This window comes from Burkholderia sp. AU32262 (assembly GCF_020419985.1).
Taxonomy (GTDB): Bacteria; Pseudomonadota; Gammaproteobacteria; order Burkholderiales; family Burkholderiaceae; genus Burkholderia; species Burkholderia semiarida.
Genome location: NZ_JAIZRS010000002.1, coordinates 226506 through 282317, shown reverse-complemented (window position 1 = coordinate 282317; position 55812 = coordinate 226506). Strand labels below are relative to the sequence as shown.

Annotated in this window: 51 protein-coding genes and 2 pseudogenes (1 of these 53 cut by a window edge); 37 read left to right on the top strand and 16 right to left on the bottom strand. The window is 66.3% G+C overall.

Annotated features, from left to right (window positions below; genetic code table 11):
- Positions 1 to 8 precede the first annotated feature (8 nt).
- Positions 9 to 1241 carry an NADH:flavin oxidoreductase/NADH oxidase family protein gene (locus tag LGN10_RS02905; RefSeq protein ID WP_226221654.1) on the top strand — a complete coding sequence of 411 codons (1233 nt, stop codon included), beginning with the start codon at positions 9 to 11 and terminating at the stop codon, positions 1239 to 1241.
- 100 nt (positions 1242 to 1341) lie between these two features.
- Here the strand turns inward: LGN10_RS02905 and LGN10_RS02900 are convergent.
- From LGN10_RS02900 to LGN10_RS02880, 4 genes and pseudogenes are all read right to left on the bottom strand, one after another.
- A pseudogene (locus LGN10_RS02900) lies at positions 1342 to 3457 on the bottom strand (TonB-dependent receptor).
- A gap of 40 nt (positions 3458 to 3497) precedes the next feature.
- Positions 3498 to 4967 (bottom strand): PepSY-associated TM helix domain-containing protein, encoded by a 1470-nt coding sequence (locus LGN10_RS02895; protein ID WP_226221652.1) that lies wholly within the window; start codon positions 4965 to 4967, stop codon positions 3498 to 3500.
- Between the two features lie 243 nt (positions 4968 to 5210).
- Positions 5211 to 5694: pseudogene (locus LGN10_RS33615) on the bottom strand (hypothetical protein).
- 124 nt (positions 5695 to 5818) lie between these two features.
- Positions 5819 to 6142 (bottom strand): hypothetical protein, encoded by a 324-nt coding sequence (locus LGN10_RS02880; protein ID WP_034205546.1) that lies wholly within the window; start codon positions 6140 to 6142, stop codon positions 5819 to 5821.
- 589 nt (positions 6143 to 6731) lie between these two features.
- Between LGN10_RS02880 and LGN10_RS02875 the strand changes: the two genes are divergently transcribed.
- A complete protein-coding gene (locus LGN10_RS02875) occupies positions 6732 to 7364 on the top strand; it encodes a LysE family translocator (RefSeq protein ID WP_059640463.1) in 633 nt (210 codons plus the stop codon).
- Between the two features lie 71 nt (positions 7365 to 7435).
- Here the strand turns inward: LGN10_RS02875 and LGN10_RS02870 are convergent, their stop codons facing one another.
- Positions 7436 to 9064 (bottom strand): NADP-dependent glyceraldehyde-3-phosphate dehydrogenase, encoded by a 1629-nt coding sequence (locus LGN10_RS02870; RefSeq protein ID WP_059579806.1) that lies wholly within the window; start codon positions 9062 to 9064, stop codon positions 7436 to 7438.
- An 805-nt stretch (positions 9065 to 9869) separates the two neighbouring features.
- On the opposite strand from LGN10_RS02870, the gene LGN10_RS02865 reads away from it, so the two are divergent.
- Together LGN10_RS02865 and LGN10_RS02860 are read left to right on the top strand one after the other, a co-directional pair.
- A complete protein-coding gene (locus LGN10_RS02865) occupies positions 9870 to 11999 on the top strand; it encodes a TonB-dependent receptor (RefSeq protein WP_059579808.1) in 2130 nt (709 codons plus the stop codon).
- A gap of 59 nt (positions 12000 to 12058) precedes the next feature.
- Positions 12059 to 12550 (top strand): hypothetical protein, encoded by a 492-nt coding sequence (locus tag LGN10_RS02860; protein WP_226221647.1) that lies wholly within the window; start codon positions 12059 to 12061, stop codon positions 12548 to 12550.
- Positions 12551 to 12569: 19 nt separating this feature from the next.
- On the opposite strand, the gene LGN10_RS02855 is transcribed toward LGN10_RS02860, so the two are convergent.
- Positions 12570 to 13517 carry a LysR family transcriptional regulator gene (locus tag LGN10_RS02855; RefSeq protein ID WP_060315994.1) on the bottom strand — a complete coding sequence of 316 codons (948 nt, stop codon included), beginning with the start codon at positions 13515 to 13517 and terminating at the stop codon, positions 12570 to 12572.
- A 226-nt stretch (positions 13518 to 13743) separates the two neighbouring features.
- Here LGN10_RS02855 and LGN10_RS02850 point away from each other — a divergent pair, with 226 nt between their 5' ends.
- Complete coding sequence (locus LGN10_RS02850) at positions 13744 to 14772, top strand: DUF1338 domain-containing protein (RefSeq protein ID WP_060315991.1); 1029 nt, start codon at positions 13744 to 13746, stop codon at positions 14770 to 14772.
- Positions 14773 to 15011: 239 nt separating this feature from the next.
- Here the strand turns inward: LGN10_RS02850 and LGN10_RS02845 are convergent, their stop codons facing one another.
- The 3 genes from LGN10_RS02845 to LGN10_RS02835 all read right to left on the bottom strand — a co-directional run bounded on the left by LGN10_RS02845 (position 15012) and on the right by LGN10_RS02835 (position 15865).
- Positions 15012 to 15209: a CsbD family protein gene (locus tag LGN10_RS02845; RefSeq protein ID WP_059579817.1), complete on the bottom strand. Its 198-nt coding sequence runs from the start codon at positions 15207 to 15209 to the stop codon at positions 15012 to 15014.
- A gap of 53 nt (positions 15210 to 15262) precedes the next feature.
- The gene (locus LGN10_RS02840) at positions 15263 to 15613 is read right to left on the bottom strand and encodes a BON domain-containing protein (RefSeq protein WP_059579819.1); all 351 of its coding nucleotides are present in this window, start codon (positions 15611 to 15613) and stop codon (positions 15263 to 15265) included.
- A gap of 87 nt (positions 15614 to 15700) precedes the next feature.
- Positions 15701 to 15865 (bottom strand): hypothetical protein, encoded by a 165-nt coding sequence (locus tag LGN10_RS02835; RefSeq protein WP_006484627.1) that lies wholly within the window; start codon positions 15863 to 15865, stop codon positions 15701 to 15703.
- A gap of 398 nt (positions 15866 to 16263) precedes the next feature.
- Between LGN10_RS02835 and LGN10_RS02830 the strand changes: the two genes are divergently transcribed.
- The 4 genes from LGN10_RS02830 to LGN10_RS02815 all read left to right on the top strand — a co-directional run bounded on the left by LGN10_RS02830 (position 16264) and on the right by LGN10_RS02815 (position 21025).
- Positions 16264 to 17796, top strand: a complete 1533-nt coding sequence (locus LGN10_RS02830; RefSeq protein ID WP_226221644.1) for a helix-turn-helix transcriptional regulator — start codon at positions 16264 to 16266, stop codon at positions 17794 to 17796.
- Between the two features lie 140 nt (positions 17797 to 17936).
- On the top strand, positions 17937 to 18128 hold the full coding sequence (locus tag LGN10_RS02825) for a CsbD family protein (protein WP_059579825.1): 192 nt from the start codon (positions 17937 to 17939) through the stop codon (positions 18126 to 18128).
- A gap of 421 nt (positions 18129 to 18549) precedes the next feature.
- Entirely contained in the window at positions 18550 to 19701 is a 1152-nt protein-coding gene (locus LGN10_RS02820) for a branched-chain amino acid ABC transporter substrate-binding protein (protein ID WP_059640455.1), read from the top strand.
- A gap of 151 nt (positions 19702 to 19852) precedes the next feature.
- A complete protein-coding gene (locus LGN10_RS02815; RefSeq protein WP_226221642.1) occupies positions 19853 to 21025 on the top strand; it encodes an NAD(P)/FAD-dependent oxidoreductase in 1173 nt (390 codons plus the stop codon).
- Positions 21026 to 21124: 99 nt separating this feature from the next.
- On the opposite strand, the gene LGN10_RS02810 is transcribed toward LGN10_RS02815, so the two are convergent.
- Complete coding sequence (locus LGN10_RS02810) at positions 21125 to 22306, bottom strand: serine hydrolase domain-containing protein (protein ID WP_226221640.1); 1182 nt, start codon at positions 22304 to 22306, stop codon at positions 21125 to 21127.
- 257 nt (positions 22307 to 22563) lie between these two features.
- Here LGN10_RS02810 and LGN10_RS02805 point away from each other — a divergent pair, with 257 nt between their 5' ends.
- The 3 genes from LGN10_RS02805 to LGN10_RS02795 all read left to right on the top strand — a co-directional run bounded on the left by LGN10_RS02805 (position 22564) and on the right by LGN10_RS02795 (position 24885).
- The gene (locus tag LGN10_RS02805; protein WP_226221638.1) at positions 22564 to 23691 is read left to right on the top strand and encodes an aminotransferase class V-fold PLP-dependent enzyme; all 1128 of its coding nucleotides are present in this window, start codon (positions 22564 to 22566) and stop codon (positions 23689 to 23691) included.
- A 95-nt stretch (positions 23692 to 23786) separates the two neighbouring features.
- On the top strand, positions 23787 to 24356 hold the full coding sequence (locus LGN10_RS02800) for a YdeI/OmpD-associated family protein (protein WP_226221636.1): 570 nt from the start codon (positions 23787 to 23789) through the stop codon (positions 24354 to 24356).
- Between the two features lie 94 nt (positions 24357 to 24450).
- Positions 24451 to 24885: a lysozyme inhibitor LprI family protein gene (locus LGN10_RS02795; RefSeq protein ID WP_226221634.1), complete on the top strand. Its 435-nt coding sequence runs from the start codon at positions 24451 to 24453 to the stop codon at positions 24883 to 24885.
- A 724-nt stretch (positions 24886 to 25609) separates the two neighbouring features.
- Here the strand turns inward: LGN10_RS02795 and LGN10_RS02790 are convergent.
- Positions 25610 to 26185: a TetR/AcrR family transcriptional regulator gene (locus LGN10_RS02790; RefSeq protein WP_226221632.1), complete on the bottom strand. Its 576-nt coding sequence runs from the start codon at positions 26183 to 26185 to the stop codon at positions 25610 to 25612.
- Positions 26186 to 26331: 146 nt separating this feature from the next.
- On the opposite strand from LGN10_RS02790, the gene LGN10_RS02785 reads away from it, so the two are divergent.
- Complete coding sequence (locus LGN10_RS02785) at positions 26332 to 27024, top strand: glutathione S-transferase (protein WP_226221630.1); 693 nt, start codon at positions 26332 to 26334, stop codon at positions 27022 to 27024.
- A 56-nt stretch (positions 27025 to 27080) separates the two neighbouring features.
- On the opposite strand, the gene LGN10_RS02780 is transcribed toward LGN10_RS02785, so the two are convergent.
- Positions 27081 to 27539 carry a GNAT family N-acetyltransferase gene (locus LGN10_RS02780; protein ID WP_226221628.1) on the bottom strand — a complete coding sequence of 153 codons (459 nt, stop codon included), beginning with the start codon at positions 27537 to 27539 and terminating at the stop codon, positions 27081 to 27083.
- Between the two features lie 46 nt (positions 27540 to 27585).
- On the opposite strand from LGN10_RS02780, the gene LGN10_RS02775 reads away from it, so the two are divergent.
- The 3 genes from LGN10_RS02775 (at position 27586) to LGN10_RS02765 (ending at position 29890) form a co-directional block, all read left to right on the top strand.
- Positions 27586 to 28488, top strand: a complete 903-nt coding sequence (locus LGN10_RS02775; RefSeq protein WP_226221626.1) for a hypothetical protein — start codon at positions 27586 to 27588, stop codon at positions 28486 to 28488.
- A 350-nt stretch (positions 28489 to 28838) separates the two neighbouring features.
- Positions 28839 to 29213 (top strand): VOC family protein, encoded by a 375-nt coding sequence (locus tag LGN10_RS02770; RefSeq protein WP_226221624.1) that lies wholly within the window; start codon positions 28839 to 28841, stop codon positions 29211 to 29213.
- Positions 29213 to 29890, top strand: coding sequence for a hypothetical protein (locus tag LGN10_RS02765; protein WP_226221622.1), 678 nt, complete (start codon positions 29213 to 29215; stop codon positions 29888 to 29890). The genes LGN10_RS02770 and LGN10_RS02765 overlap by 1 nt, the downstream gene beginning before the upstream one ends.
- A gap of 5 nt (positions 29891 to 29895) precedes the next feature.
- Here the strand turns inward: LGN10_RS02765 and LGN10_RS02760 are convergent, their stop codons facing one another.
- Positions 29896 to 30867: a LysR substrate-binding domain-containing protein gene (locus LGN10_RS02760; RefSeq protein ID WP_059579885.1), complete on the bottom strand. Its 972-nt coding sequence runs from the start codon at positions 30865 to 30867 to the stop codon at positions 29896 to 29898.
- A gap of 134 nt (positions 30868 to 31001) precedes the next feature.
- Here LGN10_RS02760 and LGN10_RS02755 point away from each other — a divergent pair, with 134 nt between their 5' ends.
- The 6 genes from LGN10_RS02755 to LGN10_RS02730 all read left to right on the top strand — a co-directional run bounded on the left by LGN10_RS02755 (position 31002) and on the right by LGN10_RS02730 (position 37430).
- On the top strand, positions 31002 to 33302 hold the full coding sequence (locus tag LGN10_RS02755) for an NADP-dependent malic enzyme (RefSeq protein ID WP_124862893.1): 2301 nt from the start codon (positions 31002 to 31004) through the stop codon (positions 33300 to 33302).
- 132 nt (positions 33303 to 33434) lie between these two features.
- Positions 33435 to 33773 (top strand): hypothetical protein, encoded by a 339-nt coding sequence (locus LGN10_RS02750; RefSeq protein WP_143328742.1) that lies wholly within the window; start codon positions 33435 to 33437, stop codon positions 33771 to 33773.
- A 556-nt stretch (positions 33774 to 34329) separates the two neighbouring features.
- Positions 34330 to 34974, top strand: coding sequence for a hypothetical protein (locus LGN10_RS02745; protein ID WP_226221619.1), 645 nt, complete (start codon positions 34330 to 34332; stop codon positions 34972 to 34974).
- A gap of 370 nt (positions 34975 to 35344) precedes the next feature.
- Positions 35345 to 36544, top strand: coding sequence for a PLP-dependent aminotransferase family protein (locus LGN10_RS02740; protein ID WP_226221618.1), 1200 nt, complete (start codon positions 35345 to 35347; stop codon positions 36542 to 36544).
- 12 nt (positions 36545 to 36556) lie between these two features.
- Entirely contained in the window at positions 36557 to 36748 is a 192-nt protein-coding gene (locus tag LGN10_RS02735; protein WP_226221617.1) for a hypothetical protein, read from the top strand.
- Between the two features lie 94 nt (positions 36749 to 36842).
- Positions 36843 to 37430, top strand: coding sequence for a pyridoxamine 5'-phosphate oxidase family protein (locus LGN10_RS02730; protein WP_099317068.1), 588 nt, complete (start codon positions 36843 to 36845; stop codon positions 37428 to 37430).
- A gap of 25 nt (positions 37431 to 37455) precedes the next feature.
- On the opposite strand, the gene gcvA is transcribed toward LGN10_RS02730, so the two are convergent.
- On the bottom strand, positions 37456 to 38346 hold the full coding sequence (gcvA, locus tag LGN10_RS02725) for a transcriptional regulator GcvA (protein ID WP_226221616.1): 891 nt from the start codon (positions 38344 to 38346) through the stop codon (positions 37456 to 37458).
- A 134-nt stretch (positions 38347 to 38480) separates the two neighbouring features.
- Between gcvA and LGN10_RS02720 the strand changes: the two genes are divergently transcribed.
- Both LGN10_RS02720 and LGN10_RS02715 read left to right on the top strand, forming a co-directional pair.
- Positions 38481 to 39185 (top strand): SDR family oxidoreductase, encoded by a 705-nt coding sequence (locus LGN10_RS02720; RefSeq protein WP_124657376.1) that lies wholly within the window; start codon positions 38481 to 38483, stop codon positions 39183 to 39185.
- A 204-nt stretch (positions 39186 to 39389) separates the two neighbouring features.
- Entirely contained in the window at positions 39390 to 40667 is a 1278-nt protein-coding gene (locus LGN10_RS02715; RefSeq protein ID WP_060967959.1) for an epoxide hydrolase family protein, read from the top strand.
- A 53-nt stretch (positions 40668 to 40720) separates the two neighbouring features.
- Here the strand turns inward: LGN10_RS02715 and LGN10_RS02710 are convergent, their stop codons facing one another.
- Positions 40721 to 42106, bottom strand: coding sequence for a PLP-dependent aminotransferase family protein (locus LGN10_RS02710; RefSeq protein WP_226221615.1), 1386 nt, complete (start codon positions 42104 to 42106; stop codon positions 40721 to 40723).
- A 164-nt stretch (positions 42107 to 42270) separates the two neighbouring features.
- Between LGN10_RS02710 and LGN10_RS02705 the strand changes: the two genes are divergently transcribed.
- From LGN10_RS02705 to LGN10_RS02645, 13 genes are all read left to right on the top strand, one after another.
- Positions 42271 to 43557, top strand: coding sequence for a hydroxymethylglutaryl-CoA reductase, degradative (locus LGN10_RS02705; protein ID WP_059579907.1), 1287 nt, complete (start codon positions 42271 to 42273; stop codon positions 43555 to 43557).
- Between the two features lie 87 nt (positions 43558 to 43644).
- The gene (locus LGN10_RS02700) at positions 43645 to 44142 is read left to right on the top strand and encodes a hypothetical protein (RefSeq protein WP_226221614.1); all 498 of its coding nucleotides are present in this window, start codon (positions 43645 to 43647) and stop codon (positions 44140 to 44142) included.
- Positions 44142 to 45521 (top strand): tripartite tricarboxylate transporter permease, encoded by a 1380-nt coding sequence (locus tag LGN10_RS02695; RefSeq protein WP_226221613.1) that lies wholly within the window; start codon positions 44142 to 44144, stop codon positions 45519 to 45521. The genes LGN10_RS02700 and LGN10_RS02695 overlap by 1 nt, the downstream gene beginning before the upstream one ends.
- Before the next feature lie 254 nt (positions 45522 to 45775).
- Positions 45776 to 46819: an alpha/beta fold hydrolase gene (locus LGN10_RS02690; protein WP_059579915.1), complete on the top strand. Its 1044-nt coding sequence runs from the start codon at positions 45776 to 45778 to the stop codon at positions 46817 to 46819.
- Positions 46819 to 47361 (top strand): cytochrome P460 family protein, encoded by a 543-nt coding sequence (locus LGN10_RS02685; RefSeq protein WP_059579916.1) that lies wholly within the window; start codon positions 46819 to 46821, stop codon positions 47359 to 47361. Before LGN10_RS02690 ends, LGN10_RS02685 begins: the two co-directional genes overlap by 1 nt.
- 278 nt (positions 47362 to 47639) lie before the next feature.
- The gene (locus LGN10_RS02680) at positions 47640 to 47960 is read left to right on the top strand and encodes a DUF4148 domain-containing protein (RefSeq protein WP_226221611.1); all 321 of its coding nucleotides are present in this window, start codon (positions 47640 to 47642) and stop codon (positions 47958 to 47960) included.
- Positions 47961 to 48044: 84 nt separating this feature from the next.
- Positions 48045 to 48836, top strand: coding sequence for an alpha/beta fold hydrolase (locus LGN10_RS02675; protein ID WP_226221610.1), 792 nt, complete (start codon positions 48045 to 48047; stop codon positions 48834 to 48836).
- A 76-nt stretch (positions 48837 to 48912) separates the two neighbouring features.
- Positions 48913 to 50313 carry an amidase family protein gene (locus tag LGN10_RS02670; protein ID WP_226221609.1) on the top strand — a complete coding sequence of 467 codons (1401 nt, stop codon included), beginning with the start codon at positions 48913 to 48915 and terminating at the stop codon, positions 50311 to 50313.
- Positions 50314 to 50685: 372 nt separating this feature from the next.
- On the top strand, positions 50686 to 51156 hold the full coding sequence (locus LGN10_RS02665; protein ID WP_104013039.1) for a rhodanese-like domain-containing protein: 471 nt from the start codon (positions 50686 to 50688) through the stop codon (positions 51154 to 51156).
- A 28-nt stretch (positions 51157 to 51184) separates the two neighbouring features.
- Complete coding sequence (gene epsC / locus LGN10_RS02660; protein ID WP_226221608.1) at positions 51185 to 52135, top strand: serine O-acetyltransferase EpsC; 951 nt, start codon at positions 51185 to 51187, stop codon at positions 52133 to 52135.
- Positions 52132 to 52353: a helix-turn-helix domain-containing protein gene (locus LGN10_RS02655; RefSeq protein ID WP_011356215.1), complete on the top strand. Its 222-nt coding sequence runs from the start codon at positions 52132 to 52134 to the stop codon at positions 52351 to 52353. Before epsC ends, LGN10_RS02655 begins: the two co-directional genes overlap by 4 nt.
- Positions 52354 to 52490: 137 nt before the next feature.
- Positions 52491 to 53423 carry a family 2A encapsulin nanocompartment shell protein gene (locus LGN10_RS02650; RefSeq protein WP_006479760.1) on the top strand — a complete coding sequence of 311 codons (933 nt, stop codon included), beginning with the start codon at positions 52491 to 52493 and terminating at the stop codon, positions 53421 to 53423.
- On the top strand, positions 53398 to 55398 hold the full coding sequence (locus LGN10_RS02645) for a family 2A encapsulin nanocompartment cargo protein cysteine desulfurase (protein WP_226221606.1): 2001 nt from the start codon (positions 53398 to 53400) through the stop codon (positions 55396 to 55398). The genes LGN10_RS02650 and LGN10_RS02645 overlap by 26 nt, the downstream gene beginning before the upstream one ends.
- 265 nt (positions 55399 to 55663) lie before the next feature.
- On the opposite strand, the gene LGN10_RS02640 is transcribed toward LGN10_RS02645, so the two are convergent.
- On the bottom strand, positions 55664 to 55812 hold the final stretch of the coding sequence (locus tag LGN10_RS02640) for a LysE family translocator (RefSeq protein ID WP_060967952.1). 466 nt of this gene lie beyond the right edge of the window; only the last 149 of its 615 coding nucleotides appear in the window; its start codon lies beyond the right edge, outside the window; the stop codon is at positions 55664 to 55666.

Sequence of the window (55812 nt, the reverse complement as noted above, 5' to 3'; positions counted from 1 at the left end):
TGCTCACCATGAATCTGTTTGCGCCCCTGACACTGCCCAACGGGGCGGTGATTCCGAACCGTCTGGCCAAGGCCGCGATGGAAGAAAACATGGCCGACGCGGACCACGCGCCGTCCGACGCGTTGCTGCGCCTGTACCAGGCGTGGGCCGACGGTCAGGTCGGCCTGATCCTGACCGGCAACGTGATGGTGGACGGCCGCGCGATGACGGGGCCGAACGGCGTCGTGCTCGAAGGCGACGCGCATCTCGATCGCTTCCGCCGCTGGGCGCAGATCGCGCGCTCGGGCGGCGCGCACGTGTGGATGCAGATCAATCACCCTGGGCGCCAGATGCAGGCGGCGCTCGGCCAGACGACGCTCGCGCCGTCGGCCGTGCCGCTCGCGCTCGGCGCGCTGTCGAAGCAGTTTCCGGTGCCGAAGGAAATGACCGCAGCCGATATCGCCGACGTGCGGCAGCGCTTCGTGCGCGCCGCGCAGCTCGCCGAGCAAAGCGGCTTCACCGGCGTGCAGGTGCACGCGGCGCACGGCTATCTGCTGAGCCAGTTCCTGTCGCCGGTGACGAACCGCCGGCAGGATCAATGGGGCGGCAGCATCGAGAATCGCGCGCGCCTGCTGCTCGATATCGTGAAGGCGGTGCGCGCGGCGGTGTCGCCGGCCTTCGTCGTCGCGGTGAAGCTGAACTCGGCGGATTTCCAGCGCGGCGGCTTCAGCGCGGACGACGCGAAGCGCGTGGTCGAACTGCTGAATCCGCTCGGCGTCGATCTCGTCGAACTGTCGGGCGGCAGCTATGAAGTGCCGGCGATGCAGGGCGAGGCACGCGATGGGCGCACGCTCGCGCGCGAAGCGTATTTCCTCGAATTCGCGCGCGACATCACCGCCGTCGCGCGGATGCCGCTGATGGTCACGGGCGGGATCCGCCGCCGTGCGGTGGCCGAGCAGGTGGTGGACAGCGGGGTGGCGATGGTCGGCATCGCGACCGCGCTGTCGATCGACCCGAACCTGCCGCGCGACTGGCGCGCCGGCAAGGACAGCGCGCCGGTGTTGCAGCCGATCCGCTGGAAGAACAAGGCGCTGGGCGCGCTGGCGAACATGGCCGTCGTCAAGTTCCAGCTCGCGCGGCTCAGCGAAGGGCGCCGCCCGCACCCGCGGGTGTCGCCGTTGCGCGCGCTGGTGCGGGAGCAACTGGCCGCGCAGTGCCAGACGCGGCGCTACCGGAAGTGGATGGCGGGCCCGCGTGCGTGACGGGCGCCTCCGGATTGGCGGCGGCGATGCCGAAGGCTGACCGGCACACCGCCGCGCCCGTGCCCGTGCCGCCTTGCACGTTGCGCGGCGGCGTGCGCGCTCAGAAGCGGTAGTTCGCCAGCACCTCGAACCGCCGGTCATTGCCGAGCAGATACTGCGTCTCGTTGTAGTACGCGGACTGCACGTAGCGGCGATTGAACACGTTGTACGCGCGCGCGGTGATCGTCGTGTCCTTGCGCGGCTTCCACGCGAGGCCGAGATCGACGGTCGTGTACGACGGCATCACGAGCTGGTTCGCGGTGTCGGCGAACCGCTTGCCGACGTACTTGACGCCCGCGATGCCCGTCCAGTCTGGCGCGAAGCGCCAGCTCACCCACAGGTTCGCGAGCCGTTGCGGCACCGATACCGGCACGTTGCCCGCGCGCGATACGGTCGCGCCGCCTGACGACTGCTGGAAATCGTCGTATTTCGCGCGCAGGATCGACACGTTCGCATCGACGCGCCAGTCCTTCGCGATCTCCGCGCCGACCGTCGCCTCCAGCCCGCGCGACGACTGCTGGCCGACCTGGATCGACTGGTTCGGGTTCACCGGGTCGGCCGTCAGCAGGTTGCTCTTGACGATCCGGTACGCGGCGAGCGTCCATTCGGCCTTGCCGTCGAGGAACGACTGCTTGACGCCGATCTCGATCTGCCGGCCGGTCGCGAGCGTGAAGTTCGCCTTCGATGAATTCAGCGACAGCAGCGAGCTGACCGGATCGGCCGCGACCGAGTACTGGCCGTACACGGCGAGGCCGGGCCGCACGTCGTACACGGTGCCGATGCGCCAGCCGGTATTCGCGAACACCTTCGTGAATGCGCCGCCGTTCACGAGATCGTCGCGGTTCACGCTTGCATGGTCGTAGCGCAGCCCGCCGATCACCGACCAGCGCGGCGTGATCTCGAGCCGGTTCTCCGCGAACAGCGCGTACTGGTTCGACTGGCTGCGGTACTTCGGAAACGTGCCGGCCGTATTGATGAAACGGCCCGGATCGAAGTCGAACGGATCGACCGTCGACGTGCCCGCATACGGCGAGTTGTTGTCGTGCTGGAACGTCGTGTGGTTGAACTCGACGCCCGCCGAAAACGTGTTGCGCATCCCGAGCAGCACACTGCCGACGTTGGCCGTCGTCACGTTGCCGTACTGCTCCTGGTCGTGAAAGATCTCGGTGTAGCTGCTGCGCCGGACTTGCGCGCTCGACGGCAGATACGTGTAGTACTCCGCATCCTTCCAGTGACGGTTGCTCTTCATCCGGTACAGCGTGCTCGTCACGTTCAGGCCGTCGCTCGGCTGCCAGTTCGCCGATACGGTGGCCCAGCTGTCGCGGAACGCGATGTCGGCGTCGCCGACGTTGTAGTTCTTCTTGTCGAGCGCACGATCGCGCGCGCCGTTGACGAGCGGCACGCCGAAATACTGCATCGGATGCATGAAGCCCTGCGCGTACGATGCCGTCACGGACAGGTCGGGCGTCACGTCGTAGCGCAGCGCGCCGGAGACCGACAGGTTGCGCGATGCCGCGATCGACCCAGTTGGACGATCGGTTGCCGCTGATGTCGAAGCGGTACGACAGCTTGTCGTTGATCGCGCCGCCGCTGCCGAACGCGGCGCGCGCCGTACCCTCGGTGCCGCCGCCGATTTGCAGTTCGTTGCGGATCGGCGTGCGCGTCGGCTTCTTCGGGACGATGTTGACCACGCCGCCGATCGCGCCTTCGCCGTAGATCACCGAGGCGGGGCCGCGCAGCACGTCGATATGGTCGACCGACCACGTGTCGAACGGGAACGTGACGCCAATCGCGCCGTACGGGCGCACGCCGTCGTACAGCTGCGTGACCGACGACGCGCCGACGAAGCCGCGCGCGGCGAGCTCCGAGTTGCCGTTGCCCGGATGCGGCGACGCGCTGATGCCGGCGGCGCGGCTCACGGCGTCGATGATCGAGCTGTCGCCGCGCGTGTCGAGTGTCGCGCGGCTGATCTGTTCGACGCTCGCGGGCGTTTCGAGCGGCGACAGCCCGAGATGGCTGCCCGTGTCGAGCGGTTGCGTCAGGGCGGGCGCCTTCTGCGCGTCGACGCGAATCGGTGCGAGCGTGGCGCCGGTGCCGTCAACGCCACTTTCCTGTGCCTGCCCGGCCGGCGACAGCGCCGCGAGCACGGCAGCAGGCAGCATCAATCTGAACTTCATTGTTTCGGGTTCCTTTGAATGGGGGAAGCGCTTGCATCGATCACGCCGCGGCGGCAGCCGCGCGGCCGAACAGCAGCCGATCGATCAACCAGACCGCGACGATCGTCAGCCCCATCAACGGGAAGACGATGCCGAGCAGCACGAGCCCGGCGATCCAGCCGCGCATCGGCGGCGTGCCGCGTTCGCGCGACGGTGCGCCCAGCGTCCCGGCCGGGCGGCGCTTCCACCACATCACCGTGCCCGTGACGGCCATCGCGGCCAGCCCGAGCGACAGCACCGCGCAGATGATCTGGTTCGCGAGCCCGAAATATCGGCCCATGTGCAGCGACGTGCCGTACGACACGGCTCGCGCTACCGCGCCGTAGTCGTCATAGCGGATGTCCTTCAAGACGGCGCCGCTGTACTGGTCGACGTAGATCGTGCGTTCGGCCTTCGGGTCGGCCGGAAAGTACGACGCGGTGAACACGCCGTCCGCGCCGGACGGCAGCGCGAGCGTGTAGCCGCTCGTCACGCCGAGCCCGGCGACGATCGCGATCGCGCGGGCCAGCGGCAGCGGCGCGGGCGTCGGCGCGGACGGCGAATGCGGCACGGGCACGTTGCCGACCGCCCACGGCGTCTGCGGCAACGGCAGGTCGTCCATCACCATTCCCGGCATCGATTCGCCGGCGTCGTGGTGATGGCCGGACGGCGCGGCCGCCTGCGCACGCGCAGTCTCGGGCGTCGCTGCGGCGCCGGGGCGCGTCGAGCGCACCGATGCACCGCCCCACGCGCCTTCCGGCGCGCCGAGGTTCACGGTCGCGGCGAGCGCCTTGAAGTTCTTGCCCCACGAGCCCGACCACGGCAGCCCGGACAGGATGAACGCGATCGTGCCGGCCGCGAGCCAGATACCGGCCGTCGCGTGAAGGCTCTTCCACAGCGGCCGGCCGCGCAGCGACAGGTCGGGCCGCAGCGCGCGCCCGACGCTTGCCGCGCCGCGCGGCCACCACAGCGCGATGCCGGTGCCGATCATCACGAAGGTCCAGCACGCGGCGAGTTCCATCAGCAACTCGCCGGTCTTGCCGAGCAGCAGCTTGCGATGCAGCATCCGGTCGACCTGCATGAAGCGGTTCTCGACGCTGAGCGTGCCGAGCACGCTGCCGTCGTACGGGTTCACGTACACGCTCTCGCGGCTGCCGTCGCGCAGCCGGAAAACGTACTCGGCGCTGCGATCCGGCGCGGTGGCGACCTGCACGGAAATCGGCGTCGCGCCGGCCGGCATCGCGGTGCGGGCGCGGGCGAGCAGCGTGTCGGCATCGAGTCGCGGCGTCGCGCGCGGCTCGACGATCAGCCGGTGCGGATACAGCAGCGGCTCGATCTGCGGCTGGAAGCAATAGAGCGTGCCCGTGATCGCGAGGATCACGAGGAACGGCATCACGAACAGGCCGGCATAGAAATGCCAGCGCCAGAGCGTCCGGTAACCGGCGCTGGCGGAACGGGCGGGCGAGATGGCCCGATCGACGGTGGTCGACATGGTGTGAACTCCTCGGGTTCGTCGAGCGGCGGGAGCGGCGTGGGCCGGCTGCCGTCGACGTGCGTCACACCCGCGTGCATGCATCGCCGCAGGCAGGCGGCGCGGCCCGCCGCGCAAACGGTGCGCGGGGCGGCGCCGCCCGCGCGAGGCGGGCATGCGAGTGAACGCGTGAATCAGGTCGGGTGAAACGAACGGCGTGAACGCGCATGCACGTCGACGTGCACGCGCCACGGGGCGGAACGTTCAGCAGAACAGAGGAGGCGCGCGGGAGGGCGGGCGATCGTCGAATATCGATCGCACGAAAGGAAGGCTGTCGAATTGAACGCGGAAGCGCCGCGGCGGCGCCGCGGGGAACAGCAGCACCAGCAGCGCGAACGATGCGAGCGCGGTGAACAGCGCGGCGCCGAATGCGCACAGGCCGTCGCCGTGGCCGGAGGGCGCGGCCTTGTCGGCGTGCGCGTCATGCTCGAGCGCGTCGACGAGCGCGCGCATCGTTGGCCGGCGTGATCGGCGCGCTCGCGTCGAAGCGGGCGGCCAGCGCGGCGCTCGTGACGATCAGCGGGCCTTGGCCGGAACACAGCACCACCGAGCCCGCATCCGGACCGTCCGGATCGAGCATCACGGCGCCCGACATCAGCGCGCGGGACAGCAGCGTCACGAGGAGGAACCCCCACAGCAACTGTCGCGCGACGCCTGGCCGGAGCAGGAAGCGGCGAAGTGCGTTCATGGCGCGCGATTGTACCTCCGTTTGCGCGGAGGGGCAGGCGGGCCGTGCGTGTGCCGTGGGGCGAATCACGCATGGCCGGCGTGGCCGCGCCGGTCCTGCGCGACCTCCGGTCGGTTGCGCCCGCTCACACCGGATACGCGTCGTCGACCTTCAGGTTCGCGAGCCGGAACAGCGTGCGCAGCGTCTGCGGATGGATGTCGCGGTGCGCGGCGAGCGACGTCAGCATGAAGTCGAGCACCTTCGCGTAGCGGAGCAGCACGAGGCAGCGTGCGAGATCGGGCGCGCGGCCGCGCATGTCTTCGGCGAGCGTGACCATTTGCGTCGACAGCGTGCGCGCCATCTCGAGTTCCATCTGCTGTTTTTCGGTCCAGTCGGGCAGCGGCTGTTCGAGCACCTTCGCGAGGAAGAGCTGGAACGACGAATCGGACGAGTTGGGCTGCGCATCCATGAAGAGCCTCGTTGCGTGTGCATATCGTACGGGCGGATCCGTGGAGCGCCCGAGGGTGAATCATGTCCGCGCGGTATGGGGCGCGGCTTCTGCCCGAACGGAATGCAGATTCCGTACCAGCCCCGTCGGACGATTGTTGAGCAATGTTGAGCCGTGATACGGCATCGGTCGGCGAGTCCCGCCGGGACTGGATCGCGCAGGCGATCGAGGAGGGTGTCTACGGGCGGGAGGTGGGCGGACCCGGGCGCCCGACGCGGCGCGACGATGCGAAATGCTTCATGTATGTAACGTAACGCGGACCTCGGGCGGGCCGCGCGTATCTGCCGGCGAACGGCCGGCATCGCGCGTGCCGTGCGGTTGCGCCACGCCCGCCGTGCGTCCGCTGCCGGGAAACGTCTGCATGGCGCGTGTGCCGCCGCGTCGCGCGAACCGGCGGCGCGCGCGCCGGTTGTTTCAAAACAGAGACGGTCCGGCGCGCGGCGATCGGTTGCATGGTCACGCAACTGGCCCAGCGAATCGCCGCGCAATTGTCCATGGGCACACGGTGCGGGTTTGCCGACAATCTCCCAATCATCTCCCGAGGTGCGACATGAACGTCCACGCCTTCTTCTCCGCCAACCTGCTGCTTGCCTACACCGCCTATTTCATCGGCACGGCCAGCCCCGGCCCCAGCAATCTCGCGATCATGTCGGTCGCCGCGAACCAGGGCCGCAAGGCGGCGCTCGCGTTCGCGCTCGGCGTGATTTCAGGGTCGATGTTCTGGGCAACGGTGGCGGCGCTCGGCGTCTCGGCCGCGCTGCTCGCGTGGTCGAAGCTGCTGGTCGCGATCAAGGTGTTCGGCGGGCTGTACCTGCTGTGGCTCGCGTTCAAGTCGGGGCGCATGGCGTTGTCGGGCCCGCCGGCGGCAACCGCGAACGCGGCGCGCGAGCAGCGGCTGTCGCGTTTCTACGTGCGCGGCGCGATGCTGCACCTGACCAATCCGAAGGCGATCCTCGTGTGGGTGTCGATCGTCGCGCTGTCGTCGAACGGCGCGGGCGGCGCGCACGGCGCCGTCGTGCCGGGCTGCCTCGCGATCGGCTGCGTGGTGTTCGGCGGCTACGCGCTGGTGTTCTCGATGGACGGTGCGCGCCGGCTGTACGTGCGCGGGCGGCGTGCGATGGAAGCGTGTCTTGCCGTCGTGTTCGGCGTGGCGGGCGTTCGGCTGCTGGCGACGAACGTCTAGCCGTGCAGCGTGTGCCGGAGCCTGCGCCGCACCGGCGTGCGACGGAGGTTCCGGCATCGATCAAGCCGGCTTCAGAAAATGAAGCCCGTATTGATGAACTTCGAGTGGTGATCCGACACGATCGAGTCGAGCAACTGCTTGCTGCTGTCGGTCTGCTTCGCCGCGACCATCGAGCGAATCGAGAACGCGCGCAGCGCGTCGCTCACCGACAGCGTGCCTTCCGCCGAATCCTTGCGCCCCGCGAACGGGAACACGTCGGGCCCGCGCTGGCACTGACAGTTGATGTTCACGCGGCACACCTGGTTCACGAGCGGATCGACGAGCGCGCCGATCTGCGCCGGATCGGAACCGAAGATGCTGACCTGCTGGCCGTGCTCCGACGTCGTCACGTAATCCAGCGCGGTATCGACGTCGTCGAACGGCGCGACCGGAATGATCGGCCCGAATTGCTCCTCGCGGTACAGCTTCATCCCTTCGGACACCGGATACACGACGGCCGGGTAGAACAGCGTCTTGCTGAACTCGCCGCCCTGGTGGTTGACGACCTGCGCGCCTTTCGCCTTCGCGTCGTCGATCGCGTCGGTCATGTACGCGGTGCGATGCATGCCCGGCAGCGGTGTGATGCTGACGCCCTTTTCCCACGGCATGCCGATCTTCAGCTGTTCGAGCGCGGCGGTGAAGCGCTTCAGGAATTCGTCGACGATCGAGCGATGCACGAGCAGCATCTTCAGCGCGGTGCAGCGCTGGCCGTTGAACGACAGCGCGCCGAGCAGGCACTCCTTCACGGTGAGGTCGAGATCGGCGTCGGGCAGCACGATCGCCGCGTTCTTCGCGTCGAGGCCGAGGATCGCGCGCAGCCGGTGCGACTTCGGGTGCTGCTTCTTCAGGTGATCGGCGACCTTGCTCGAGCCGATCAGCGCGAGCACGTTGATCTTGCCCGACGCGAGCATGTGCGGCACGACCACCGCGCCCGGTGCGTAGATCGTGTTGATCACGCCCTTCGGGAACGCGTCGCGGAACGCCTCGAGCAGCGGTTCGAACAGCAGCGTGCCGTACTGCGGCGGCTTGAACACCACGGTGTTGCCCATCAGCAGCGCGGGGATCAGCGTCGCGAAGGTTTCGTTCAGCGGATAGTTGTACGGGCCCATGCACAGCACGACGCCGAGCGGCGTGCGGCGGATCTGGCCGATCGTGCCTTCCGCGATCACGAAGCGCGAGTTCGCGTTGTCGAGCTCCTTCAGCGCGTCGATCGTCTGCGTCATGTAGGTGACGGTGCGGTCGAACTCCTTCTGCGAATCGGCGAGGCTCTTGCCGATCTCCCACATGATCAGGTTCACGACGAGTTCGCGCTGCGCGACCATCCGCTTGATGAAGTCCTGCATGCACGCGATGCGCTGCTCGACCTTCATCGTCGGCCACTCGCCGCGGCCGGCGTCGTACGCGCGTACCGCGGCGTCGAGCGCCGCGTCGCTTTCCGTTTCGCCCATCACCGGGTAGCTGCCGATCTCGACCTGCTCGACGCTGCCGTCCGCCTGCCGCACGCATACCGGCGACAGCACGGTCTTGGTGGCGCCGTCCCACGGTCGCAATTCGCCGTCGACGAGCGACACGCGCTGGTGGATCGGCGAAGCCAGCCGGAATTCGGCGGGAATCTCTTGTAACGCGGGAAACAGGTGCTGCAGGGAGGCGGAATCGGGCATGACGGTCTCGTTTGACGGGGTGTCCGGGAAGGACGGGCGATGCGAATCCTGAGCGGAATGATCCTCGATCCTGAATCGGCATCATGACGCGCACGCGGCTGCGCGTCACGCGCGAATGTGGCCGATCCGGCGAATGGAACCAGTTCCATTTAAAAGGAACGCCGCAGCGAATGCAACAACGGGGAATCACGTCGCAATTGCCGTAAGTATTTAGAAAGACTGTTTCCGAATCGCCGGTATAGCCGCTCGGGTGCAATCGCAAACGTTTTACTTCGGCCGAATTGAGCGGATAATGGCGCGACGCGGTGAGGAAAAAAATGCAGTGAACCTGAGAGCAAACGCAGTGAAGAACAGAAGAAGATCCGCCGCGCCGCCGATACGAGGTCGGCTGCCCGGAGCGCCGGGTCGGGGTTGCCCGGTCCGGCGCGCACCGGACGATTGAATCGGTCGCGCCTGCTTGTCTCGATCCTTCGTGATCCTCTCCAGCTTCTCCATCGCCGTATCCCGAATCCTGCCTTTTACCGATCGTCGCCACACGAGACGATCGATTCAATTCTTTCGTTTACATTACGAATCAAGCCGCTCGACGGCCTGAAACGGAAAGGTATTCGTCAGGAATACAGAGCGCGCTCCACGTCCGCGTTGCGGGCAGGCGACATGCCGCAAATTAATTAAAAACACGAATCATTCTCGTTTATTATTTCGCCGCATTACGAGCCGTGACCGGACGTCACGGCTTTTTTCGTGCCGGGTGCGCGGCCGGCGTGCCCCGTTCGTCGCTTTCTTCACTACCTCTACGTTCACGATGAAACTCAACAAGAGCGCGTGCCATGCGCTTCTGATCGCCACGTCGCTGGCCGGCGCCCGCACTTCGTTCGCGCAGGCGAGCGACGCCGCGGCGACCCTGCCCGCGATTTCCGTCAACGCGGCCGCCGAGCACGCGTCGTACGACGGCGGTCATTCGCGCGCGGCGACCAAGACCGACATGTCGCTGATGGACGTGCCGCAGACCGTGAACGTCGTGCCGCACGCGGTGATCGAGGATCAGAACGCGACGTCGCTGCAGGACGCGTTGCGCAACGTGCCGGGCGTCGGCTTCTCGGTCGGCGACGGCCAGCGCGACCAGATCACGATCCGCGGCTTCAACAGCATCACGGACCAGTACGTCGACGGCATTCGCGACGACGCGCTCTACTACCGCGACCTGTCGAACGTCGATCGCGTGGAGGTGCTGAAGGGGCCGGCGGCCGTGCTGTACGGGCGCGGCTCGGCGGGCGGCATCGTGAACCGCGTGCTGAAGCGGCCGCAGGCGAACCCGGTGAACGACGTGGGCGTGACGCTCGGCACGCGCGGCGAGCGGCGCGGCGAGTTCGACCTCGGCTGGAACGCGAACGACGCGGCGCGCTTTCGCATGACCGGCGCGGCCGAGAATTCGAACAGCTTCCGCGACAAATTCCAGCTCAACCGGCAGGCGATCGCGCCGTCCGCGCAGTTCAAGCTCGACAGCGACACGGTGCTGAACGTCGAATTCGACTACCTGCACGACCGCCGCACGTCCGACCAGGGGATTCCCGCGTATCGCGGCCGGCCGGTCGACGTGCCGATCAACACGTACTACGGGTCGGCCGACGGCGGGAACAGTTCGTACAACGACGTCTCCGCGAAAAGCGCGACGGTGTCGCTCGATCATCGCTTCAACGATTCGCTGTCGTTTCACGGCGCGATCCGCGCGTACGACTTCTCGCTCGAGCGGAAGAACTACGTGACGTACGAGCCGATCAAGACCGCCGCGCACCCGGTCGTCACGCTCGACCAGTCGACGCGCCAGCGCACCGACCACGGCATCGACGGGCTGTTCGAGCTCACGCAGAAGACGTCGCTGTTCGGCATGCGCCACGAGCTGCTGTACGGGCTGGAGCTGTCGCAGCAGCAGAAGTTCGACACGATCTACAGCGTGACGAAGGTCGCGAACTACGATCTCTTCAATCCGCAGCCGGTCGTCCTGCCCGGCGTGCCGATCGGCGCGCGTGCGAAGACGAACGCGTCGACCGTCGTCGGGCTCGCGGGCGTGTACGCGCAGGACCTGATCTCGCTGACCGAACACTGGAAGGTGCTCGCCGGCCTGCGCTTCGACTACCTGAACCAGATCCGCCACGACTACACGTCGTCGAACGTCAATCTCGACCGCACCGATCACGCGTGGAGCCCGCGTGTCGGCCTGATCTACGAACCGCTCGACTGGCTCACGCTGTACGGGTCGTTCAGCCAGTCGTTCTCGCCGCTGGCCGACACGCTGATCAGTTCCGGCGCGTTCTCGAACGGCGCCGCGCTCGCGCCGCAGAAGACCACCGCGTATGAAGTCGGCTCGCGCTTCGACCTCGGCGGCAAGGCGACGGCCAGCGTCGCGCTGTTCGACATGCGCCAGACCAACCAGCAGATCGGCGACCCGGCGAATCCCGGCTACGCGCTGCCGATCGGCACGCAGCACGTGCGCGGGATGGAGCTCGGCTTCACCGGCGAGATCGCGCCGAAGTGGTCGGTGTATGCGGGTTACGCGTACCTGAACGGCACGGTGGACGGTTCCGCGCAATCGACGGCGGCCGGCCTCTCGCTGTCGAGCAACACGCCGGGGCTGATGCCGCGTCACAGCGCGAGCCTGTGGCTCAAGCGCGAGCTGCCGTACGGCTTCTATGCGGCGGCCGGCATGCAGTTCCAGTCGGCGCGCTATACGTCGGCGAGCGATCTCGTCACGCTGCCGTCGTTCACGGTCTTCAACCTGGGCGCCGGCTATCGCAGCAAGAAGGTCGACGTGACGCTCACGCTCGACAACCTGTTCAATCGCCGCTACTTCATCGCCGCGCACGGCAACGCGGACCTGTACAACATGCCGGGCGATCCGCGCACGCTGACCGCCACGGTGAAGTGGCACATGTAACGCACGCGGTGCGCGACAATGCGGGTCTTCGTCACGACGACCCGCGCCCCTGACTGCCCATGATCCGCCACACGATCGATGTATCGAGCCTGACCGGCCGCGCCCGCGCGCTGTTTCTATCGTTGCTGGTATGCGGCCCGGTCGCGGCCGGTGCGCAGACGATCGCGGCGGATGCCGAGCCGGGGTGCCACGCGATGCATGTCGACCGGACGATCACGCTGTCGGGGCGCTACGCGCTCGACTACGGCGACGAATCGCTCGGGTCGGACGTGTGGTTCGAAGAGGACGATGCGTCCGCCCGGCGCTTGCCTGATCGCTCGCAACGCGCGGGCGTGATCGTTTTCACGAACCAGCGCGAGGCGGCCCGCGGGCTGCGGCTGCCCGCGGCGCAGCCGCGCGGCGTATGCCGGTTCGACGGGCGCGCAACGCTCGTGATTCGCGATCTGGAGACCGCGTGCCCGGGGCTGGAAACGCCCGATCGCGCGCGGCTGCTGAGGGTCGTGGCAGCCGACGTGCCGGCGCGGCACGCCTGCGGCGCCACCGCGCCATGACGCCGGCGCGGCGGCGCCCTTACTCGACGTCCTCGTCGTCCGCCTCGTCGGCGTCGTGCGCGTCGCGCTCGGGCGCCGCATACGCGCTCGCCTGTTCGAGCAGCCACCCGCGGAACGATTCCAGCGGCTTGCTGTGGCTGAACTCCGTCGGATACACGAGGTAGTACGCCGAATCGCCGACGGTGGCCGCATCGCACGGCACGACGAGGCCGAGCTGCTGCAACTGTTCCTCGACGAAGAATTTCGGCACGAGCGCGACGCCGAGCCCGGCCGCCGCCGCGCTGATCAGCATCGTATGCAATTCGTAGCGCACGCCCTGCATCGTGCGGATGTCCTCGACGCCGTGCGTCTCGAACCACTGCGCCCACGCGCCGGGGCGCGTGGTCGAGTGCAGCAGCGGATACGCGAGCAGATCCTCGACGCGCTCGACGGGGCCCTTCAGCAGCGCGGGCGAGCAGATCGGCACGACTTCCTCGCCGAACAGGTAGTCGGACGACGTGCCGGGCCAGGTCGGCTTGCCGTAGTGGATCGCGGCTTCGAAGTGCGTGTCCTCGAACGAGAACAGGTCGGTGCGGCTGCCCATGTTCACGCGCACGTCGGGCGTGCGGTCGTAGAAGCTCTTGATGCGCGGGATCAGCCAGTGCGACGCGAAGGTCGGCAGCACCGCGAGTTCCAGGTAGCCGCCGCCGCTGCCGTGCGCGATGATCGACAGCGTGTCGCGGTCGAGCGCCTCCAGCGCGCGCCGCACCTGCGTGCCGTACAGCTTGCCGGCGCGCGTCAGCACGACGCGCTGCTTCACGCGCGCGAACAGCCGCACGCCGAGGCTCGCTTCGAGCGTCGCGATCTGCCGCGACACGGCGCTTTCGGTCAGGAACAGCTCCTTGGCCGCGTGCGTGAAGCTCTCATGGCGGGCGGCGGCTTCGAAGGCCACGAGCGCACCCATGTTGGGGATCTTGAATTTGCGCATGATGCTCGTTTTGTCTGATGGACGGAGCCGCCCGACGCCGGGGCGAAATGCCGGCGAAGGACGATCGATAATTCCAAAAACTCATCACATATCAATTTAATCTCGCTTTACGCGCCGCTGCAACCCTTTGAATAATGCTTGCCATGCAAGGTCAGGCGCCCGTGGGCGGCCGGCCGACGAGTGGCCGGCGCGCTTGCCGGCGGGTCCCCCCGAGACGAGAATCCCGATGCGCAATCCGAATATCGACAGCTTGCTGACGAAGCTGCTGGGACAGGCGAAGACCGACGCCCTGTTCTCGACCCTGAACATGCCGGCCATCCTCGAGGAATGGGAGGACGGCGTCGTGACCCGCGCGGAAATCGCGCAGGCGATGAACATGGCGCTGTTCGAGGGGCTGCTCGAGCGTTCGGCGAACGGCCGCGCGTACACGGCCGACGCGATCGAAAGCGGCGGCTCGGTCTATTTCGACCACGGCGCGCTGCGAACGGTGCGTTGGCCGCATACGGGCGCGCTGCCGCCGGGCGAAGCCGCATTCACGCGTATCCTGCGTCCGCTCGGCTTCCGGCTGAACGGCCGTTATCCGCTCGACAAGCTCGGCATGACGGGCCGCGCGTACGCGCACGAAGACGCGCCGGACGAAATCGCGCAGTTCTTCGTCAGCGAACTGCATCCGGAGCGCTTTTCGAAGGAATTCCAGCAGGCCGTGACGAACGTGGTCAGCTCGTCGCGCGACCCGCTGTCGCCGGCGGCCGTCGCGCTGCTGTGGGAGGTCGAGCGCGAAGGCTGGCTGCCGCTGGAAGCCGCGCACGCGCTGCTGCCGGAGATCGTCGGCGCGTTCGCGCGCCAGCACGACGTGCCGAACGAACTCGACTACGAGACGCTGCTGATGGAATCGGCGGAAATGGCGTGGATCGCGACCGAGGGCAATGCGTTCAATCACGCGACCGATCGCGTCGCCGACGTGTTCAAGCTGTCCGACGACGAGAAGGCGAAGGGCCGGCCGATGAAGCCGGAAGTCGAGCGCTCGCGCTCGGGCCGCGTGTTCCAGACGGCCTATCGCGCGGACACCGTCGAGCGCGAGTTCCGCACGCGCGACGGCGGCACCGTGAAGCGCAACGTGCCCGGTTCGTTCTACGAGTTCATCACGCGCAAGCGCACGTTCGACCAGGCGTCGCGTCGCTGGGTGACCGACCTGCGCTTCGATGCGGGCAACGCGCAGGGCATCTTCAAGATGACGGCGAACGCGGCGAAGTAAGCGCTTCGCGTCGCGCGGCAGGGAGGAAAGCAGAAGGGCCGGCGGCTGGTTTCAGCCGCCGGCCCGTTTGCGTCGACGGGGCGTCGCGTGCGTCAGAACAGGTGCGTGACCAGATAAAACAGCACCAGCAGCCCGATCGGTACGCCGAGCAGCCATGCGATCAGATATTTGCCCATGCCGTTGTCCTCCTCGTGGCCGCGACGCGGCGTGCGTCGCGGCAGGGTGAGACGACTGGCGCGTTACAGCTCGCGGTCGAATTCCTTCAATTGCTTCTCGGCTTCGTCGCGGGCGATCCCGTAACGCTCCTGGATCTTGCCGGCCAGATAGTCGCGATTGCCTTCCGCGACCGCGAGATCGTCGTCGGTCAGCTTGCCCCACTTGGCCTTCAGCTTGCCGGTGAGCTGCTTCCACTGGCCCTGGATCTTGTCCTCGTTCATCGTGTACTCCTTTCATAAGGGGAGAAAAGTGCGGCGCTCGGCCGCGGGGTAGCTCAGGCCTTCGCCTTCAGGCCGGACGCGTCGACGTGCTTCACGCCCTTGATCGCACGGGTGACGGCGATGGCCTTCTTCACGGCGGTCTTCGTCTGCAGCACGCCCGTCAGCGTGACGACGCCGTCCACCGTCTTCACGCTGATGTCAGTGCTTTCCACGCCCTTGGTGGTTGCGAGTTCACTCTTTACCTTGGTCGTGATCCACGTGTCGGTGACAGGCTGGTTCGATTCGGTCGCCATGCCGCTGTCGGTCGACGATGCCTGGGCATGCGCGTTCGTGAGCGGGGCCGCGGAAAGCAGGAACGCCGCGCTGACGGCGAGCAGGGTCGAAAGGTGCGAGGTCTTGTTCATTGATGTCCTCCTTCGATTGGCGGGTTGAATCAATCGGTGGGCGAGCACGGAGCGTTCCCGTGCGTTCCTACGCATACATGACGAGGCTTAGCGCGCGATCGGCGTGTCGTAGCCGGGCTCGCGCGGCGGCATGTCCGGGCGCGGCACGTCGGGCGGCAGCGGTACCGGCGGATCGGTGCCGGGCGCCGGTTCGGGCGGATTGTCCGGGGCCGGCTCGGGCCGCGTCGGATCGGGTGTCTGATGCAATTTCATCCTGATGTCCTCCCTCTGCGGTATGAAAGGGCAGCGCATGAGCGCCGATGCAGTACCAGCGTACCGACGCGAACGCGAGCGGACATCGCGCAAATTCACCGGGTCGGCTAGTGCGTTTGCACCGGGGGACGGAACACAGGGGCGGGAACGGCGCATGCACCACGACCCGGGCAACCCGCCGTGGCGGGCGCGCAGGCCGCGCCGCCTCGTTCGGCGGGGCACCGCACGATCGGCGGCGGCGTGCGAATGTACTATTCGGGGTAGTGCATCCGCGCCTGTCGCGCCGTTGCCCGGCACACGATCATCGCCGCACGCGGCGGCTGGCATGTGCCGCCGCCACGGGCGCGCGGCCGGCGCGCATGTTGACCGCTCATGTTGACGACAGGGACGACGATTCGATGAACGAACCAGTAGACGAACAGGTGCTCAAGTCGCATACCGACCGGCGCCAGCTGCACCAGATCATCGCGGGGCTCACCGAGGGCGTGATCCTGATCGAGCCGGACCAGCGGATCGTCTGGGCGAACGAGGCCGCGCTCGCGATGCACGGCGTGACCGAGCTTAAGGCGCTCGGCGCGGACGTCACCGAATACCGCGAGCGATTCCGGCTGCGCTACCGGAACAACCATCCGGTGCGCGACGGCCACTATCCGATGGATCGCGTGATCGCCGGCGAGGAGTTCAGCGACGTGACGGTCGAGGTCGAATCGGCCGCCGACGAGTCGGTGAGCTGGGTGCACCGCATCCGCAGCCTCGTGCTGACGAACGCGGCCGGCGAACCCGATTGCCTCGCGCTGGTGCTGCACGACGCGACCGAATGGGCGAGCGCCGAAGAGCGCTTCGAGCGCACCTTCAACGCGAATCCGGCGCCGGCCGTGATCTGCCGGCTCGACGACTTGCGTTACGTGAAGGTCAACCAGGGCTTTCTCGACATGACGGGCCACGCGCGCGACGACGTGCTCGGCCGCTCGGTGTACGAGGTCGACGTGCTGGATCAGGCCGAGCGGCGCGAGCTGGCGATCGAGCGGCTCGGCGAAGGCGCGACCATCCCGCAGATGGAAGCCGTGCTCAAACTTGCCGACGGCAGCACCAAGGCGGTGGTCGTCGCCGGGCAGCCGATCGACATGAACGGCGAGGCGTGCATGCTGTTCACGTTCATGGATCTCGAGCCGCGCAAGCAGGCCGAGCGCGCGCTGATGCAAAGCGAGGAACGCTTCGCGACGGCCTTCCGGATGGCGCCGGTCGCGACCGCGATCGTCACGGCCGACCGTTTCGAGCTGCTCGACGTGAACGATGCGTTTGCCGCGATGACGGGCCACGCGCAGGCCGACCTGCTCGGCAAATCCGCGGACGAGATCGGGCTGTGGGCCGAACGCGGCGCGTGGTCGCGGATCGAAGGCCGGCTCGCGCGCGACGGCCACGTGCGCAACGTGGACGTGCAGATCCGCACGCGCGACGGCGACGTGCGCGATTGCGTCGTGTCGGCCGACCCCGTCGCGATTCACGGGCGCGACTGCCTGCTCGTCGCGCTGCTGGACATCAGCGACCGCAAGCGCACGGAGATGGAGCTCGTCTATGCGATCGAGACCGCGATGCAGGACGCGTCGTGGTTCAGCCGCACGCTGATCGAGAAGCTCGCGAACGTGCGGCGCGCGAACGCGCCCGATGCGGGCGCCCAACTGTCCGACCTGACCGCGCGCGAGCGCGACGTGTTCGACCTGCTGTGCCACGGCCTCGCCGACAAGGAGATCGCCGGCCGCCTCGGGCTGGCGCCGAACACCGTGCGCAATCACGTCGCGACGATCTACGCGAAGCTCGACGTGCACAGCCGCGCCGAGGCGATCGTCTGGGCGCGCGAGCGGGGGATCGTCGGCGCGGCCGAAACGAACGGCGCGCGCGCCGACAAGGGCGGCGCGAAAGGCACGGACTGACGGGATCGGTGCGAATGCACCATGCGCACTGGTGCATCCGCATCTGCCGCCCGCGGCCGCCGCTTGCGATCCTGTCCGCTCGGCGGTGCCGCGCAGGCCGCTGCATTGCCGGCTTTCCTCAACCATCGCAGGAGACGACCATGGACAGGAATCGCATCGAAGGCAAGCTCAAGCAGGTCAAGGGTTCGGTCAAGGAAGCACTCGGCAAGGTGACGGGCGACCGCGAGACCGAAGCGCAAGGCGTGGCCGAGCAGCAGGCCGGCAAGCTCCAGGAGAAGGCGGGCGAGGCCGCCGATGCGGTGCGCAAGCATACGGGCACCGATCGGCACTGACCGATGACGCGGCGCCGGCCGTGGGCGTCGCGAAGGCCGGCCGGGCCGGCGCCGCGACGATGATGCGCGGCCGGCATGACGACGACCGGCCTTTACCCTGCGGCGCGGCCGCCATTCCCCACGGAATACCGCCATCCACGGCCGCCGCCGGACGGCCGTCGATCGGCCATCAGCACGGAACTTGATGACAAATCCTCACCACATAGTTCCGATATTTCGTTTGCTGGACGGGTATTGGCTACCCACAATCCCTTCACCTCTTTCGCGATGAAAGGTTCTTCGGAGACGGAGCCGCGGTGATCGTCCGGCCGGATCGGCGTGTCGCACGCGCTCCGGCACGGAAAGGCATCACCGGCGCGCAGGAGGTTGCCGACGCGTGCCAGTCTCGCGTTGCATCCCGACCCATAGAAGAAGGATTGCCATGACGTTCCGCATTCGTTCGCTTTCCGGCGTCGCGCTGACCGCCGCGCTTTTCGCATTCCAGACGGGCGCGGCCCATGCGCAGGAGACGATCGTCAAGGTCGGCGTGGCCGGCCCGCTGACGGGCGGCGGCGCGGCATACGGCAAGGACATCGAGAACGGCGTGCGCATGGCCGTCGACGAAGCGAATGCGGCGCGGACGACCGTCGGCGGCAAGCCGGTGAAGTTCGTCGTCGCGTCGCAGGACGACCAGAGCGATCCGCGCACCGGCGTGCAGGCCGCGCAGCAGCTCGCCGACGCGCAGGTGGCCGTCGTGATCGGCCACTTCAATTCGGGCACGACGCTGCCCGCGTCGAAGATCTATGCGAAGGCCGGCATTCCGATGATCACGCCGTCGGCGACCAATCCCGACATCACGCGCGCGGGGCTCGACACCGTGTACCGCGTGATCGCGACCGACACGCAGAACGCCGGCAACGCCGGTGCGTACGCCGCGAGCGTGACGAAGGCGAAGCGCATCGCGATCATCGACGATCGCACCGCGTTCGGCCAGGGCGAAGCCGACGAATTCGAGAAGGCCGTGAAGGCGAACGGCGGCACGATCGTCGCGCGCGAATTCACGAACGACAAGGCCGTCGACTTCAGCGCGCAGCTCACGAAGATCAAGAGCGCCAATGCCGATCTCGTGTTCTTCGGCGGCCTCGACGCGCAGGCCGCGATGCTCGTGAAGCGCATGCGCCAGCTCGGCATTCGCGCGCAGTTCCTCGCGGGCGGCGGCGTGATGAACGCGAACTTCATCAAGCTCGCCGGCAATGCGGCGGAAGGCGCGTCGGTATGGGAGTACGGGCAGCCGCTGTCGCGTCTCGCGAAGGGCAAGCTGTTCGAAACGAAATTCAGGCAGAAGTACGGCGTCGACATGCTCGCGTATGCGCCGTTCGCGTACGACGCGACGTGGATCGCGATCAACGCGATGCAGAAGGCGAACTCGACGAAGCCGGGCGATTTCAACGGCGCGCTGAAGGGCACGCGCTACGACGGCATCACGGGCACGATCGCGTTCACGAACACGGGTGACCTGAAGAACCCGAGCTCGACGCTGTACGAAGTGAAGAACGCCGCGTGGCAGCCCGTCACGACGAAATCGGCGGACTGAACGCAACGCGCGAGCGGGCTTTCGCGGCGATGCCGGACGTGCTGAAATAGCCGGGGCGATCGTCCGCGAAGTTTGCTCGCGGGATGCCGCGCGAGTCGCGGCACGCATCATTTACAGGCCCTGAGCCTTTTAAGTGCAACCGGAGTCAGTCGTGAGTTCTCAAGTCGTCATCGTCGGCGGTGGTGTGATCGGCAGCTCGATCGCTTATTTTCTGCGCGCCACCGATCCCACGGTCGCCGTGACCGTGATCGAACGCGACCCCACCTATGCCAAATCGTCGTCGGCGCTGTCGGCCGCGTCGATTCGCCAGCAGTTTTCCACGCCGTTGTCGATCGAGATGTCGCTGTTCGGCATCGACTTCCTGCGCACGATCGGCGAGCGGCTCGAAGTGGACGGCCACCGGCCGTCGATCGACCTGCACGAGGGCGGCTACCTGTTCCTCGCGACGCCGGCCGGCGACGCGACGCTGCGCGAGAACCATGCGCTGCAGACGCGCCTCGGCGCCGATATCCGGCTGATGGACGGCGACGCGCTGCGCGCGAAGTTCCCGTGGCTGAACGTCGACGATCTCGCGTCGGGCGCGTACGGCGTGAGCGGCGAAGGCTGGTTCGACGGCTACGGGCTCGTGCAGGCGCTGCGCAAGAAGGCGCAGGCGCTCGGCGCGCGCTACGTGCCGGTCGACGTGACGGACGTGGTGCGCGACGGCCGCAGGATCACGCATGTCGTGACGGGCGACGGCGAGCGCTACGCGTGCGACACGCTCGTCAACGCGGCCGGTGCTTGGACGCGCACGCTGTCGTCGATGATGGGCATCGACATCCCCGTGTATGCGCGGCGGCGCAGCATCTTCAACGTATCGTCGCCGGCGAAGCTCGCCGATTGCCCGCTGCTGATCGATCCGACCGGCGTGTATTTCCGGCCGGAAGGGCGCACGTATATCTGCGGCACGTCGCCGAGCCCGGATCGCGACCCGGACGACCTGCCGCTCGACGAAGTCGACCACGACCTGTTCGACGACGTGATCTGGCCGACGCTCGCGCACCGCGTGCCGGAATTCGAGGCGCTGCGCGTCGAGCATTGCTGGTCAGGGTACTACGAGTACAACGTGTTCGATCACAACGCGATCATCGGCTACCACCCCGAACTCGACAACGTCGTGTTCGCGAACGGCTACAGCGGCCATGGGCTGCAGCAAGGGCCGGCGACGGGGCGGGGCGTCAGCGAACTCATTCTGGGCGGGCGTTACGACACGCTCGACCTGTCGTCGCTCGGCTGGGCGCGTGTGCTCGAAAACCGGCCGATCGTCGAGAAGAACGTCGTGTAGTGTAGTGCGGCGTAACCGCCCGGTATGGGGTGGGCGGGATTCTCCTTGTGTCTCAAACCCGTTGGCCCGACTTTGTCGGGCCTTTTTTCGCTGCGTGCGTCAGCCAACGCCGTAGACGGCGTCGCGCAGATCGAGCGTGTACTGCCCGTTCATCCCTTCGTAGAGCGTGTTCGACAGCGACACGACGGTGAACCCGCGTGCGCGATCGACGAACCACGAATGGCCGTAGACGCCGCCCCAGCGCCAGGTGCCGACGGATTCCGGCGACGCGGCCGCCCGCGGGTCGCGCAGCACCGAGAAGCCGATCCCGAACCCCGCGCCCGGCAGGTCCGGCAATTCGAGATCGCCGGTCTGCACGCGGCCCATCTCGTCGACCAGCTCGGCCGGCAGAATCGCACCGCCGCCCGCGCGCAGCGTGTCGAGCACCGTCAGCACGTCGCCGGCCGTGCCGACCATTCCGGCGCCGCCCGACGGGAACGCATGCGCATCGAGCGCGCGCGACGGCGAGTACGTGACGCCGACGAACCCTTCGTCGATGGGCACGGTTTCGTTCTCGGCGAGCCGGTGCGGCCGCGGCGTGTCGTTGACGTACGGCGTGGCGAGCCGCGCCGGATCGCGCGCGACGAAGCCCGTATCGTGCGCCCCGAGCGGGCGCAGCACGAGCGCATCGATCGCATCGGCGAGCGGCATGTCGCAGACGACCTCGATCAGCGCGCCGACGACGTCGATCGACAGCGAGTAGTTCCAGTTGGTGCCGGGCGCGAACAGCAGCGGCACGCTCGCGATCCGGCGCAGGTTTTCGGCGAGCGTGATCGATGCGCCATCGAGCCCGTCGGAGACGCCCGCACGCGCATAGGGGCCGTTCGCGTCGGTTTCGTTGAAGCGATAGTCGAGGCCGGCGGTATGCACGAGCAACTGGCGCACCGTGATCGTCGGCACGCGGCCGTCGGGCAGCGCCGGACGGAACTCGGGCAGCCAGCGCGTGATGTCTTCGTCGAGCGACAGCTTGCGTTGCGCGACGAGCGCCATCGCCGCTGCCGAGACGATCGGCTTGGTGACCGACGCGAGCCGGAACAGCGTGTCCTCGCGCATCGGCGTGCGCGATTCGCGATCCGCGAATCCGGCCGCGCGGCGATAGACGAGTTCGCCGTCGCGGGCGACGAGCACCACCGCGCCGACGAGGCGCTGCGTGTCGAGCTGGCGGGACAGGACCGCGTCGATGCGCTCGGCGAGCGCGGGATCGGTTGACGACTGCAGTGACGATGCGGGAGAAGAGGTCATCGAAAGTTCCGTCGTGAAGGGGGCCGATCGACATGTTAGGCGGCTGCGGCCGCACGCGTCGTTAACCCTTACACGGAACAGGGCGATGTGCGCGGTACCGGGCGCGGCGGCAGGCAAAATAGGCGCCAAGCGGCCGGCGGCGTTCGTTAGAATCTGCTTTCGTCGAGGAAATGACGCAGTTGCATGGTGCAGAGCAGTATCGAATCGAAGACGCTGCTTGTCCTGATTCCATCGTTCATCTTTCGCCGGAGGCGAGCATGCCAGGTTTACTTCCCGATGTTGACCGCGAGGGGCTCCTCGAATATTCGGTGGTGTACACCGATCGCTCGGTCAACCATATGTCGCAGCGCTTCCAGGGTGTCATGCGCGACATCTCCGCCACGCTGAAAAAAGTCTACAACGCGAAGTCGGTCGCGATCGTGCCGGGCAGCGGGACGTTCGGCATGGAAGCCGTGGCGCGGCAGTTCGCGACGAACAGGAAGTGCCTCGTGATCCGCAACGGCTGGTTCAGCTTCCGCTGGTCGCAGATATTCGACATGGGCAGCATTCCGTCGGAGACGACGGTGCTGAAGGCGCGCCCCGTCGAAGCGGGCAGGCAGGCCGCCTACGCACCGGCGCCGATCGACGAAGTGGTCGCCGCCATCAAGGAAAACAAGCCCGATCTCGTGTTCGCGCCGCACGTCGAAACCGCGTCCGGGATCATGCTGCCCGATGCGTACCTGCGCGCGGTGGCCGATGCCGTGCATGCGGTCGGCGGCATGTTCGTGCTCGATTGCATCGCGTCGGGCACCGTGTGGGTCGACATGCAGGCGAGCGGTGTCGATATCCTGATCAGCGCGCCGCAAAAGGGCTGGAGTGCGTCGCCGTGTTGCGCGATGGTGATGTTCAGCCCGCTTGCGCGCGAGCGCATCGATTCGACCACCAGCACCAGCTTCGCGTGCGATCTGCGCAAGTGGCTGCAGATCATGGAAGCGTACGAGGGCGGCGGGTTCGCGTATCACGCGACGATGCCCACGGACAGCCTCACGACCCTGCGCGACGTGATGAAGGAAACCGACGCATACGGCTTCGACAAGGTGAAGGCGGAGCAGCTCGAACTCGGCGAGCGCATTCGCGCGCTGCTGGCGGAGAAGGGGTTCAGGAGCGTGGCCGCGAAGGGGTTCGAGGCGCCGGGTGTCGTGGTCGGTTACACCGACGATGACGGGATTCGCACCGGGAAGAAGTTTGCCGATGTCGGTTTGCAGATCGCGGCGGGCGTGCCGTTGCAATGCGACGAACCGGAGGACTTCAAGACTTTCCGGCTCGGGTTGTTCGGTCTCGACAAGCTGCATGATGTCGATGGTGCGGTGAAGCGGTTTGCCGATGCGTTGAACCGGATTGTTTGAGGCGGTTGTGCGGGATGGAGTGCTTCGGTGGCCGCCGCTCATTCATTGAGCGGCGGCTCTGAGTCGTTGAAAACGCAACTATTCAGGATCATGACATGGCCGAAAGCGCTCTCACCTTTACCAGTCAAGCCGAATGGGAAAGCTGGTTGGGGCAGAACGGCAGCACGTCGACCGGAGTATGGCTGCGTCTCGCGAAAAAAGGTACTGGGCAGCAAACCGTCACCTACCAAGAGGCGTTGGAGAGTGCCCTTTGTCATGGCTGGATCGATGGTCAAAAGAAGGCCGAGAGCGAGCAATACTGGTTACAACGCTTCACCCCGCGCACCGCGAAAAGCATCTGGTCCAAACTCAACAAGGACAAGGCCGAAGCGCTGATCGCCGCAGGCAGGATGCGCGCGGCCGGCATGGGCGAAATCGAGAAGGCGAGGAAGGACGGCCGTTGGGAGGCGGCTTATACGTCGGCCAGCAACTCGATCGTGCCGGACGACTTGCAGGCGGCGTTGGACGCCGATCCGAAAGCCGGGAAGTTTTTTGCGACACTGAACAGCCGTAATCGCTATGCGATCCTGTTTCGGATACAGAACGCCAGGAAGCCGGAATCACGGGCGCGCAAAATCGCGGAATTCATCGACATGCTGAAGCGGGGCGAGACTTTTCATCCGTAGAGGGTGGGTTTCCGACGGAGATTTCGTCGAACGCGATCGGCGCGTGAATTGTTCCGATCGCCATATGAATGGGAAAACGGGAATGGGAGCAAGAATGCATATCCGTGCATCGGCGTTCAGCTTTCGTCGCGCGGCGCTGGGCGCCGCCATGGCGCTGACATTGTCGTGGTTCACCGCTGCGCAAGCGCAGGGCTGCGCACCGGATAGCGTAGCTCCCGAGTGCTTGCTGCAACGTAGTCAAGATGAATTTCTGCAAGCAGACGACGAATTGAACCGCACTTACCAAAAGGTATTGAAGTCGCTGTCTCGTCCACGTGACGAGTACGTCGACTATCCAGCACTCAAGGTGAAATTTGTCGCGGCTCAGCGGCAATGGATCCGTTTTCTCGGCGACGAGTGTTCCGCTTGGTATCTGATAAACGAGGCAGGCGCGGATCGTAATCTTGATCTACTGACTTGCGAAATCGACAGAACACGTGATCGTACGCGTCAATTGAACGCGTGGCTCAAACAAGTGAGCCATGGTTAGTGCGGCGCTAGATAAAGACAGAATGAGTGCCGGGAGCGCGGCTAGCGTCAGGCTTGTTACGTGGTGCGCCGGGATGGTAGCTCGGATATAACGGGGGAAACGAGCGATGGTGTCGAAAAGCGTCCGCAGAGCGACGGCAGACGATGTCCCGGTACTGACACAGATCCGGAACGATGCACATGCAAAGAAGGTCGCGCATGGCGACCACGTATGGGGCAAGGAACGCGACGGCTTCTCTGAACGGTGGGTACGAAACCACGTCGCAGAGAAAGCCGTGTACGTCGTCGAACAGGATGGCACGCTGGTCGGAACGTTCTCGCCCGACTTCGACGATGACAGGCACTGGGGGCCCAAGCGCCGATTGCGGGCTACGTGCACGGCCCTGCGTGCGGAAAGGTTTCAACGGGCTCGGCAGCTTCATGCTCGACGGGTGCGCTCATGAGGTGAGCCGCTTGAACCGGCGTTTGCTTCGACTCGACTGCGGCGCTGAAAACATGACGCTCTGCGCTTACTACGAGTCGCTGGGCTTTGTCCGCGTCGGATTGCAAACGGACGGTATTGCCTGGTCCCTGTACGAAAAACCCGTCAGTTCGGTCCGCCGGTGATCGCGGGGGTCCAGCAGCAAACATCGGCGACGGATTCCACGTCAGCCGGGGTCACACGATCGAACATCATGCGTTCACGAACGATCGACGTCGTCCGAAGCCGCGTCACCGTTACCCTGCTACGCCGGCAAAAGGCCCGCTTTACGATAATTGTCGATCAGCGAGTCATAGAGCGAAAGATCGGCGCGACTCCGCGCGATGAGCTGGGCGCCGGCGATGGCGGCGAAGATTGCCCGCGCCCGCTGTTTGCTCTCCCGGGCGCTGACCACTGCCGCAGCGGACAGCACCTTGCTTAACCACGCCACGTTGACGTCTGCGAAGGCCAGGACTTCCTTCATCACGACTTCCGGCAGATCGTCGGTTTCGGCGGCCATGAAGCTGCAAAGACACAGGCGGTTGCCGGTCTCGAGCGCCTTGCGGAAGGTATCCGGATAGCGGCGCAGGCAGTCCAGCGGATCGCGCGATCGGGCCAGCATGTCGTCCAGCGCCGCCGCGGAATCCTCCCAGTAACGCCTCGCCACCGCGGCGCCGAGATCGGCCTTGCTTTCGAAATGGTGGTAGATGCTCGCGGCCTTGATCCCCACCTCGCTGGCGAGATCCCGATAGTTCAACCCGCCGTAGCCGTGCGTCTGCGCGAGCCTCGTGGCGGCTGCCAGAATTCTTTCTCTCGAGTTCGAGCTCGCTTCGTTCGTCACTGCTTCAGTCTCCGCGCACGGGAAATGGGTGTTGACACTCCGGATTCTACCTTATATGGTTAACCTAACAAACGTTAGGTAGATTCGCCGGCGACGTGCTTCCGCGTCGTCCGATCCAGTGCAACCGACTACGGAGCGCCCCTGCAATGACTTCCAGTAACGTCGACTTCGACACAGCCCAGCTGCCCATGATGAAGATCCACGATTTCCCGACAGGGCCCTATCCGACACGCGTGCGCATTGCACTGGCCGAAAAGGGGCTGCAATCGCGCGTCCAGTTCGTGATGGTCGATCTTTACAAGGGCGAGCATAAAAAGCCCGAGTTCATCGCCAGCAAGAACTATTCGGGTACGTTGCCGGTGCTGGAACTCGATGATGGAACTTGCATTGCCGAGTGCACGGCCATTACCGAGTACCTCGATACGCTCGATGGCGTACCCACGCTCACAGGCAGCGCGCCACGCGAAAAGGGCATCATCCACATGATGAGCAAGCGCGCCGAGCTGGAATTGCTCGACGCGATCAGCGTCTATTTCCATCACGGCACGCCGGGGCTGGGGCCCGACGTGGAGACGTATCAAAATCCGGAGTGGGGATTCCGTCAACGCGACAAGGCGTTGAGGGGCATGCGCTATTTCGATGCCGTTCTGCAACGGCAACCGTATGTCGCGGGCGAGACGTTCTCGATGGCCGACATCACCGTCATCGGTGGTTTGATCTTTGCGATGCTAGTGAAGCTGCCAGTGCATGAGGAATGCGAAGCACTTCGAGCCTGGTACGCGAGAATGCTGGAGCGCGAGAGCGTCAGGAACCAGCCGGTGTTTGCGATGCTGGCCTGAGCTGCCCCTGCGTCGGTCGATAACGGGCGGATGAGGCGAGCGAACGGACGAGCGCGCTACCGCGTCAAGCGATACAAAACATCGGGACAACGCTCCTCGTTTCTGCTTCCGTCGCTGTACGCAATGGCAACGAACCCGTGCTGCTCGTAAAACGCAGCAGCATCGTGGTTCATTTGAAACGTATGGAGCTGGAGCGAGCCGTCCGTTTGCGACTTCACCGATTCCAGCAGCGCAGTGCCGATCCCTTGCCGTTTGAATTCGGGGCACACGTACAATTGCTCGAGCCATGTCACGCCGTCGGTGGCAGCGTGTGCGGCCATGCCGATGATGTGGCCATCGTTCACGGCAACGGTAACGTTGCCCGACGGAACAAGCATGTTGGCAACCCAATCGCGGACGGCCGCTTCGGCGTGCGCGAGTGGCGCATAGGATGCCAGCGTGTCGCGCGACCGAAGATAGACGTCGGCCACCGCTGCGGCATCGGCCATCGTCGCGCGACGCAAGATCGGGGGCATGGTTCGGTCACCCCGAAGTCGTCAAGGAATGCTCGACGATAGCAGCATGGCATCGAACTTCCAAGGTCGTGTGGAATGCCTGAAGGGGGCGGCTGAAATCGGCAAGTCCGCGCGATATATCGAGTTTGCAGCACGGACGATTGGCGCAGCGTCCGGCCAACAGGCGACGTTCGCGATCACCGTTACGTCGACATGCGAGCGACGGTTCCGCTCGAACAACCGCCCTTGGCCGCGCAATTGCCAAGCCCCGTTTGACAACCGAGCCTGTCTCCGTGCGCGCCGGAAACGCCCTCATGCCACGTGGATTCAAGGATGGAAATGGTGCCGGCCACAAACGCTTGCTCTGGTAAGATTCCGCGGCGCTCATGCTGACATTCGCTTATCAAAGTTCGCACACGCAACACTATCGGGGGAAAGATTGGACTGGCCGGCTTCGATTCAAGCGTTTGGGAGTATCGCTTCTTTAGTAGTCGCTGTAGCTGCTTTTTGGGTTCCACACAAGATCAGTAAACGCGCTTTGGAGCAGGCGGCTGTTGACAAAATAGCGCGCTCTCGAATTGCACAGGCATCACTACTACCAACCCTCTACCGGCTCCGCTCCGCTACATCGGACTTTCTCGAAGAGGAATCCGGCGAGCTCTCATTCCTTGGCGTTCGGAGAGAAGCGGAAAGCTTTGACAGCAATTTCTTCGACTTGGTACCCGAGGTTGCTGCCATACTCGCGCTCGCTGTTGAAAGCGGTGCCATCCAGAAAGACGTAACTGAACTTTCGATCCTTTTGTTTAAGACAAAGGAAGATCTTTCGTCTACAACGAAGCTGCAGAGGGACGGCTATCACGCAGCGTGGATTAATCATAAAGACATTTTCATTGACGCCGCCCGAGCGCTCAACACGTTATCTGACAAGATCATCAAAGAAATCGAAGCCCAGCCGAGCAGCAAGCCCTGACATCAGCGTCGCATCCAGTCACTGGCAGCTCGTGTAGTGCGGCAGGTTGCCATTGAGATTCGAGGCAACGCCGACGGGCAACAGGTCAGCCGGCTCGACGTCAGCAAGACTGACGATAGCCACCGTTCCCCGATGGTTACGCCGGCGGCGGCTTCTGTCGATGACTCGTCCTCAAATGACGGCACCGAATGACCGTTGCGATTTGCTACTTGCCCTTGGAACCTTAACCGATCGACCGGCTGCAACGGGTCGTTCTTAGCCGGTAACGGACCACCGCCGCATGTGGCAACATTGCGGCCATCGCTACATCACACCACCGTGCTGACTGATCGATCCATCGGAGGGAACTCATGTTTGACCACGTCAAATTCGGCGTCAGCGACTACGCCGCCAGCAAGGCGTTTTTCCTGAAGGCGCTTGAACCGCTGGGCGCCGAAATTGTCGGGGAAGGTGAGCCGTCGTACGGGATCGAGATCGGACTGCCCAGCAAGTCTTCACTGTGTTTGTTCCCGACCGACGAGAAGCCGACGCCTCTCCACATCGCATTCGCGGCCGACACCCAGCAGCAAGTCGATGCGTTCCATCGCGCGGCGCTGGAGGCCGGCGGGAAAGACAATGGCGCGCCCGGGCTACGGCCGCATTATCACGCGAACTACTACGCGGCGTTCGTCATCGGTCCGGATGGACACAATATCGAGGTGGTGTGTCATCGGGCGGAGGGGTGATGCGCTGGATCGGTAAAACGCTCGCGGCGATCGCAAGCATGGCGCTCGTCGGCATCGCCTGCGTTCAAGCAGCGCCCCGCGAAACGGCATTCCCGCGCTTCACTCAGACGGAAGGCAAGCTCGACGGCGACGGGCTTCCGCTTTCCGGCGTGAAGCTCTGCGTGCTGCCCGACCGTGCACCGTGCTTCGAGATGCCGCCGGCGCCGCTTCCCCATTCTTCGAAGGAACTGTACCAGTTCGGCCTGAATCCGCGGTCCGAGCGCTTACCGATTGCATCGGGCGGCTCGTGGGTGTTCTTCTCGGGGATGTTCTCGGGCGGCGGCAGCGCGATGCTGGAGCGCGTGGCCGTGCTGCGTGTCGGCGCGAACGGCAAGATCGAGAACCTGATGCCGATCGTCACCGAAACGGAAATGGCCGACCGCGCGATGTGGAGCTTGCCGCAGGTGTCGCCGTATCCGCTGTTCGTCCGAGCCGATTACGTGTGGGGCAAGGACGAGAATCATTTCGGTCAGCACTTCTTCGAAGTCGACGCGTGGATGTTCGATCCCGCCGCCAATCAATACGCGAAGCGCTTTTCCTACCGCACGAGCAAACGCTATGACAGGGGCGAGGGCGCGGACCATGTGTTGACCGCCGAGCGTCCGGAGATCCTGCGGCGCCTTGCCGCCGGCAAGTAACGCCGCTATCGACGCATTTCTCCGTACGTTTCCTTGCACACCTCGCGTAGCGCGTCGACGAGCAGATCGCGCGCGGGCGAATGCGAATCGGCGGAGCGCGTGAACAGCGCAATCGGCGGCAGCGTCCACACCAGCGAATAAGGCACGATCGCCACGCCGGCGATCCGCACCAGTTCTTCCGCGATATCGGCCGGCACGATCGACACGGCCTCGTCGCTCGACGCGATCATTTCGCCGATCAGTTTCGACGAGTAACTTTCGACGATCGGCACGGGCGGTGCGATGCCGGCCGACAGGAACAGGTCGGTCACCTGTTCGCGCATCGGCGTATGCGGCGCGCCGAGAATCCAGTCGAGCGCGTGCAGCTTGTGCCAGTCGAGCGGCGTGCGGGCGAGCTTGGCGGCCAGCCGCCGGCTCGCGATCATGCGCGGCTGCTGCTGGTACAGCACTTCGAACGAAACCTGCCCGAGATCGATCGCCGACGACGCGCGCCCGATCACGATATCGACGCTGTGATCCCTGAGCTGCAGCAGCAGCTGATCGCTGGTGCCTTCGTGAATCGTCACGGTCAGCCGCCGCTCCATGCGCGCTTGCAGCCGCTTCAGCGCGGCCGACAGCATCTGGCCGGAGATGAACGGAATCACGCCGATGTGCAAATGGGCCGCATGCCCGGCGGCAACGGCCTCCATCTCGCGGGCGAGGTGGTCGAGATCCTTGATCATCGCCTTCGCGCGCTCGAGCACGACCGCGCCGAGCGCGGTGGGCCGCATGCCGCGCGACGAGCGCTCGAACAGCGGCGTGCCGAACATGCTCTCCAGCTCGGACAGCGCGTTCGTCACGGCCGGCTGGCTGCTCGCCATGTGCTCGGCGACGCGCGTCAGCGATCCGTGCTGCTGGATCTGCAGCAGCAGGACCAGATGCCGAATCTTCAGGCGCGCGCCGAGCCGCCTGACCACGTCATTCGCGTCAAAATTCATTGACTGGTCATGTATTCATCAGAAAAAAGTGATGGGCCGATATTAAAACAGAATCATCGCGTTATGGCGGATCCCTAGAATCACCCTCATGGATCGCGCCGGGACTGGCCTGGCGCCCACGCCGGGACCAAAACATGAAACAGACAGAGACACAGCAGCAGGCCGCCTTCGACTATCACGAATTTCCGACCCCCGGGAAAATCTCGGTCGTCGCGAGCAAGCCGCTGGTGACCCAGCGCGATCTGGCGCTGGCCTATACGCCCGGCGTGGCGAGCGTGTGCGAGTCGATCGCCGCCGATCCGCTGAAGGCGCACCGCTTCACGAGCCGCGGCAACCTGGTGGGCGTGATCACGAACGGCACCGCCGTGCTGGGCCTCGGCAACATCGGCCCGCTCGCGTCGAAGCCGGTGATGGAAGGCAAGGCCGTGCTGTTCAAGAAGTTCGCGGGCATCGACGTGTTCGACATCGAGATCAACGAAACCGACCCGGACAAGCTGGTCGACATCATCGCCGGCCTCGAACCGACGTTCGGCGGCATCAACCTCGAAGACATCAAGGCGCCGGAATGCTTCACCGTCGAGCAGAAGCTGCGCGAGCGCATGAAGATTCCCGTCTTCCACGACGATCAGCACGGCACGGCCATTACCGTGTCCGCCGCGTTCATCAACGGGCTGAAGGTCGTCGGGAAATCCATCAAGGAAGTGAAGGTCGTGACGTCGGGCGCCGGTGCTGCCGCGCTGGCGTGCCTGGACCTGCTGGTCGACCTCGGGCTGCCGGTGGAAAACGTGTGGGTGACCGACATCGAAGGCGTCGTCTATCGCGGCCGTACCACGCTGATGGACCCGGCCAAGTCGCGCTTCGCGCAGGAAACCGACGCGCGCAAGCTCGCCGACGTGATCGACGGCGCGGATGTGTTCCTGGGGCTGTCGGTCGGCGGCATTCTCACCGCGGAGATGCTCAAGCAGATGGCGGCGCGTCCGCTGATTCTGGCGCTGGCCAACCCGACGCCGGAAATCTTCCCGGAACTGGCGCACGAGACGCGCGACGACGTCGTGATCGCGACGGGCCGCTCGGACTACCCGAACCAGGTCAACAACGTGCTGTGCTTCCCGTACATTTTCCGGGGCGCGCTGGACGTGGGTGCGACGACGATCACGCGCGAGATGGAAATCGCCGCGGTGCACGCGATCGCGGGGCTGGCCGAGGAAGAGCAGAACGAAGTCGTCGCGGCGGCCTACGGTGCATACGACGTGTCGTTCGGCGCGCAATACCTGATTCCGAAGCCGTTCGACCCGCGCCTGATCGTGCGGATCGCGCCGGCCGTGGCGAAGGCGGCGATGGAAGGCGGCGTGGCGACCCGTCCGCTCGCGAATCTCGATGCGTACGTCGAGCAGTTGCAGCAATTCGTCTATCACTCGGGTGCGTTCATGAAGCCGCTGTTCGCGACCGCGCGCCAGCTCGTGCGCGACGGCGGCAAGGCGCGGATCGTGTTCACCGAAGGCGAGGACGAGCGTGTGCTGCGTGCGGTGCAGGTGATCGTCGACGAGAAGCTGGCGCGGCCGATTCTGGTCGGGCGTCCGGAGGTGCTGCTCGCGCGCATCGAGCGGTTCGGGCTGCGTTTGCGGCTCGGTCAGGATGTCGAAGTGACCAACCCGGAATACGACGAACGTTTCCCGCAGTACTGGACGAAGTATTGGGAAATGCGCTGCCGCGACGGTATCTCGAAGGAAATGGCGCGCGTGGAAATGCGCCGCCGCCTGACGCTGATCGGCGCGATGATGGTGCAGCTCGGCGACGCGGACGGGATGATCTGCGGGACGGTGGGCGAGTATCACAATCACCTGCGTTTCGTGGACGAAGTGATCGGCAAGAAGCCGGGTGCGTCGACCTACGCGGCGATGAACATCCTGTTGCTCGATCAGCGGACGGTGGCGCTGGTGGATACGCACGTGAACGACAACCCGGATGCGGAGCAGATCGCTGAATTCACGATCGCGGCGGCGCGGCAGATGGAATGGCTCAATTTGACGCCGAAGGTTGCGCTCCTGTCGCGGTCGAATTTCGGGTCGGGGAGTGCGGCTTCGGGCGTGAAGATGCGCCGGGCGCTGGAGATCATGCGGGAGCAGGCGCCGGATATCGAGGCCGATGGCGAGATGCATGGCGACTGCGCGCTCGATGAAGGGCTGCGGGCGAAGCTGCTGCCGATGTCGCCTTTGAAGGGGGCGGCGAATTTGCTGGTCTGTCCGAATGTGGATGCCGGCAACATCGCGTACAACCTCCTCAAGACCGAGGCGGGGAGCAATGTGGCGGTGGGGCCTTTCCTGTTGGGCGTCAATGCTCCTGTGAATATCCTTACTTCCAGCGCCACCGTGCGGCGGATCGTGAATATGGCCGCGTTGACGGTGATCGAGGCTAATCGGGGTGTGGCGGGCTGATTGAATGGCTTCGTGGGGCGGCTGAGGCCGCCCTTTGTTTGTCAGCTTCGGCCAAAACGGGCCGTTCGACACCCAGCGCAAATTCGTCGACAATCAACGTTCCGACGCCCATCGCTGCCCGCGAGAAAGAGTATGGCCCGCCCGCTTCGTCCACCCGACCTGATGGTGAATTTTTCTCTAACCGCGCAGCGATCGGACGGCTCGTTGAAAGAGGTCGTCTCGGGCTATCGTCCCATCTACAAAGTGCGCGACGACTACTTGTCATCGTCACATCACGAATTCGTGGACGTCACAGGCGTCTGTACGGGACAGCAGGGCAGAGCGGAGGTCTGGCTATTATCGCCTGAGGCATACCCGCACACGTTTTGGATTGGCCGGCGTGTTGAAGTTGCAGAGGGTTCACGAGTGGTAGGGATCGCAGAAGTCCTACAGATCCTTAATCCATTGCTCGAATTGCGCGCAGATGGTTGAGTGATTTGGGTGCTGGCGGGAGGCCGTATGCGCGAGACGTCCGATCATCTATGTGATGAGCCCGGTGAAGGTACCATCCTCGTTGCCGCGCTCATCAAGATCCTGGCGGCCAGCCTTGCCGAGCCGTTGCGGCTTGCTCGGGTTTTCGGCTCGACTCCCCCGCGAGGCGAATCTCGATATATGTCGATACTGAGGGTACTTCCTGGTGGATGATGTATTCCATATGAACCGCCTGAAGGCGGACGAGCAGAGGATGTGCGGTGCTCGATGAGCATCGCTAGGTCAGACCAACTTCGTTGAAGATCGGCATGCGTGCCCGCATCCAGATAACGATTGTTGGAGGGAAGGATGTCTTGTACTCCTTGCCATCGCCAGTGTTGCAGCACCAAGTCGCGTTAGGCTAGTACGGGCGACACCGCATGCCCTTTGAGAATTATCCTGATCTTCGCGACTTTCGCGTACTCGGATCGATTTAACAGTTGTTTTCATTACTATTGCGGACTTGCATGGGTATCGATTAATTTGGCGCGGATTCATTCAGAGGTGCTGGCTACGCGTGACCATCTTCAAAGTAGTCTTGTCCGTGATCGCCATATATCTGGTGGTCGATATCGGGTGGACGTTCGTGTGGGTTGACGTGCATAACGCGATCACGATTTTCGCGCTCCTGCATACGAAGCCGGCGATCTTCGCCATCACGTCGATCATCTTCGGTTTCTACCTGTACCGGCGCGTCAGAAATTTCAACCGTTTCAGCCGAGCGAAGCGCGCAGGCCTCGCGATCGTCACGTTCGTTTTTTTTGCGTTCGTCTACCTGGTAGGATTTCGCGGGATCATGGCTGACCGTACCGATTGTCAGCGCTTCAACTACAACGTCAAGATGAATGGCGGTGTCAAGCACGTTGACGGCACAACCTACATCATCAACATCTGCGGGAGTGGTGCTCCGGGCAATGGTTTTTTCGTGGATCAGAATGAGCAGGTCAAACTCGTCGTCAGCAATGCACACGGCTCGACGCTCGCCACTCGACTATTTTTCGTTTTTTGGGACGGCCGGCCGGGGGAAGAATCGACCATCATCCGTAAGAACAAGTTGATTTATTTCGACGCATCGGATGAGTACGACAGTGAAAGGTCGATCTCGCTGCCACCGACCACGCTCGATTGGATCGCGGCGAGAATTCCGATTTGGCTTCGCTGAGAACGCTCTCGATGCCGTGGTGGTCGTCGCGTTGAAGCGGCGCCGCCCACGATTCACGATTCTTGCTGAACCGCCCAAGCCAAGAAAGCCGTAGCGATCATCATGACCACCCGGGCGAAACAACCACCCGAATCAAACACCCGTTCGGCAAACCGCCCCGGAACCCCCGCATCATCCGCGCACCGCCAACACGCACCCCACCGCGATGTAATGACCAAACCGCAAGACCTAGTGCATAGATATCGTTTGCCGAGCCCTTAATGACTGTCGACAATCGTGGCTCGAATTCACCGCCGCGGCGCCAGAAGCGCCTTGGCGGCCGGCACTCGACGGCTATCCCGGCCGTCCGCGCCCACCCGCTCACGACGACATGTACGCGTTCACGCCCTCATTCCAAAACCCTGCCGGCTCGCCGATCCGCGAGTTGTTCAAGTACCTGTCCGAACCGGGCATGATTTCCTTCGCGGGCGGTTATCCGGCCACCGACCTGTTCGACGTCGCCGGCCTGAACGCGGCCGCCGAACGCGCGTATGCCCAGCCCGTCCGCTGCCTGCAATACGGCCCGACCGACGGCCTCGCCGAACTGAAGCAGCAACTGATCGCGCTGATGGCGCGGCGCGGCGTCGCATGCACGCCGGCCGAACTGCTCGTCACGACCGGGTCGCAGCAAGGCCTCGACCTGCTGCTGCGCGTGATGGTGTCGTCCGGCGACGTCGTGCTGACCGAACAACCGGCGTACCCGGCCACGCTTCAAGCCATGCGTTTGCAACAGGCGCGCATCGTGACGATCCCCGTCGACGGCGAAGGCCTCGACGTCGATCGTCTCGGCGAACAACTCGCGTCCGGCGCGATCGCGCAGCCGAAGCTGCTCTACACGGTCCCCACCTTCGCGAACCCGACGGGCGCGACGCTCACGCGCGAACGCCGGCTGAAGCTGCTGCGTCTCGCGGTGCAATACCGTTTCCTGATCGTCGAGGACGACCCGTACGGCGACCTGCGCTTCGCGGGCGAACCGGTGCCGTCGATGCTCGCGCTCACCGGCGAGGTGGGCGGCGCACGCGACTGGCTCGTGCATTTCGCGAGCCTGTCGAAGATCGTCGCGCCGGGGCTGCGCGTGGGCTGGACGATCGCGCCGGCCGAGATCGCGCGGCGCTGCGTGATCGCGAAGCAGACGGTCGATCTGTGCAGCGCACCGTGGACGCAGGCCACCGCCGCCGAATATTTGGCGGACGGCGCGCTCGAACGCCATCTGCCGCGCATCACGGCCGCGTACCGGATCAAATGCGACGCGATGTGCGACGCGCTGCGCGACGGGTTCGGCGATGCGATCGAGTTCCATCGTCCCGAAGGCGGGATGTTCGTGTGGGCGCGAATCGGTGCGGTGTCGTCGGACGTGCTGCTGCAACAGGCGATCGCGCACAAGATCGTGTTCGTCCCCGGCAAGGCGTTCTTCGCGGACAACGTCGACGCGGCGTCGCTGCGCCTGTCGTTCGCCGCGCCGGACGTCGACGCGATCCGGGAAGGCGTCGCGCGCCTCGTGCGTGCGTATGGTGCGGCGCGGGCCGCGTAAGGAGACATCGACATGACCATCACCGTCAACGAAACGGCATCGACGGGCGCAGCGGCGAGCGGCGGCGACAACCGGCCGGCGAAGCATCGCTCGTCGCAGATCAGCGCCGGGCCGCAGTATGTGGCCGACGTGCTCGGCCGCTTCGGCGCGGAGCCGGCGACCGATGCCGGCGATGCGGCGCCGGTGGTGCTCGGCTACAACTGACTGGCACAGGCGCGGCGGCGCACTGGATGCGAGCCGTCGGCGAAACGAACGGTTAAGCTTGCGCGATCGAAACACCGACGATCGCCGCCGCCCCATGTCCGACTCGACCTCCGAATCGCTCGCGCAAACGTACGACCGCATCTGGTCCTGCCTCGAATCCGGCGTCAGCGTTCAGCGCTCGCCGTTCACGATGTTGCAGGCGGCGACGCTCGGTCTCGATGGCGCACCGAAGGTCCGGACGATCGTGTTGCGTCAGGTGAACCGCGTCGAGCGCGTGCTGTCGTTTCATACCGATGCGCGCTCGGCGAAGGTCGCGGAGTTGCGTCGCGATCCGCGTATCTCGATCGTCGCCAATGATCTCGACGCGCTCGTGCAGATTCGCGCGGAAGGAATTGCATCGGTCTGCGATGACGAAACGCAACGGCGCGCGCTCTGGGCATCGAGCCGCCCGCATACGCTGCTGCTGTATCGAGCACCGTTGCCGCCCGGCACGCCGGTCGCGTCTCCGGAAGCCGCACATGTCGACAGCACCGCACCAACCGGCGACGGCTACGAAAACTTCTGCCTGATCCACATGACGGTCACACGCATCGACTGGCTCGAACTCGCGCGCGCCGGCCATCGCCGAGCGGTATTCGACCTGAACGAAAACCGCTACGAAGCCCGCTGGATCGCGCCCTGAAGCGGGCCGAACGCGCGCGAGCCGCTCAAGGCCGCCCGTCCGACGCGGCTTGAATCATCCACTCGCGCATCACCGCGATCGCACCGTCGTCGCGGCGCTCGGCCGGATACACGAGATAGAACCCCATCGACAGCGGAAACGCGAAGTCGAACGGCTTGCACAGCCGTCCGGCGGCGATGTCGCGCTCGACGAGCGGCTCGGTCGCCAGCGCGATGCCCTGGCCGGCGACGGCCGCATCGATTGCGAGCGACGTCTGGTTGAAGCGCAGCCCCTTGTGCGGATCGACGTCGACCGGTTCGGGCATCGCCGCGAGGAACTCGGGCCACAGGTCGTGCGCGTCGTGCAGCAGCACCTGGCCGGCAAGCGCGCGCGGCGAAGCCGGCGCGGTCAGCAGCGAAGGGCTGCACACCGCGCACACGTCGAGCGGGAACAGCGCATGGGTGACGAGATGCTTGCCGAACGGCGGCTTGCCGTAGCGAATCGCGAGATCGACGCCGTCGTGGCGGAACGTCGCGATCTGCGGGTCGGCGATCACGCGCACGTCGTAGTCGGGATGCGCGTCGGTGAACTGCGCGAGCCGCGGGATCAGCCACTTCGACGCGAACGACGGCGTCGTGCTGATCGTCGGCGCGGCGCGCCGTTTCACGAGCTTGTCGGTGGCGTCGGCGATCGCATGCAGCGCGCGCTGCACGTCGGAAAAATAAGCGGCGCCGCCGTGCGTGAGCGCGAGACCGCGCGGCAGACGCTCGAACAGCTTCAGGCCGAGCACGTCCTCGAGGTGGCGCACCTGCTGCGCGACGGCGCCCTGCGTGACGCCGATCTCGTCGGCGGCGGCGCGGAAATTGAGGTGCCGCGCGGAGACTTCGAACGCGCGAAGCGCATTCAGCGGCGGCAGGCGGGAAGGGCGTGGCGGCATCGTCAGACTGTAGAAAAACTATCGGCTGGCGGCAGAAATACTGGTTCGACAGCCGGAATCGATGCGCCTACATTACCACCATGGCGCGCCGAATGGCGGCTGCGCGGCGGCGGAATCGGAACGAGGAGCACATCGTGACTGTAGAAAAAGTGGCGTTGATCACGGCGGCGGGCAAGGGCATGGGCGCGGCGATCGCGCGCGAACTGGCGGCGACGGGCTATCGCGTCGCGCTGATGTCGCCGTCGGGCAGCGCGGTGGCGCTCGGCGAGGAACTGGGCGGGTTCGGCATCAAGGGCTCGGTGACGGAAGAAGCCGATATCGACACGCTCGTGCAGGAAACGGTCGCCCGCTACGGGCGGATCGATGCGGTCGTGAACAATACCGGCCATCCGCCGAAGGGCGAACTGCTGGCGATCACCGACGACAACTGGCACGCGGGGCTCGACCTGATCCTGCTGAACGTGGTGCGCGTGATGCGCCGCGTGACGCCGATCTTCCAGAAGCAGGGCGGCGGCGCGGTGGTGAACATCTCGAGCTTCGCGGCGGACGCGCCCGAGCAGCCGATGCCGGTGTCATCGGCGCTGCGCGCGGCGCTGAGCGCATGGACGCGCCTGTACGCGGAACGCTATGCGGCCGAGAACATCCGGATGAACGCGGTGCTGCCGGGCTTCATCGACAGCTGGCCGGAAACGCCGGAGATCGTCGCGCGCATTCCGGCCGGCCGCTTCGGCAAGACCGGCGAGATCGCGAAGACGGTCGCGTTCCTGCTGTCGGACGGTGCGGGCTACATCACCGGCCAGAACATTCGCGTCGACGGCGCGATCGTCAAGGCGCTCTGAGCGCCGCAGCGGCGAGCGAGCGGCGGCGCGGGCCGCCCGCTCGCGGTGCAGCCGCTACAAACGCGTACAAATCAGACAAATCCCGGATACATCAGACCTTTCAAATGGGCGACGCCGCGTGACGAGGGCGCGCCGGATCGAAAGCCTGGGCGCGATCCCGCGCGCGGCATCTTCACTTTCCACTTCACGAAAGGATGCCGAACGATGTCTTCCACACCGTTTTCCCCGATGCGTCGCCACCTGCTGGCCACTTCCGTGGCCGCCGGGGTCTCGGCGATGCTGCCCACCGCGCTGCATGCCGCGACCGGCGCGAGCGGCATACGCCCGTTCACCGCGCACATTCCCGATGAAGCCGTGGCCGACCTGCGCCGCCGCATTGCCGCGACGCGCTGGCCGGGCCGCGAAACCGTCGCCGACGAATCGCAAGGCGTGCGGCTCGCGCGCATGCAGGCGCTGCTGCGCTACTGGGGCACCGACTACGACTGGCGCAAGGGCGAGGCGCGCCTGAACGGTTTTCCGATGTTCATCACGGAAATCGACGGGCTCGACATTCATTTCATCCACGTGCGCTCGCGGCACGAGAACGCGATGCCGATGATCATGACGCACGGCTGGCCCGGCTCGGTCTTCGAGCTGCTGAAGGCGATCGGCCCGCTGACCGACCCGACCGCGCACGGCGCGAGCGCGGACGACGCGTTTCACGTCGTCGTGCCGTCGTTGCCGGGTTTCGGCTTCTCGGGCCGTCCGACGAAGACCGGCTGGGGTTCCGATCACATCGCGCGCGCGTGGGGCGAGCTGATGGCGCGGCTCGGCTATACGCGCTTCGTGTCGCAGGGCGGCGACTGCGGCTCGGTGATTTCGCACCGGATGGCGATGCAGCGCGTGCAGGGCCTCGTCGGGATTCACGTGAACATGCCGGCGACGGTGCCGCCGGACATCGCGACGCTGCTCCAGGTCGATGCGCCGGCGCCGGCGTCGCTGTCGCCGAAGGAGAAGGCCGCGTACGAGAAGCTCGCGACGTTCTACCGCGACAACTGCGGCTACTCGGCGATGATGGTCACGCGGCCGCAGACGGTCGGCTATGCGCTGGCCGATTCGCCGTCCGGACAGGCCGCGTGGATGTACGACAAGATCTCGCAGTGGACGTACAGCGGCGGCGTGCCCGAACGCTCGATTCCGCGCGACGAGATTCTCGACGATATTTCGCTGTACTGGCTGACGAACACCGCGACGTCCGCTGCGCAAATCTACTGGGAGGATCACTCGAACAACTTCAACGCGGTGGATATCTCGCTGCCGGCCGCGATCACGGTGTTTCCGGGCGAGATCTACCAGGCGCCGCGCAGTTGGGCGGAGCGCAGCTATCACAACCTGATCTACTTCAACGAAGTCGACAAGGGCGGGCACTTCGCCGCATGGGAGGAGCCGGAACTGTTTGCGCGTGAAGTGCGTGCCGGGTTCCGGCCGTTGCGGCGCGTGTAAGCGCGGTTGCACGACGAATGCGGGCCAGGCGGTGGAGCGGCCCGTGTTCGTTTTCAGGTAACCGCCTGCAAGGCCTGCGCAAACCGCTTGTCCGCGAGATACGCGACGTTGAAGCGGCAATACTTCGACGGACGATCGGCCTGCGGCGAAAACACCGCACCGGGCGCGAGAATCACGCCACGCTCGAGCATTGCCTGCGCGAGCTGCATCGAATCGGGCCAGCCGGGCAGCGCGGCCCACAGATACAGGCTCTGGTCACAGGGACGATAGACCTCCGCGCCGAGGCGGCCGAGCGCTGCGAGCGCGGTGCCGGTCGCACGCCGCAACTTCTCCTGAAGATGATTCGTATGCCGGAGGAAATGGCCATCGCTGACGATCGCGTCGAGCGTGCGTTCGCAGTATTCCGAGCTGCTGACGTGCGTCAGCATCTTCACGTCGGCGAGATCGCTGGCAAGCGCCGCATTGCACGCGAGAAACCCGACACGCAGCGCCGCCGACACCGATTTCGAAAAACTGCCGATATAGATGGTGCGGCGCAGCTGGTCGAGCGTCGCGATGCGCGTGAGCGAGCGCGGCCGCAGGTCGGCGAGCGCATCGTCCTCGACGATGATCAGATCGTGCGCGTCGGCGAGCTGCAGAATGCGGTGTGCCTTGGCCGCGCTCGTATCGGTCGCGGTCGGGTTGTGGCCGACCGATTGCGTGAAGAACAGCTTCGGCCGGTACGCGGCGACATGCTCGGCCAGTTTCGCGACGTCGGGGCCGTCGATTTCGCGCGGCACGCCGACGATGTTCGCACCGCTCAGCTTGAGCTTGCCGAACAGCGGGTAGTAGCCGGGATCGTCGACGAGCACGGTGTCGCCGGGACGCACGAAGTAGCGCAGCACGAGATCCATCGCCTGGTTCGCGCCGTGCGTGAGCACGATCTGCGCGGGCGGCGCCTCGATCTCGTAGCCGGCGAGCTTCTGCTGCAGCGACTGGCGCAGCGGCAGATAGCCGAAGCGGCTGCCGTAGCGGAACAGCGACGCGGCGCTCGTGCGCATGATGCGCTGCTGGTACTGGTTCAGCCGCGTTTCCTCGAGCCACTCGATCGGCGGGAAGCCTTCGCCGAGATTGAGCACGTCGGGCTTCACGTGCAGTTGCTCGCGCATCAGCCACACGATGTCCATCGCGCGGTCGAGCGAGTTCGGCTCGTCGATGTCGGGCACGGCGGACGCGCGCCGCGTGACGAAGAAACCCGAGCCGCGGCGCGGCTCGATCAGACCGTCGGCCGCGAGCATCTCGAACGCGCTGATCACGGTGTTCTTCGAGCAACCGGACGCCTCGGCGTATTCCCTGATCGACGGCAGTTTCGCGCCGGCCGGCAACACCCCTTCTTCTATCTGTCTGGCCAGATTGTCCGCCATTGCGCCAGACAGGCTGGCTTTCGCACGCTGTTTCATCGGAATGTTCCGTCGAGGCCGGCCCACTGTCATGGGTACGGTTGGGTGACTGTCTGCGCCGCCTGTACCTTTTCAATGGGTACGGCGTGACTATTATTCGGCTATCCGCTGCCTGCCGCAAGCGCCGACGGGCAACGCCGCCACCCCGAAACAGCCGACCCATCATGCCGATCGATTCCGCCTTGCCGAACTTCCGCTCGCTCACGCCCGAGCAACGCCTGTCCCACCTGTCCCGCACCGTCGGGCTCGACGACGCCGAGCACGCGCTGCTCGCGAAACCGGGCGCGCTGCCGCTCGAGACCGCGAACGGGATGATCGAGAACGTGATCGGCACGTTCGAACTGCCGATGGCGGTGGCCGGCTACTTCCGGATCAACGATCGCGACGTGATCGTGCCGATGGCCGTCGAGGAGCCGTCGATCGTCGCGGCCGCATCGTATATGGCGAAGCTCTCCCGCGCGGCCGGCGGCTTTCGCACGTCCAGCAGCGGCCCGCTGATGCGTGCGCAGGTGCAGGTGATCGGCGTCGGCGATCCGTACGGCGCGCGGCTCGCGATCCTGCGGCACGCGGCCGAACTGATCGCCCTCGCGAACAGTCGCGACAAGGTGCTCGTGGGCCTCGGCGGCGGCTGCCGCGACATCGAGGTTCATGTGTTCCCCGACACGCCGCGCGGCGCGATGATCGTCGCGCACCTGATCGTCGACGTGCGCGACGCGATGGGCGCGAACACGGTGAACACGATGGCCGAAACCGTCGCGACCCGCATCGAGGCGATCACCGGCGGCCAGGTACGGTTGCGGATACTGTCCAACCTCGCCGATTTGCGGTTGGCGCGCGCGGAGGTACGGTACTCGGCGGCGACGCTCGCGACCGACGATTACGCCGGCGAGGACGTGATCGACCGCGTGATCGACGCATACGTGTTCGCGGCGACCGATCCGTACCGCGCGGCGACCCACAACAAGGGCATCATGAACGGCATCGATCCGGTGGTGGTCGCGACCGGCAACGACTGGCGCGCGGTCGAGGCCGGCGCGCATGCGTACGCGAGCCGCAGCGGCCGCTATACGTCGCTGACGACGTGGGAGAAGGCCGCCAACGGCGACCTCGTCGGCACGATCGAGATGCCGATGCCGGTCGGGCTCGTCGGCGGCGCGACGAAGACGCATCCGCTCGCGCGCCTTGCATTGAAGATCATGAACGTGACGTCGGCGCAGGAGCTCGGCGAAATTGCGGTCGCGGTCGGGCTTGCGCAGAATCTCGGTGCGCTGCGCGCGCTCGCGACCGAAGGGATCCAGCGCGGACACATGGCGCTGCATGCGCGCAACATCGCCGTTGCGGCCGGTGCGACGGGGGCCGACATCGACCGGATCGCGCAGCAGATGGTCGCGGCGAAGGACGTGCGTACCGATTTCGCCGTCGCGTTGCTCGCGGGCCGCAGCGGCGGCTGACCCGCGCGCTGCGCGCCGCGCGATACAGGCGGCGTGCAGCGCGCCGCGCCGGCACGGCCGGCGACATATCAAACCAGGAGGAGACACATGGAACAGACCGGTTCAAGCGCCGTCGCACCCGCGCCGCATCGCGCCCGGCCGTTGGCCGGCGCCGATGCGGCGGCCACGACGCTCGTCGAGGTATGGGGTGACACGGTGGCGACGAAGCATCTCGCGTGGTCGGTGCTGCTCGGCATCGCGATCAGCCTCGGCGCGTTCGAGATCGGCCGCATCGCGCTCGCGTCGTTCGTGCACGACGCGGCGATCGCACGCGCTTACGCAATGCTGATCGGCCTGGGCGGCTGCCTGCTGGCCGGTGCGATCTGCGCGCGGCTGTTCAAGCCGAAGCGCACGGTGATCGAACATGCGGCGGGCGGCGCTGAGCGCGACGACGCATTGCGGCAACTCGCCGAAGCATCGGGCGGGCTCGGCTCGACGAACGACCTGTCGCCCGCCGCGCGCGCCGAGATGGAGGAACTCGGGTTGCTCGACCTGTTCGCGTCGTACGACGCCTCCACCGGGCGCGCCCGCGCGGGAGGCCGCTGATGGACGCGCTGCTGCATGCATTGCCGGCCGCGTTCGCGATGGGGCTGCTCGGCGCGATCGTGTTCTCCGCCATCGGCCTGATCTCCGGCACCGACGAAACGACGACGATCGCGCCGCTCACGTTGCTCGTCGCGCTGCTCGGCGTGCCGCCGGCCGGCGTGTTCACGTTTTTCCTCGCGGGCGCGGTGGCCAAGCACATCACGCACGCGATCCCGACCGCGCTGCTCGGTATTCCCGGCGACACGATGGCCGCGCCGCTGCTGCAACAGGCGACGCTGCTGCGCGCGCTCGGCGTGCCGCACATCGCGCTGCGCAAGATGATCTCCGGCGCGATCGTCGCCGCGTTCGTCGCACTGCCGCTCGCGGTGCTGTTCGCGTCGCTGCTCGCGCCGTTCGGCGCGGCGATCGCGAAGGCGGCGCCGTGGGTGTTCCTCGCGGCGGCCGTCGGCATCGCGTATTTCTCCGCCGGGCGATGGGCGTCGGTACTGCTGCTCGTGCCGTTCGTGATGCTGGTGGTCGGACTGCAGGCGCTCACCGGTCGTTACGGCGTGAAGCTGAGCGTCAGCTACTTCCTCGGGATCGCGATCGGGCCGCTGGTGGCCGACCTGTTCTCGATCCTGTCGCCGGCCGAGCGGCGGCGTATGCGTCGCGACGGGCCGTCGACGTTCGTGCTCGCGCCCGACGTGAAAAGCTGGCGCGGCTACTTCCCGAATCCGCTGAAGGTGCTCGACCGCGAGCAGGTCGCTTGGACGGTCGGCACGGCCGCCGTGTCGAGCGCGACGTTCGTGTTCAGCCCGGTCGCGATGACGGTGCTGATGGGCGAGATCGTCGGTGCGCGCGTGCGTCATGCGTACCAGCGCCTGACGACCGTGATCGCCGCGCGCAACGGCGTGACCGAGGCGACCTACATCGCCGAAGCGCTGATTCCGCTGATCGCGTTCGGGCTGCCGCTGAGCCCGGTGGCGGCCGGACCGGCCGCGCCGCTGTTCAATGCGCCGCCGCGCTTCACGGTCGATGCGGCGAGCGGGCAGATCCACAACCTGCATACGCTGATGAGCTGGCCGGCGTTCCTCGGCTACGGGCTGCTGTCGATCGTGCTGGCCGCGCTGATCGCGTATCCGCTCGCGATGCACCACGCGCACCGCGCGGCGTCGTTCGTCGCGCGCAAGCTGAGCCATGAAGCGATCATCGCGACCTTCGCGGGGCTGATCGTCGTGATCGGCGTGTGGGAAGGGCAACTGCTCGGGCTCGCCGTGATCGTGACGATCGGCCTGTTCGGTGGAATGTTGTCGCGCCTGTTGGCGTTCAACACGGGCGTGCAGTTCATGGGCTATTACGTCGCGGTGCTCAGCGTGCCCGCGATCGCCAAACTGTTCTGACGCGCCGGCGCCGGTCGCGGATGCCCGGCCATCGCGGCGAAACGTCGCTTTTCCGACGATTTTTGAATCGCTTTTTGTCGTGTTCGCACACAGATACGTTGGGATACAAAGCGCCCGGTCGGTTCGGATATAAAACCGGTGAAGCGATTCACACGACGGCGCGGTGCGATGCGCCGCCGCTGCGAACGACGATACCGGATTGCCCGCACGTGCCGCGGGCCCCTTCCTTAGCGATCGACAATGGAGAACGAGTCATGTCCGATAACGTGAACACCCGCCGCCGCCTGATCCTGGGCTCGACGCTGGCGAGCCTCAGCCTGGCCGACCTCGGCTTCAGCGCGCTTGCGCATGCGCAGTCCGCGCCCGATGCGTCGGCCGGCAAGCGTGCGGCCGGCGCCGCGTCGCTGGGCACGATCCACCAGATCGACGCGGGCGTGCTCAACGTCGGGTATGCGGATCTCGGCCCGAAGAACGGCCCGGCCGTGTTCCTGCTGCACGGCTGGCCGTACGACATCTACAGCTATGCCGAAGTCGCGCCGCTGCTCGTCGCGGCCGGCTATCGCGTGATCGTGCCGTACCTGCGCGGCTACGGTTCGACGACGTTCCGCTCGGCCGACACGGTGCGCAACGGCCAGCAGGCGGTCACGGCCGTCGACATCGTCGCGCTGATGGATGCGCTGAAGATCGACCGCGCGGTGTTCGGCGGCTACGACTGGGGTGCGCGCACGGCCGACGTCATCGCGGCGCTGTGGCCGCAGCGCGTGAAGGCGCTGGTGTCGGTGAGCGGCTACCTGATCGGCAGCCAGGCGGCGAACGCCAAGCCGCTGCCGCCGAAGGCCGAGCTGCAGTGGTGGTACCAGTTCTATTTCACGACGGAGCGCGGCGAACTCGGCTACGCGCAGAACCGCGATGCGTTCAACAAGCTGATCTGGCAGCTCGCGTCGCCGAAGTGGCAGTTCTCCGACGAAACCTTTGCGCGCACGGCCGCGTCGTTCCAGAATCCCGACCACGTGGCCGTCGTGATCCACAACTATCGCTGGCGTCTCGGGCTCGCGAAGGGCGAAGCGCAATACGACGACATCGAGCGGCGTCTCGCGGCAGGCCCCGCGATCACCGTGCCGACGATCACGATGGAAGGCGACGCGAACGGCGCGCCGCATCCGGAGCCGGCCGCGTACGCGAAGAAGTTCACCGGCAAGTACCAGCACCGGACGATCACCGGCGGCATCGGCCACAACCTGCCGCAGGAAGCGCCGCAGGCATTCGCCGATGCGATCCTGCAAGTGGAGCATCTGTGATGCGGGCCCGCGTCGGAGTGTGGCGGCGCGGTGCGCGCCGGGTGGTCGCCGCGGGCGTGCTGCTGGCCGGTGCGTGGTCGGCGAGCGGTCCTGCCGCGTTCGCGGAACAGCCGAAGCCGGCCGCGGCCGCGTCGCCGATCTACGGCGTGACGATTCCGCCCGGCTATCGCAAGTGGGAAATGGTTGCGCCGGCAGAGGAAGCCGCGCCGCTCGACGAGTTGCGCGTGGTGCTCGGCAATCCGGTCGCGATCCGCGCGCTCGAAAAGGCGACGCTGCCGTTTCCGGATGGCACGATCCTCGTGAAGCTCGCGTACAAGCGCAAGCAGTCCGACGAGTTTCCGCCGGCGACGGTGCCCGGGCAGGCGACGACCGTGCAGGTGATGGTGAAGGACTCGCGCCGCTATGCATCGACGGGCGGCTGGGGCTTCGGGCGCTTTATCAACGGCGTGCCCGCCGACATCGGCCAGCATCAGACGTGCTTTGCGTGTCACCAGGCGCGCGTGAAGAATCACGATTACGTGTTCACGCGGCTCGCGCCGTGACGTGACACGGCGGCGTGAAGTGGAGGGAAAGGCGTGCCTTGCGAGGCACGCCTTTTTTCATGGGTGCGCGGCGGGGGGGCGAAACGGATCAAGCGCGTTTGTATCGCACTGTATCTGCGGTCGTTCCTGAAAAACTGGCATGCAGAACGCCCCGGTTTCGGAAACATGCCGGATACGTGCGCGGGTTCTACTGTCGACATGCAGCAAGCGTTCAGCGCCAGACGTTCACGCCGAATGCCAAGTGATCGACACCCCAACTTCCTTCAAGGAGAACTCTCATGAAAGCCGCTCGAATCCTCGCCGTTGCCGTCCTCGCCGTCGCTCCGGCCCTGTCGTTCGCCGATACGGGCCACGGCCTCACGCGTGCCGAAGTGCGTGCCGACCTCATCCGCCTCGAGCAGGCCGGCTACAACCCGGCCGGCAGCGAAGCGCACTACCCGGACGATATCGCGGCCGCGGAGCAAGCCGTCGCCGCCGCGCAGCAGGTCGCACGCTCGGATCAGAACGGCCCGTCGAAGTCGCAAGGCGACAACGTGGCCGATGCGTCGACGTCGGCCGGCCATCGCGACGCCGCCAACGACCTGTACGCGCATTCGTGATCGGTCGCCGCGCCTGCCTCACGGAGGTGTGGCGCGCACTGAAGCACTTCACTTGAACAACACGAAGAAGAAAGGAGCATGACGATGGCCGGTTTGATGAAACGCGTTCTGGTATCCGCCGCGGTAGTCGGCGGACTGTTCGGTGCGGTCGCGGCGCAGGCCGCACCGAAGGAAGACCTGAAGGGCACCAACGTCGTGCTCGTGCACGGCGCGTTCGCCGACGGGTCGAGCTGGAACCGCGTGATTCCGCTGCTCGAGGCGCGCGGGCTGCACGTGGTGTCGGTGCAGAATCCGCTGAGTTCGCTCGCCGACGATGCGGCCGCGACGAAACGCACGATCGACGAACAGAAAGGGCCGGTCGTGCTGGTCGGCCATTCGTGGGCCGGCGTCGTGATCAGCGACGCGGGCAACGACGACAAGGTGAAGTCGCTCGTGTACGTCGCGGCGTTCGCGCCCGACAACGGCCAGTCGATCGCCGACGTCACGCAAGGGCTGCCGGCCCCGTCGTGGGCGGGCGAGCTGCGCAAGGACGCGGGTGGTTTCGCGCGGCTGTCGGACAAGGCGATCGCGCAGGATTTCGCGCCGGATCTGCCGCCCGCGCAGCAGCGCATCGTCGCGGCGACGCAAGGGCCGTGGTACGGTGGCTGCATCTCGGAGAAGGTCACGCAGGCCGCGTGGCATGCGAAGCCGTCGACGTTCGTCGTCGCGACGCAGGACCGGATGATCGATCCGAAGCTGCAGGAAGCGATGGCGAAGCGGATCGGCGCGACGGTCGCGCGCGTGAACGGCAGCCATGTCGCGATGCTGAGCCAGCCGAAAGCCGTGGCCGATGCGATCATCGCCGCCGCCGAGCGCGCGAAGCACGATACGCAGTGAGCGAACACGGCGCCGCGCCTTCGTGAGGATACGCGGCGCCTTGAGTGATGGCGATGTCTTTCCACCAGGAGAAGTGATGACGCAACTCTGGCAACTGTCGGCAACCGAACTCGCGAAACGCGTGCGGCAGCGTGAAGTATCCGCGCGCGAAGTGGCGGAATCCGTGCTCGACCGGCTGGACGCCGTGAATCCAGCGATCAACGCGGTGGTCGAGCATCGCCCCGACGACGTGCGGCGGCAGGCCGACGAAGTCGATCGCGCGATCGCGCGCGGCGACGATCCGGGGCCGCTCGCGGGCGTACCCGTCACCGTGAAGATCAACGTCGACCAGGCCGGCTTCGCGACGACCAACGGTACGCGCTTGCAGGAGAGCCTGATCGCGCAAGCCGACAGCCCGGTGGTCGCGAACATCCGCAAGGCCGGCGGGGTGCTGCTCGGCCGCACCAATTCGCCGACGTTCGCGTTGCGCTGGTTCACGTCGAATCTCGTGCATGGCCGCACGCGCAATCCGCGTAATCCGTCGCTGACGCCGGGCGGATCGAGCGGCGGCGCGGCGGCGGCCGTCGCGGCCGGGATCGGCCCGCTCGCGGTCGGCACCGACATCGGCGGCTCGGTGCGTTACCCGGCCTATGCGTGCGGCGTACACGGCATCCGGCCGTCGCTCGGCCGCGTGCCGGCGTTCAATGCATCGTCGCCCGAGCGGGCGATCGGCGCGCAACTGATGTCGACGGCTGGGCCGATCGCGCGCACGATCGACGATCTGTCGCTCGCGCTGCGGGCGTTCTCCGCACCGGACGCGCGCGATCCGTGGCACGTCGCGGTGCCGTTCGACGGGCGCGCGGTGCCGAAGCGCGCGGCGTTGTGCGTGCGTCCGCGTGGCCTCGAGGTCGTGCCCGAAGTCGAGGCCGCGTTGCGCGATGCCGCGCGTCGGCTCGTCGATGCAGGCTGGACCGTCGACGAGATCGACGATACGCCGCCGATGCGCGAGGCGGCGCTGCTGCAGGAGCAGCTGTGGCTGGGCGACGGGTTCGACGCGCTGGCGAACGCGGTCGAGCAAGACGGCGATCCGGGCGCGGCCGCGGTGATCGCCGCCGTGCGCGGCAAGGTGCGCGACCTGCCGGCCGACGTGATCAGTCGCGCACTGGTTCGACGCACGACGCTGACGCGGCAGTGGCGGCTGTTTCTCGATGAATATGCGGTGTTGCTGCTGCCTGTTTCCGCGGAACTGCCGTTTCCGGACGATCTCGACCGGCAAGGGCCGGACGGGTTCGAGCGCGTGTGGGAAGCGCAGCTCACGTTGCGCGCGCTGCCCGCGATGGGGCTGCCGGGGCTGGCCGTCACGACGTCGCTCGTGAACGGCGTGCCGGTGGGCGTGCAGGTGGTGGCCACGCATCATCGCGAGGATCTGTGTCTGCTTGCCGGGCGCGATATCGAGGCGCGTGGCGCGCCGGTCGCGCCGGTCGATCCGGTGGCGTGATGTGTCGACGGCGCGCGCATCGGCGAGGCTCGGCGGCTTCGTCGGTGCATCGCGTGGCCCGTGTCATTTCGGATTCCATGACGACGCGCGAAATGCGCGTCGATCGTCCCCCTCCTTTCTTTTCACCCCCTTCGATGCACGACATCGAACGGCCATCGCCCTCCATTTCCAGCCCGCGATCGACCGCGCGCCGATAGCGCGCGTCCGCTATTGCATTCCCCGCGGCGCTGATTAGGAAATGAATTTTTATTGGTTCTGCTTCCCGGACCGCACTCGCATAGTGGCGCTGACGGCTATAGACAGCACGCAAGCTGCGACGGCCGCATTCCCGGTGTTTTTGTTCATACGAATCTGCGAGAACGAGGAAGTGTCATGACGGTTGAACTGCAAGAACGAACCGCTGCGCAGCAGGCGCTCGAAGACGCGCGCGCGGCAGCCGTGGCGGCCGGCACGCCCTACGCGGGCGGCGTCGCGCCGCAAGCCGCGTGGGCGCTGTTCGCGGCGGGCGATGCATTGCTGGTGGACGTGCGCACGGCCGAGGAACGGAAATTCGTCGGTTACGTGCCGGAGTCGCTGCACGTGCCGTGGGCGACCGGCACGAGCCTGACGCGCAACCCGCGCTTCGTGCGCGAGCTGGAAGCAAAGACCGGCAAGGATGCGGTCGTGCTGTTGCTGTGCCGCAGCGGCAACCGCTCGGCGCAGGCGGCCGAGGCTGCCACGAAGGGCGGTTTCACGCAGGTATTCAACGTGCTCGAAGGCTTCGAGGGCGACCTCGACGACCGGCAGCATCGCGGCGGCCGCAACGGCTGGCGCTTTCGCGGCCTGCCCTGGGCGCAGGATTGATTCACGGCCGTTACGGGGAGAAAGCAGCATGGCCGCGTTCGACATCGACGACATCGTTCAATCGCTGCAGACGGTGCGCCGCGCATGGCGCGAAAAGCAGCGGCGCTCGCTTGAACCGGGCGGGCGCGATTTGCCGGCGCGCGAGGCACTCGCGCAGATCGTCGGCGCGCTGAAGGGCGTGCTGTTCCCGATGCGGCTCGGGCCGCCCGACCTGCGGCAGGAAAGCGAGAACCTTCACGTGGCCCACGCGCTCGACGCGGCGCTGAATGCGCTGCTCACTCAAGTGACGCTCGAATTGCGCTACGCGGCGCGTCAGCGCAATGCCGACGGGCCGCTCGACAACCTCGACGAAGTCGCGTCGAAGGCCGTGCAGGCATTCGCCGTGCGCCTGCCGGAGATTCGCCGGCTGCTCGACAGCGACGTGCTGGCCGCCTTCCACGGCGATCCGGCGGCCGGCAGCGTCGACGAGGTGCTGCTGTGCTACCCGGGCATCCTCGCGATGATCCACCACCGGCTCGCACACGAGCTGTACGGGCTCGGCCTGCCGCTGCTCGCGCGGATCATCGCCGAGCAGGCGCATGCGGAAACGGGCATCGACATTCATCCGGGCGCGCGCATCGGCGCGGGCTTCTTCATCGATCACGGCACGGGCGTCGTGATCGGCGAGACGGCGATCATCGGCGAGCGCGTGCGCGTGTACCAGGCCGTCACGCTCGGCGCGAAGCGCTTCCCGCGCGATGCGGCCGGCCATCTGGAGAAAGGGCTGGCCCGCCATCCGATCGTCGAGGACGACGTGGTGATCTATGCGGGCGCAACGATTCTCGGCCGCGTGACGATCGGGCGCGGCGCGGTGATCGGCGGCAACGTGTGGCTCACGCAGGACGTGCCGCCCGGCGAAAACGTCACGCAGGCCGTGCTGCGCAGCGAAGCGAACGCCGCGCCGCGCACGGCGGCGCGCGTCGCCTGGGAGGCGCGATGAGCGACCTCATCCATCACTTCGGCGCCAACGTGCGCAAGCTGCGCGAAGCGCGCACGTGGTCGCAGGAGCAACTGGCCGAGCATGCGGGGCTGAACCGCTCGTACGTCGGCGAGATCGAGCGTGGCGAGGCGATCGCGTCGATCGTCACGGCCGACAAGATCGCGCGCGCTTTCGACGTGTCGATCTCGACGCTGCTGCCGGGCGCGTACGTCACCTGAGCTCGCGCCGCATCGTTTCCCCTTCGGTTGCACGCCCCTGACGGCTATAGCATGTTGAGCCGGCACGGGTGTGCTTCCGATAATCACCGAGCGTCATAAGCAATCCCGTTTTTCATCTTAAGAACCCGGAGCCACACATGTCGACCGTTGCAAGCGGCACGGCCGCGCTGAGCGATCACGCCGCCCGCCAACTAGCGAACGCTACCAAGACCGTCCCCCAGCTTTCCACGATCACGCCGCGCTGGCTGACCCATCTGCTGCAATGGGTGCCGGTCGAGGCCGGCATCTATCGGCTGAACCAGGTGAAGAACCCGGAAGCCGTGCGCGCCGCGTGCACGCAGCTCGAGGACGAAAGCGTGCTGCCGCAGACCTTCGTGCCGTACGAGGAACAGCCGCGCGAATACTTCCTGAACGCGGTGAGCACGGTGCTCGACGTGCATACGCGGATCTCCGATCTTTACAGCAGTCCTCACGACCAGATCAAGGAACAGCTGCGCCTGACGATCGAGACGATCAAGGAGCTGCAGGAAAGCCAGCTGATCAACAATCCCGATTACGGGCTGCTCGCGAACGTGACCGACGAACAGCGGATCTTCCCGCTGACGGGCGCGCCGACGCCGGACGATCTCGACGAGTTGCTGACGAAGGTGTGGAAGGAGCCGGCGTTCTTCCTCACCCACCCGCTCGCGATCGCCGCGTTCGGCCGCGAATGCACGCGGCGCGGCGTGCCGCCGCCGACGGTCAGCCTGTTCGGCTCGCAGTTCCTCACGTGGCGCGGCATTCCGCTGATCCCGTCGGACAAGGTGCCGGTCGCGGACGGCAAGACCAAGATCCTGCTGCTGCGCGTCGGCGACAAGCGTCAGGGCGTCGTCGGCCTGTATCAGCCGGGCGTCGCGGGCGAGCAGGGGCCGGGCCTGTCGGTGCGCTTCATGGGGATCAACAACCAGGCGATCGCGTCGTACCTGATCTCGCTGTATTGCTCGCTCGCGGTCCATTCGCCGGATGCGCTGGCTGTCCTCGATGACGTCGAAATCGCCAAGTTCCATGACTATCCCGACACCTATCGTTAATCCCGGCGTGGCCGCCGGCGACGCGCACGCGTTGCCGCACGCGCCGCTGCCGGCCGGGTTGCCCGATCCGGCGACGCTCGCGCGGCTCGCATCCGAGTTCTTCGCGACGCCGCCCGGGCAGGCCACCGCGCCCGGGCTGTCGGCGGGCAGCGGCGCGGTCGGCGGCGTGCCGTCGGCATTGCCGGCGGCGGCGCCGATCCTCGCGTCGGTCAGCAACCCGGTGCCGGGCGGCTCTCCGCTTGCAGGGCCGGGCGGAGCGGGCACCGGCGTGCCGGGGCTCGCGCTGCCGCAAGGCAAGGTGCCCGGCGCGAACCTCGCGCCGTCCGCGCCGACGCATGTGTTGTCGCTCGGCAACCGCGCACCCGCGCTCGCGCCGCATGCGGCCGCGCAGAACGGGCTGCCCGACAACGCCGTGTCGATCGCGCCCGCGCTCGAACCGCGGGTCGGCGGCGCGGCGCTCGGCGTGCCGCAGGTGAACGCGGCCGCACCGGAAGGCGCGACGAAGGCGTCGCCGTACTACTTCACCGACGGTTCGCTGCAGGGCTGGCAGGCGACGCCGCAGGACATCGTCGTGCCGTCGAACGGCCTGGCGTCGCCGGAAGCGTTCGGGTTGCCGGGCGACGACGCGCTGCGCGAACTGCTCGCCGTGCGTCGCGACGTGCCGGTGTCGCGTGGGTCGGGCGCCGACGTGCCGCGCTACTTCATCGACGACGCGCGGGCGGCCGAGCCGCAGGGCCAGCCGTATCGCGGCGCCCACCCGCCGTTCGACGTGAACGCGATCCGCCGCGATTTCCCGATCCTTCAGGAGCGCGTGAACGGCAAGCAGCTCGTCTGGTTCGACAACGCGGCGACGACGCACAAGCCGCAGGCCGTGATCGACCGCCTCGCGTACTTCTACGCACACGAGAACTCGAACATCCACCGCGCGGCCCACGCACTGGCCGGCCGCGCGACGGATGCGTACGAGCATGCGCGGGAAACGGTGCAGCGCTTCATCGGCGCATCGTCGCCCGACGAGATCGTGTTCGTGCGCGGCACGACCGAGGCGATCAACCTGATCGCGAAGACGTGGGGCGTGCAGAACGTCGGCGAAGGCGACGAGATCGTCGTGTCGCATCTCGAGCATCACGCGAACATCGTGCCGTGGCAGCAGCTTGCCGCGCAGAAAGGCGCGAAGCTGCGCGTGATTCCGGTCGACGATTCGGGGCAGGTACTGCTCGACGAATACCGGAAGCTGCTCAACGATCGCACGAAGATCGTGTCCGTCACGCAGGTGTCGAACGCGCTCGGCACGGTCGTGCCGGTGAAGGAGATCGTCGAGCTCGCGCATCGCGCGGGCGCGAAGGCGCTGGTCGACGGCGCGCAGTCGATCTCGCACATGCGGGTGGACGTGCAGGCGCTCGATGCGGATTTCTTCGTGTTCTCCGGGCACAAGATCTACGGGCCGACCGGGATCGGCGTCGTGTACGGCAAGCGCGCGATCCTCGACGACATGCCGCCGTGGCAGGGCGGCGGCAACATGATCGCGGACGTGACGTTCGAGCGCACGGTGTTCCAGCCGCCGCCGAACCGCTTCGAAGCCGGTACCGGCAACATCGCGGATGCGGTGGGGCTGGGTGCCGCGCTCGATTACGTGAACCGCGTCGGCATCGAGAACATCGCGCGCTACGAGCACGATCTGCTCGCGTATGCGACGAGCGTGCTCGCGCCGGTGCCGGGCGTGCGGCTCGTCGGCACCGCGCGCGACAAGGCGAGCGTGCTGTCGTTCGTGCTGAAGGGCTATGAAACCGAGGAAGTCGGGCAGGCGCTGAACGAAGAGGGCATCGCGGTGCGCTCGGGGCACCACTGCGCGCAACCGATCCTGCGGCGTTTCGGGCTCGAGGCCACGGTGCGGCCGTCGCTCGCGTTCTACAACACGTGCGACGAAGTCGATGCGCTCGTGAGTGTCGTCAGGAGACTGGCGGCGCGACGTTGACGTCGTCGTTCTCGTTGCGCCGATGTTGTCCACTTGCGGCGGCCTTCGCGGGCCGCCGCGAGCGTTTTCATGCTACCCGCTCAGAAGCGCACGACCGGCTTCTTCTCGACGTTGAATCCGTCGCGCAGCATGCCGGTGATCGAACGCACGCGTTGCGATGCGCGACGACCGCATCGACCTCGTGTTCAGGCGTGCGCGGGAATGCGCGCCGGGGCGGCATGGCAGGTGAACGGCGAGCATTCGAAACGGACAAATACGCAGCGAATCAACGTCCGGCCAGCATCCGGCCGCCGACCCCTATCAGCAACAGCCCGGCCGCCGTATCGAGCACGGCCTTGCGCCGGACCAGCAGCCGGCGCACCGACGGGTGCGACGCGAGCAGCGCCATCGTGCAATACCACGCGGCCGAGATCG

Excerpts from the sequence above, each read along its gene's own strand:
- LGN10_RS02850 (WP_060315991.1), top strand. The coding sequence starts at position 13,744 with ATGCGCAATCCGAATATCGACAGCTTGCTGACGAAGCTGCTGGGACAG.
- LGN10_RS02710 (WP_226221615.1), bottom strand. The coding sequence starts at position 42,106 with ATGAAACAGCGTGCGAAAGCCAGCCTGTCTGGCGCAATGGCGGACAAT.
- LGN10_RS02765 (WP_226221622.1), top strand. The coding sequence starts at position 29,213 with ATGCGCTGGATCGGTAAAACGCTCGCGGCGATCGCAAGCATGGCGCTC.
- LGN10_RS02825 (WP_059579825.1), top strand. The coding sequence starts at position 17,937 with ATGGACAGGAATCGCATCGAAGGCAAGCTCAAGCAGGTCAAGGGTTCG.
- LGN10_RS02870 (WP_059579806.1), bottom strand. The coding sequence starts at position 9,064 with ATGCCCGATTCCGCCTCCCTGCAGCACCTGTTTCCCGCGTTACAAGAG.
- LGN10_RS02855 (WP_060315994.1), bottom strand. The coding sequence starts at position 13,517 with ATGCGCAAATTCAAGATCCCCAACATGGGTGCGCTCGTGGCCTTCGAA.
- LGN10_RS02835 (WP_006484627.1), bottom strand. The coding sequence starts at position 15,865 with ATGAAATTGCATCAGACACCCGATCCGACGCGGCCCGAGCCGGCCCCG.
- LGN10_RS02895 (WP_226221652.1), bottom strand. The coding sequence starts at position 4,967 with ATGTCGACCACCGTCGATCGGGCCATCTCGCCCGCCCGTTCCGCCAGC.
- LGN10_RS02740 (WP_226221618.1), top strand. The coding sequence starts at position 35,345 with ATGTACGCGTTCACGCCCTCATTCCAAAACCCTGCCGGCTCGCCGATC.
- LGN10_RS02755 (WP_124862893.1), top strand. The coding sequence starts at position 31,002 with ATGAAACAGACAGAGACACAGCAGCAGGCCGCCTTCGACTATCACGAA.
- LGN10_RS02770 (WP_226221624.1), top strand. The coding sequence starts at position 28,839 with ATGTTTGACCACGTCAAATTCGGCGTCAGCGACTACGCCGCCAGCAAG.
- LGN10_RS02670 (WP_226221609.1), top strand. The coding sequence starts at position 48,913 with ATGACGCAACTCTGGCAACTGTCGGCAACCGAACTCGCGAAACGCGTG.
- LGN10_RS02880 (WP_034205546.1), bottom strand. The coding sequence starts at position 6,142 with ATGGATGCGCAGCCCAACTCGTCCGATTCGTCGTTCCAGCTCTTCCTC.
- LGN10_RS02760 (WP_059579885.1), bottom strand. The coding sequence starts at position 30,867 with ATGAATTTTGACGCGAATGACGTGGTCAGGCGGCTCGGCGCGCGCCTG.
- LGN10_RS02800 (WP_226221636.1), top strand. The coding sequence starts at position 23,787 with ATGGCCGAAAGCGCTCTCACCTTTACCAGTCAAGCCGAATGGGAAAGC.
- LGN10_RS02665 (WP_104013039.1), top strand. The coding sequence starts at position 50,686 with ATGACGGTTGAACTGCAAGAACGAACCGCTGCGCAGCAGGCGCTCGAA.
- LGN10_RS02695 (WP_226221613.1), top strand. The coding sequence starts at position 44,142 with ATGGACGCGCTGCTGCATGCATTGCCGGCCGCGTTCGCGATGGGGCTG.
- epsC (WP_226221608.1), top strand. The coding sequence starts at position 51,185 with ATGGCCGCGTTCGACATCGACGACATCGTTCAATCGCTGCAGACGGTG.
- LGN10_RS02805 (WP_226221638.1), top strand. The coding sequence starts at position 22,564 with ATGCCAGGTTTACTTCCCGATGTTGACCGCGAGGGGCTCCTCGAATAT.
- LGN10_RS02785 (WP_226221630.1), top strand. The coding sequence starts at position 26,332 with ATGACTTCCAGTAACGTCGACTTCGACACAGCCCAGCTGCCCATGATG.
- LGN10_RS02730 (WP_099317068.1), top strand. The coding sequence starts at position 36,843 with ATGTCCGACTCGACCTCCGAATCGCTCGCGCAAACGTACGACCGCATC.
- LGN10_RS02845 (WP_059579817.1), bottom strand. The coding sequence starts at position 15,209 with ATGAACGAGGACAAGATCCAGGGCCAGTGGAAGCAGCTCACCGGCAAG.
- LGN10_RS02700 (WP_226221614.1), top strand. The coding sequence starts at position 43,645 with ATGGAACAGACCGGTTCAAGCGCCGTCGCACCCGCGCCGCATCGCGCC.
- LGN10_RS02645 (WP_226221606.1), top strand. The coding sequence starts at position 53,398 with ATGACTATCCCGACACCTATCGTTAATCCCGGCGTGGCCGCCGGCGAC.
- LGN10_RS02795 (WP_226221634.1), top strand. The coding sequence starts at position 24,451 with ATGCATATCCGTGCATCGGCGTTCAGCTTTCGTCGCGCGGCGCTGGGC.
- LGN10_RS02875 (WP_059640463.1), top strand. The coding sequence starts at position 6,732 with ATGAACGTCCACGCCTTCTTCTCCGCCAACCTGCTGCTTGCCTACACC.
- LGN10_RS02685 (WP_059579916.1), top strand. The coding sequence starts at position 46,819 with ATGCGGGCCCGCGTCGGAGTGTGGCGGCGCGGTGCGCGCCGGGTGGTC.
- LGN10_RS02820 (WP_059640455.1), top strand. The coding sequence starts at position 18,550 with ATGACGTTCCGCATTCGTTCGCTTTCCGGCGTCGCGCTGACCGCCGCG.
- LGN10_RS02690 (WP_059579915.1), top strand. The coding sequence starts at position 45,776 with ATGTCCGATAACGTGAACACCCGCCGCCGCCTGATCCTGGGCTCGACG.
- LGN10_RS02810 (WP_226221640.1), bottom strand. The coding sequence starts at position 22,306 with ATGACCTCTTCTCCCGCATCGTCACTGCAGTCGTCAACCGATCCCGCG.
- gcvA (WP_226221616.1), bottom strand. The coding sequence starts at position 38,346 with ATGCCGCCACGCCCTTCCCGCCTGCCGCCGCTGAATGCGCTTCGCGCG.
- LGN10_RS02750 (WP_143328742.1), top strand. The coding sequence starts at position 33,435 with ATGGCCCGCCCGCTTCGTCCACCCGACCTGATGGTGAATTTTTCTCTA.
- LGN10_RS02905 (WP_226221654.1), top strand. The coding sequence starts at position 9 with ATGAATCTGTTTGCGCCCCTGACACTGCCCAACGGGGCGGTGATTCCG.
- LGN10_RS02655 (WP_011356215.1), top strand. The coding sequence starts at position 52,132 with ATGAGCGACCTCATCCATCACTTCGGCGCCAACGTGCGCAAGCTGCGC.
- LGN10_RS02735 (WP_226221617.1), top strand. The coding sequence starts at position 36,557 with ATGACCATCACCGTCAACGAAACGGCATCGACGGGCGCAGCGGCGAGC.
- LGN10_RS02650 (WP_006479760.1), top strand. The coding sequence starts at position 52,491 with ATGTCGACCGTTGCAAGCGGCACGGCCGCGCTGAGCGATCACGCCGCC.
- LGN10_RS02775 (WP_226221626.1), top strand. The coding sequence starts at position 27,586 with ATGGCATCGAACTTCCAAGGTCGTGTGGAATGCCTGAAGGGGGCGGCT.
- LGN10_RS02680 (WP_226221611.1), top strand. The coding sequence starts at position 47,640 with ATGAAAGCCGCTCGAATCCTCGCCGTTGCCGTCCTCGCCGTCGCTCCG.
- LGN10_RS02865 (WP_059579808.1), top strand. The coding sequence starts at position 9,870 with ATGAAACTCAACAAGAGCGCGTGCCATGCGCTTCTGATCGCCACGTCG.
- LGN10_RS02675 (WP_226221610.1), top strand. The coding sequence starts at position 48,045 with ATGGCCGGTTTGATGAAACGCGTTCTGGTATCCGCCGCGGTAGTCGGC.
- LGN10_RS02715 (WP_060967959.1), top strand. The coding sequence starts at position 39,390 with ATGTCTTCCACACCGTTTTCCCCGATGCGTCGCCACCTGCTGGCCACT.
- LGN10_RS02780 (WP_226221628.1), bottom strand. The coding sequence starts at position 27,539 with ATGCCCCCGATCTTGCGTCGCGCGACGATGGCCGATGCCGCAGCGGTG.
- LGN10_RS02705 (WP_059579907.1), top strand. The coding sequence starts at position 42,271 with ATGCCGATCGATTCCGCCTTGCCGAACTTCCGCTCGCTCACGCCCGAG.
- LGN10_RS02860 (WP_226221647.1), top strand. The coding sequence starts at position 12,059 with ATGATCCGCCACACGATCGATGTATCGAGCCTGACCGGCCGCGCCCGC.
- LGN10_RS02830 (WP_226221644.1), top strand. The coding sequence starts at position 16,264 with ATGAACGAACCAGTAGACGAACAGGTGCTCAAGTCGCATACCGACCGG.
- LGN10_RS02840 (WP_059579819.1), bottom strand. The coding sequence starts at position 15,613 with ATGAACAAGACCTCGCACCTTTCGACCCTGCTCGCCGTCAGCGCGGCG.